This is a genomic window from Achromobacter sp. DH1f, from assembly GCF_000633435.1.
Taxonomy (GTDB): domain Bacteria; phylum Pseudomonadota; class Gammaproteobacteria; order Burkholderiales; family Burkholderiaceae_B; genus Achromobacter; species Achromobacter deleyi.
In genome coordinates, this window is record NZ_AYMF01000015.1 from 1 (window position 1) to 57,671 (window position 57,671).

The window sequence follows — 57,671 nt, forward strand, 5'->3', positions numbered from 1 at the left end:
ACCCCGCCACTGGCGGGTTTTTTGTTGGCCCGCCGGTTGGTTTCTTTCCTGAAGGCAAGCCATGCAAACCACGCTTTCCCGCGATACTCCCACGCCGACATTGCATTTTCTGTGCGGCAAGATCGGCGCCGGCAAATCCACCCTGGCCGCACAACTGGCGTCGCAGCCGCGCACGCTGCTGATCAGCGAAGACGCCTGGCTGGCGGCACTGTACCCCGGCGAGATCCTGGACGTGGCCGACTATGGCCGCTGCGCCGGCCGGCTGCGCAATGCCATGGGCAGCCACGTGGCCGCGCTGGTGCAAGCCGGGCTGTCGGTGGTGCTGGACTTTCCCGCGAACACCCGCCGCAGCCGTGAATGGCTGCGCGAGGTTGCCACGGCCGCGGGCTGCCCGCAGCAGCTGCATTTCCTGGATCTGCCGGACGAGGTCTGCAAGGCGCGGCTGCGGGCGCGCAATGCGTCGGGCACGCATCCCTTTACCACCAGCGAGGCGCAGTACGACGCGATCACTGCTTATTTCGTGGCGCCGCAGGATGATGAGGGATTCGAGATCGTGCGGCATGCGGCCCCCGACGAGCGGCCACGCGAAAACTGATACCGATTTATCTATGCTGTGTGCTGAATAGGGTATGGCAGGTGCCAAGGCCAGCCCTGCTGCGCACTCTGCAATATTGTCGTCATTTCGTTCAGCATAATGTCAGGTTGACTTTCACGGTGCTCTATGTGGCTATCCGTGCAGCCCTGACGTGCGGTTCTGTGCTTGCTGTCATCACGCCACGGCGATCTTAGGGAATATCTCATGGACAAATTCTGGACATACGAAGAACTGACCCGGGCAACCGAGGAAAAAATCCAGGCCTTCGCAGCCACGGTGAGCGTGCTGCCTCGTGATCCGGCCACGCTGGACTCGTCTCGCGTGTCATTTCTTTCTCGGGCTGACGGCGCCTATGCCCTTTGGGTCACGGTTACCGAAGGCGTGCAGCTCGAAGCGGACGTCAAACGGTTGCGCGCGATGGTTGATGCGATAGCAAAGGAAATCTACCAGCACGTTCCCGATCCGCGGCCTGCAAGTGAAAGAGGTTGGAAAACGAAAAGGGAATGGACAGATGAAGAGGTCCAGGTCGCGGTTCAGCGGTTGAAGGAAAAGGTTCCTGAGGTATGGCAGGAGATTTATCAAGTTGAGAAAGCCGGCGGCGACATTGATGGTCTGGACGCGCTGACCATGGAACTCGCGCATCTGGCCGGGATGTATCCGGATGCGGATCTACTGGACGTCAACAGACTCCATCGAAAAGTCGACCTCATGCGCAGAAAAGAGCTGGGCCTGATCTGATTCGTGAAATCCACTGAGTGAGTCTGGAAACGATGACTACGCCGTTCTACCTTGATGCCGTATCCCTGATCAACACTTTCGAAGGTGGAGGTGTCAAAGGGCTTGATGCGATAGGCGCGTGGGCAAATGCTCGTGGCCTGGAAATGGTTGTAGCGGACCTGGTCATTTTCGAACTCGATAAGCCCGGGTCTAGCGGCGCATCTCCGGAGCTGACATCCTGGATAGAGCGAAATGCCAAGACGGTGACTACCAACGAATACAAACTGTTCGCTCAGTATGTCGAGGATTCGCGCGCAGGCATTCCTAACAATTATGTTCCGAAGGACAAAGGCGAGCGTGCCATTGTCGAGTTGCTGGACCAGCTTTCGCCAGATGAACGAGCCAAGGCAACCGTTTTTTCGGAGGATGGATACTTTCGAAACAACGTCAAGTACAAAGACTTCACCTATGGCCCGTCGGAGGTGTTGTCGCAGGCCGCAGCGAAAAAATTGATATCGATGGACGACTACGTCCAATTGCGCGACGGATTCAGGCAGAACAACACTTATAACCCTTTGAAAAAGAACGGAGGCTACTCCAAGGCGCTGGACAAGTTCGTCGACCCGTCCGACATCAGCAGCTATCAAAAAGGAGGGGCCGGCGCGATCAGTGTCAGGACCCTCAAGATCATCACGAAGGGCGCGGCAATGCTGGGCGGCGCCGCAATGGTGTTCGACATCGGCACGAGCACCGCCCAAGCCGCCCAGGAACTCGGCAAGGGCAACCCAGGCGAGGCCACCCATATCATGCTGCAATTGGGCGCAAGACTGTACGCAAGTACGCAGGGGGCCTTGCTTGGGGCACGGCTAGGCGTGCAGGGTGGACTGGTCTTCGGCCTGCCGGGTGCGCTGCTGGGAGCGCTGGTCGGCGCGGTCGGCGGGGGAATGGCAGGCGATGCGGCCGCCGGATTGACCGTCGACAAGCTCTGGGCGGCAGCGGGCAAGCTGCTTGGGCTGCTTCAGAACAACGAGTACATCAAGGAACCGGAGTTTCCGGGTTCCCTGCCGTTCCTCTCCGACGAGAAGGAATACCGCAGGGAACTGGCCACTTCCGGCATGCCGCAGGACCTGATCGACCAGGTCGTCGATTCGATCAAGAAGGGCGGGGAACTCGTAGACATCCAGAGCCTCAGGCACGAGGTCGACAATGCGAAGAATCAACCAGGCAGTGAACAGCAGCTGGTCAAGGTGACTCAGTATCAGATCGACGATTGGCAGAATGTGACCGTGATCGAAGGCGATCGCGAGATCACAAAGATCTATAACAACAAGGTGGAAGTCACGAAGTATTCCGAGTCGAATCAAGCGGATCCGACGTGGGTCTATCAGGAAAAATGGGCTCGACAGGAGTTCGTTGGCCAGGACGGAAAAACGGTCGTCAGCCGTGAGCATTTTCTCGACGGAATCTTGCCAAAGGAGGTCGCGCATGAGTATCGGGCCGTGCCTCCCGAAGACGTGACGCCGGAACGGTACGCGCAGATTCAGCGGGAACTTAAAGACTACCAAGCGCGCGTGGAGGAATTGGCCAGAAAAAAGGCGCAGGAAAAGTCCCTGACCATACCGGAGATGCTGGCGGAACTAGGCTGGCCGCAGGTGCCCGCGACAGAGCCGTCGGCGCCGGTCGGGGGGACGTCTACCCATCCCGCCGGAGAGCTCCCGCCCTATCCGGGACCGCCGTTCCATCCCTGGCCCGGCTACTACCATTTCATGGATGGAAACTGGTATTACTCCGGCCCGCCGCCGCAGGCATGGGATGCGTGGGTGTGCGTCGATGGCTTCTGCGGTCCCGCCCCGTATGAGATGGGTTCGCCGATCGTTCTGGATCTGGACCGCAATGCGATGCTGGATATTGTGCCGACAGGTGAGCGCAGCTACCTGGTGAGATCGGCGGCGACGTTTGACTTCAATGCCGATGGCTTGCCGGACAAAACAGCGTGGGTTGGCCCGAAAGATGGCTTTCTGATCATCGACCTGAACAAAGATGGCAGTTTCAACCCGGATGGCGTCGTCGACCAGACCAAGGAACTGGCCTTTACCGCTTGGAAGACCCAGGAACAGTGGAAGCAGGAATTGTTGGCCCAGGGCCTGAATGCCGACAAGCCGGTGACGGACATGCTGGCCCTGCGGTTGCTGTTTGACGCCAACCAGGATGGCATCCTGGACGCCCGGGATCCGTATTGGGATAGCTTTCGCGTGTGGCAAGACAAGAACCAGAACGGAATTTCCGATGCTGGCGAGCTGACGACACTGGACCAGGCCGGTATACAGTCCATCAGCCTGGCGCCGACCCCTCAGGGCGCAATGGTCTTTCCGGACGGATCGGCAATCACGGGCACCAGCCAGGTGCAGATGGCGGACGGCTCGCATATGCTGGCCGGTGATGTTTCCCTGCGTTATCTGCCGTCAGGCGGCCCCAAGTCATCCTGATCATGGCGATTCGCCGAGCGGAATAATCTGTGTCAATGGATGCTGTATTGCTATCGAAGGGGGACGCTCCCGTCGATACGGGGCTGACTTGCCTGGTCTTGTTGGCGCGATATCACCAGACCGCGGTCGACGAGGATCAGCTGGCGCATGAGTTTCGTCCGCCGGGGGCTAGCTTCGGGGTCACGGAGATATTGCTGGCTGCCCGCAAGCTTGGTTTGCAGGCGGCCATGCGGCGAGTGCGGACGGCTCGCCTCGCCACGACTCCCTTGCCCGCGATTGCGCAGGCACGAGACGGCTCGTTCTTCATTCTTGCCCGCCACGATGCCGGAAAAGCGACCATTCAAGAGGCCGGAGCTTCAGGGCCGCAGGAACTGGACGAACAGGCCTTGCACGAGAAGTGGGCGGGCAAACTGATCCTGCTGACTTCGCGGGCTTCGTTGACGGCGAGCCTGGCCAAGTTTGACTTCAGCTGGTTCATTCCCGCGGTTGTGCGATACCGGAAGATCCTGGCGGAGGTCTTCATTGTTTCTTTGGTGATCCAGCTGTTCGCGTTGGTCACGCCCTTGTTTTTCCAGGTGGTGATGGACAAGGTGCTGGTGCATCGCAGTTTCACGACGCTGGATGTCATCGCGGTGGGCCTGCTGGTGGTGGTGGTGTTCGAGGTCGTGTTGACGGCGTTGCGCAGCTATGTCTTTGCCCATACCTCCAGCCGTATCGATGTGGAACTGGGAGCGCGCCTGTTCCGCCACCTGGTCAATTTGCCGCTGTCCTATTTCCGGGCACGGCAAGTCGGCGCCTCGGTGGCCCGGGTGCGGGAGCTGGAGAACATACGCGCATTCCTCACGGGAAACGCAATCACGGTTGTGCTGGATCTGATCTTTTCCGTGGTCTTTCTGGGCGTCATGGCTTACTACAGCTTATGGCTGACCCTGATCGTGGTGGTCTCGCTGCCCTGCTATTTTCTGGTCTCTCTCGCCTACACCCCGGTACTGCGTGCTCGCCTGGACGAGAAGTTCAACCGTGGCGCCGAAAACCATGCGTTCCTGGTCGAGACCATCAGCGGCATAGAGACCGTGAAAGCCAGCGCTGTAGAGCCGCAATGGATACGCCGTTGGGACCAGCAACTGGCGGCCTATGTCATGGCGGGGTTCCGCAGCGCCTCCATCGGGACCTTTGCCCATGGGGCCGTGTCGTTGATCGGCAAGCTGGTGACCGTGGCGACGATGTGGTTGGGCGCCAAACTGGTGATTGATGGGGCATTGACGGTGGGCCAATTGATTGCCTTCAACATGCTGGCTGGCAATGTCGCAGCACCAGTCATGCGGTTGGCGCAGCTGTGGACGGACTTTCAACAGGTCGGCATTTCGGTGCAGCGACTGGGCGACATTCTCAATGCCAAGGCGGAAACGCATACTCCCAGGCCCGCGTTGCCCGCTGTGCACGGCGCGATTGAGTTCGATGGCGTGCAATTCCGTTATGCCCCCGGGGCGTTGCCAGCCTTGAGAGGCGTTTCCTTATGCGTTGCCCCTGGCGAGACGATTGGCATTGTCGGGCGTTCCGGCTCGGGAAAGAGCACGTTGACCAAGCTGGTGCAGCGTCTTTATCAGCCTGAGCAGGGCAGGATACTGATAGATGGCATCGACATTTCCACGATCGACGCCAGTTCATTGCGCAGACAGATTGGCGTGGTTCTGCAAGACAATGTGCTGTTCAACCGCAGCATTCGGGAAAACATCGCGCTGCATGATCCCGGGGCGGGACTCGAGCAGGTGATTCAGGCCGCCAAGCTTGCAGGTGCCCACGAGTTCGTCAGCGAGTTCCCCGAAGGCTACGACACGATGGTCGGGGAGCATGGCGCCACGCTGTCAGGCGGGCAGCGCCAGCGTATCGCGATTGCCCGGGCGCTGATGGCCGATCCCAGAGTCTTGATTTTCGATGAGGCGACCAGTGCGCTGGATTATGAATCCGAGCGCATCATCCAGCAGAACATGCGGGCAATTTGCCAGGGACGAACCGTACTGGTCATTGCTCATCGTCTGTCCGCCGTGCGGGGCGCCCATCGCATTGTCGTGATGGAGCGGGGTTCCATCATTGAAGAAGGAACGCATGCCGAGCTGGTGTCCAGGGCAAACGGCCAGTACGCCGCGCTTTATCGCATGCAGCAAGGATAGGTCCGATGAGCTTGCGCCTTTCGTTGGCCGCTTGGCGTGATCTGCGCCGGCGCTATGTTCAAGTTTTCCGGCATTCCTGGGGCATGCGCAAGGAATGGGACAGCAAACGGTATGAGGCGGCTGAAACTGAATTCCTGCCTGCCGCGTTGGCTTTGCAGCAACGGCCTGTCTCGCCCGCGCCGAGGGTAGCGATGTGGCTGTTGATTCTTTTTTGCGTCGTCGCGTTGCTGTGGTCCACCTTCGGTAGGGTCGACATCGTCGCCACGGCCCAGGGGAAAATCATTCCTACGGAAGGTACGCAAGTCATCCAGCCGATCGGAACCGCCGTGATCAAGGCGATTCACGTGCGGGAAGGCAGCCTCGTCAAAGAAGGCGATCTGCTGGTTGAACTGGATGGAACATCGACCACGGCCGAGAGACAGCGCATACAAAATGATATGCAGGCCCAGCAGTTGCAAGCCGGTTTGGCAGAGTCGCTGCTGCACGCGCTGGAAACCGGACGGGCGCCGCGCGTGTCGTTGTTTGATGCGGATTCTCCAGAAAGGGCAAGCGCGCAGCGCTTGGCCGACGGGGAACATGCCGCCCTGCAGAACAAAATGGCCGGCATCGACGCTCAATTGCTGCAGCGGCAGGCGGAGTTGGCCACCACCATGGCCCAGGTGCGCAAGTTGGAGCGTGTGGTGCCTATTGCCCGGCAGCGAGCGGGTTCCCTGAAAGAGCTGGCTGACGCACAGTATGTTGCCCGCAACACCTATCTGGATCGGGAGCGGGAACGTATCGAACAGGAATCCGAGTTGGCGGTACAGCGTGGCCGCCTGCTCGAGATCGAGGCCGCTATCGCGCAGGCCCGGCAGCAGCGTGCGACGTTGATGGCGGAATCGCGCTACGCGAACTTGACGCGCGGCAATGAAGCGCGCCAGAAGCTGGCCCTGTTGGAGCAGGATCTGGTGAAGGCGAGGCAATCGGAACAGTTGACCCGCTTGGTCGCGCCGGTCAGCGGCACCGTTCAGCAACTGTCGGTCCGGACGTTGGGCGGCATCGTCACGTCGGCACAATCCCTGATGCTGGTGGTGCCTGACAGGGACACGCTCGAGGTCGAGGTGTTTCTGGAGAACAAGGATGTGGGTTTCGTGCTTGCCGGCCAACAGGTCGAATTGAAGGTGGAGACGTTTCCGTACACCAAGTACGGCGTCATACCGGGCACGGTGTCTTCGATTTCGAACGACGCCATAGAAGACGAAAAGCGTGGTTTGATTTATGCGGTGAGAATTGCCATGGCGCGTTCTTTCATGGTGGTCAATGGACAGACGATCCGGCTGGCTCCAGGGATGGCTGTGACCGCGGAAGTCAAGACGGGAAGACGCCGGGTAATCGAGTTTTTCCTGGATCCTCTCATGCGGCATACGGCAGAAAGCCTTCGGGAGCGCTGATGGAAGGGCGTCTGGATAGATCGAAGGCTCGCCGGCTGGCTTCAACGTGTGTCGGCGTTCTGGCGGCGTTGGCTTGCTGGCCAGCCGCTCAAGCTCAGGCGGCTGATTTGCTTGCGGTGTACAGGTTGGCGATAGCGCACGATCCCGGGCATCGAGCCGCCCGCAAGGAACGGGACGCGATTGTCGAAGAACGCGATATCGGCCGGGCGGGTCTGTTGCCCAGGATTTCCTATCAATATCAGACGTCTCGCAGCAATGCTGAATTGTCCCAGCCTGATCTGTTCGGAAATGCGGCAACGACCAACCGTTCGTATAGCAGCTATTCGTCTCAATTGAACCTGCAGCAACCCGTGTTTGATTGGCGTGCGATTTCGGGATATCGGCAGGGTGTTGCCCGGGCAGATTTTGCACAGGCCCAATTCATGGGGCGTGAGCAGGAGCTGGCAGTCCGGGTCACACAGGCGTACACGGATGCCCTTTACGCGATGGATCTTCTGGATCTGGTTCAGGCGCAGCGACGCGCCTATCGAGAGCAGCTATCGGCCAACGCGCACCGGCTCGAAGCGGGTGAGGGTACCAAGACGGATATGCTGGAAACCCAGGCGCGCTATGACCTGACCCTTGCTCAGGAAGTCGAATCGCAAGACGCGCTGGACGCGGCGCTGCGCGAACTGCAGGGCATTACAGGCCAGGCATGGCAGATTGGCGAATTGGCGCCGCTGCGTCGAGAGTTTCAGATACAGCCGCTGGTGCCCGGTGCGTTTGGCCAATGGCAGGCGCAGGCAGTGCGGCATAACCCGGAACTGCAGGCGATGGCCCATGCAATAGAGGCAGCGGGTAGCGAAGTGGAAAAGGCCCGATCGGGCCACCTTCCGAAAGTGGCGCTGTACGCGTCCGCCGGCCGCAATCGTTCGGTTTCCGAAAGTACCTATGACCAGCGTTACGTCACAAACAGCGTGGGTGTGCAGATCGATATCCCGCTCTATGCCGGGGGAGGCGTATCGGCCGATTTGCGCAGAGCCGTCGACGGCCAGGACAAGTTGCGTTACGAACGCGACGCCAAGATGGCAGAAGTGCTCAACGGTTTGCGCAAGCAGTTCAACCTGTTCAACAGTAGCGCAGCGAAGATACGGGCATACGAATTGGCGGTGGCGTCGAGTCGGGAGCTGGTGACAGCAATGAAGCGAAGCGCGGCGGGCGGCGAGCGGGTCAACGCCGATGTACTGGATGCGGAACAGCGCTATTACGAGGCATTGCGCAACCTGGCACAGGCGCGTTACGCCTATCTTCAGTCGTGGGTGAAGGTGAAATGGTACGCCGGCACGTTGACGGAGGCGGATATGGCTACGGCCTCCAGGTATTTTCAGCTGCGAGAAATGGGCGGTGCGGCTGGGAGCAATCCAGGCCAATGGGCTCGCTGACGCGCCGCCGTGCCACCGCTGTGCCGGCATATCATCGGCCTGCTATGATTACTGGATAAATAACCAGTCATCCGGCGCCGCCGATGCTTGCCCCGCACCGCTACTACTACCTGCACAATTTCCAGCGCGCCCTGGCCTGGGTCGGCGAACGCTATGCCGACCTGCTGGACGACCGCGAACGCCGCTTCATGGCGGATTTCGCGGCGTTGCCGCAGGCATCGCAGGCGTTGCTGGTGCGCATGCTGATGCGGCGCGGGCCGTGGTTTCGGGCCAGCCGCCTGGTCTACGAAGAAATCCCCGATACGGCGGACGCCGCGGCGCCGTTGCTGGCGCTGGGTTGGCTGGATGCCGATGCCCCCATGACGCTGGACGAACTGTTCGGGCTGCATACGCGGCCCGAACTTGACCGCATGTTCGCCGGGGCGGTGGCGCGGGGGGCGCGCAAGGCCGACTGGCTTGAAACCTTGCGGGCCACCCAGCCCGATGCCCAAGCCTATGCCGACTGGACCGACCTGGCCGACCCCGCCTGGCGCGTCGACGTGGCTGACCTGTGCGAGCGCCTGCGCCTGATGTTCTTTGGCAACCTGCACCAAGATTGGTCCGAATTCGTGCTGGCCGACCTGGGCGTGTTCCAGTACGAAGCGGTGCCGCTTGATGCGGCCTCGCGGGCCTTTCAGTCGCGCGACGACGTCGACCGCTACCTGGCGCTGCACGCCTGCCGCCGCGCGCTGGACGATGTGCCGTACGACCTGTTGGACCTGGACGCCCTGTTGCGGGCGGTGGCCGACTGCGCCAGCGCCAATGCCTGGCTGGAAAAACGCCGCGCCAAGGTATTGCTGCGCATCGGCCAGGCGTGCGAGCGCGCGCAGGACTGGCCCGCGGCCCAGCGGGTCTATGCCCAGTGCGCCTATCCCGGTGCGCGGCACCGCCACATTCGCGTGCACGAACGCATGGAACGCTTCGACGACGCGCTGGCGCTGGCCTTGCAGGCCCAGGCCCAACCCGAAAGCGAAGAAGAAACCCAGCGCCTGGCGCGCATGCTGCCGCGCCTGCGCCGCAAGCTGGGCCACGGCGCGCCGCGCGGTGCGGCCGCGGCGCCGGTCGTGCGCATCGACCTTGAACTGAACCGGCCCCAGCCGCCCGCGCCCGTGGAATTCGCCGCGCGCGACCACCTGCACCGCGATGATTCGCCCGTGCACTACGTGGAAAATACGCTGATCAATTCCTTGTTCGGGCTGTTGTGCTGGCCGGCGGTGTTCGCGCCGCTGCCGGGGGCGTTCTTTCACCCGTTCCAGCGCGGCCCGGCCGACCTGGAAGCGCCGGATTTCCACGCGCGGCGCCAGGCGCTGTTCGCCGAATGCCTGGCGCAACTGGATACCGGCCAATACCGCGCCACCATCCGCCAGCGCTACACCGACAAGCAGGGCGTGCAGTCGCCGTTCGTGTTCTGGGGCGCCTTGTCCGATGCCCTGCTGGACCAGGCGCTGGATTGCCTGCCGGCCGCCCACCTGAAATTGTTCTTCGAACGCTTGCTGCGCGACGTCAAGGCCAACCGCTCGGGCTTGCCCGACCTGATTCGTTTCTGCCCCGATGCGCCGGGCTATGAACTCATCGAAATCAAGGGGCCGGGCGACAAGCTGCAAGACAACCAGATTCGCTGGCTGGCGTATTGCGCGGCGCACGGCATCCCGGTGCGCGTGTGTCATGTCACGTGGCGCGAGGCCGCGGCATGAGCTATGCGGTGGCGGTGCGCGCGCTGTGTGAATTCACCGCCCGCGAGGGCGACCTTGACCTGCGCTTCACGCCGGCGCCCAGCGGGCTGGAAGGCATGGCCGGCCATGCCGTGGTCACCGGCAGGCGCGGGCCGGCCTACGAAACCGAGGTCGCGCTGTCCGGCCAGTACGACACGCTGCTGGTGCGGGGCCGCGCCGACGGCTACGACCCCGTGGCCAACCGCCTGGAAGAAATCAAGACCTACCGTGGCAGGCTCGACAGCGTGCGCGACAACCACCGCGCCGCGCATTGGGCGCAGGCGCGGGTCTATGCGCACCTGCTGTGCCAGGCGCGCGGCCTGGCCCAGGTGCAGGTGGCCCTGGTGTATTTCAACGTGGCCACCGAAGAAGAAACCGTGCTGGCCGAAAGCCGCGATGCGGCCTGGCTGGCGGCGTTTTTCCAGGAACAATGCAGCCGCTTCCTTGCGTGGGCGGGCACCGAACTGGCGCATCGCCAGGCGCGCGATGCGGCGCTGGAAAAACTGGCGTTTCCGCATGGCGAATTCCGTAGCGGACAACGCGAACTGGCGGTGTCCGTGTACCGCACGGCGCGCGATGGCCGTTGCCTGATGGCGCAGGCGCCCACCGGCATCGGCAAGACGCTGGGCACGTTGTTTCCGTTGCTCAAGGCCAGCCCGGGTACGGGGCTGGACAAGGTGTTTTTCCTGGCAGCCAAGGGGTCGGGGCGAGGCTTGGCGCTTGACGCCCTGGATACCCTGAACGCGCAGCCGGCAGCGCCCGGGCTGCGGGTGCTGGACCTGGTGGCACGCGACAAGGCCTGCGAGCATCCTGACAAGGCCTGTCATGGCGATTCCTGCCCGTTGGCGCAAGGGTTCTACGACCGCCTGCCGGCGGCGCGCGAGGCGGCGCTGGCGGTAATTCAAGATGAACCTCACGGCCGCCTGGATGCGCCCACCGTGCGCGCCGTGGCCCGCGCGCATCAACTCTGCCCCTACTACCTGTCGCAGGAACTCATCCGCTGGAGCGACGTGGTCGTGGGCGACTACAACTACTACTACGATTCCACGGCCATGCTGCATGGCCTGACGCAGGCCAACCAATGGAAAGTGGCGGTGCTGGTGGACGAGGCGCACAACCTGGTCGAACGCGCCCGCCGCATGTACACCAGCGAACTCGACCAGCTGACCCTGGCTGCCGCGCGCCAGGCCGCGCCCAAGCCGCTGAAGAAAGCGCTGGACGGCCTGCAACGGTCGTGGACGGCGTTGAACAAGAAGCAGGTCGACGCCTACCAGGCCTACGAGGCTGCGCCGGCCGGGGTGTTGGCGGCCGTGCAGAAAGCCGTGGCGGCCATTACCGAATACCTGGGCGAATCGCCGCTGGCGCAGGATGATCCGGTGCTGGCGTTCTATTTCGAGGCGCTGCATTTCATGCGCCTGGCCGAGCAGTTCGGGTCGCACGCCTTGTTCGATGTGACACGCGCCGATGGGCGGGGGCAGGGCGCCAAGACGCCGCCGTCGACCCTGTGCGTGCGCAACGTGATACCCGCGCCGTACCTGGCGGCCCGCCATGCGGCGGCGCATGCCACGGTGCTGTTTTCGGGCACCTTGAGCCCGCAGCAGTTCTATCGCGATACCCTGGGGTTGCCGGCGGATGCGGCCTGGATCGACGTGGCCGCACCCTTCCAGGCCGAGCAACTGGCGGTGAAAGTGGTGGGCAACGTGTCCACCCGCTATCGCGACCGCGAACGCTCGCTGGCGCCCATCGTCGACCTGATCGCGGCCGAATACGCGCGCCGGCCGGGCAACTACCTGGGGTTCCTGAGCAGCTTCGATTACCTGCGCCAGGTGTCCGACCTGATGCGCCAGCGTCATCCGCAGGTGCCGATCTGGCTGCAGACGCCCGGCATGGGGGAAGCCGACCGGGCGGCGTTCCTGGCGCGCTTTACCGAAAGTGGGCAGGGCGTGGGGTTTGCGGTGCTGGGCGGCGCGTTTTCCGAAGGGGTGGACTTGCCGGGCAAGCGCCTGATCGGCGCCTTCATCGCCACGCTGGGGCTGCCGCAGGTGAACGCAGTGAACGAAAACATCAAGCGCGCCATGGACTTGCGCTATGGCGAGGCGCAAGGCTACGACTACACCTATCTGTACCCCGGCATGCAAAAGGTGGTGCAGGCGGCCGGCCGGGTGATTCGCACCGAGCAGGACGTGGGCACGGTACACCTGATCGATGACCGGTATCGGCGAGCCAAGGTGCGCAATCTGCTGCCCAGCTGGTGGCGGGTGGACTAGGGCCTGGGGCAGGCCCTTACGCCGAGCGCAGTTCCGTCAGCGGCTGGTTCGGGTCGCGGCTCAATTGGTAGCCGTACCATAGGCTGCGCGCCATGCGTTGGGCCATTTCACCCGCGGCCTCGGCCAGGGCGCGGTTGGGCAGGGCGGCCAGGGTTTCGCCCCACAACGCCAGCCAGCGTTCGAACAAGTCGGCGCTCAGGTGCGGCATGGCCACGTGCTTGGGCATCGGCATGCCCGTGAAGCGCCGGGTGCCCCGCAACACGGCCGACCAGAAGTCCGACAGCGTGGCCAGATGCTCGTCCCAGTCGTGCACCTGGGCCTCGAATACCGGGCCCAAGGCGGCATCGGCGCGGGCCTTGGCGTAGAAGGTATGCACCAGGTCGCGGATTTCGGCTTCGGTGCAAAGGTCGGATTCGGACAAGGGCGTCTCCCGGGCGGCGGCAAAAAAAGATGCCGTAGATAGTAGGGCGCGGGGTGGGGCCGGCGCGTTGATCTGGCGCAAACCGCTGTGATCCTGCGGTATCAGGATGCCTGCGTGCGCACGGCTGCGACCGCTGTCGTGCGCGGCCGCCCCAGCAACGCGTACACCAGCACGGCCAGCAGCAGTGCAATGCCCGCCAGGACATACAACACGTGGCCGAAGGCCGTGTCGTAGGCCTGATGCAGCAGCGTGCCGGCGCCGGGCAGCACCTGCGCCGCCTCGGCCAGTTGCCCCAGGGCGGCGCGGTTGGCGGCTTGCAGCAGCGCCAGGGCATCGGCGCCGGGCAGCGCGCTGGCCGCCTGCGCGTGGATCAGCGTGGCCAGCAGGGCGCTGACCACGGCGATGGCCACGCCGTCGGCGGACACGCGCACGGTATTGAAGATGCCGGTGGCCATGCCTACCCGATCGCGTTCGACCACGCTGACCGCCATGGCGTCCATCAGGCCCCAGGGCAGGCCGATGCCGATACCGATCAGGCCCATGGGCAGCCACAGCGCGTCGGCGCCGCCAGACAGGTCGCGGGCCAGCCAGGCCAGGCCGGCCGCTACCGCCACCAGGCCTACGCTGGACAGCGCGCCCGGGCTGGCCCAGCGTGTCAGCAGCGCCGCCAGGAAGGGCACGACCAGCAAGGGCGCGGCCAGGCCGATCATCAATTGCCCGGCCTGCAAGGCGCTGTAGCCGTCGATGCCGATGAAGCGACCCGGCAGGATGGCGATCAGCACGATGAAGAGAAAAGCGGGCGACGCCGCCAGCACCTGCACGCCGACGAAGCGCGCGCTGCGAAACAGCGACAGGTCCAGCATCGGATGCGGCGTGCGCAGTTCGGCCACGATGAAGGCGGCAGCCAGCAGCACGGAGGCGATCAGCGATCCGGCGACGGCGGCGTCGGTCCAGCCGTTTTCCGGGGCCAGCAGCATGCCGTAGGTGAACAGCCCCAGGGCGCCCGTGAAGCTGAGCGCGCCGCGCCAGTCGAAGCGGCCGTGCGCCACGCCGGGCGTGGCGCGCACGCTGGCGGCCACCAGCGCCAGGCCGATCAGCCCCACCAGGCCGGTGCCATGAAAGACCCAACGCCAGCCGGCCGTCTGCACCAGCCAGCCCGAGATCAGCGGGCCGAACGACAGGCCGATGCCGAAGGTCGTGCCCAGCAGACTGAAGGCACGCGCGCGGGCCGCACCATGGAACAGGGGCGCCAGCGACGACATGGCCGCGGCAAAGGCCGCCGCGCCGCCCACGCCCTGCATCAGCCGCAGAAAGTCGATCCAGCCGGCCGACGGCGCCCAGGCGACCGGGAAGGTAAAGGCGCAGAACCACGCCAGCCCGCCCAGCCAGACGCGGCGCGGGCCATACAGGTCGGTCAGGCTGCCGGACACCATGATGACGCTGCCGTAGGCCAGGATGTAGCCGTTCAGGATCCAGTTCAATTGCACCGGCGTGCCGCCCAGCGCCTGGCTGATCGAAGGCAGCACCACGGCTGGGCCAGTGAAGCATAACGGGATCAATACGGCGGTCAGGCAGGCGGCCAGCAGTTGCAGCCAGCGGTTGGGGGCAGGGGAAAGGTCGGGTGATGTCATGGTCGGAATACGCGGCGCGGCACCGCTGGCGAAACGGGAATAGGGGCGTGATGGGCGGCAATCACGCCACGCCACCCACGCGGTGCCCGCAGAATAAGCAGCCGGAGATAAAAGAAAAATAGGCTAGGATTCCGAATATTCCGGACATGAAAGTCCGTATTGAAATGGCGGAAGGTGGCTCAATGGATGGCAGGGCAACAACATCGCGAGGGCGGGCAAGTGAATGGCAAGGCAACGCAATGAATAGCGAGGCAACGCCATGGATAGCCTGAGCGGCATCGGCGTATTCGTGCTGGTGGCCGATACGCGCAGCTTTGCCGAGGCGGGCCGGGTGTTGGGCGTGTCGGCGTCGGCAGTGGGCAAGAGCGTGGCGCGGATGGAAGCGCGGTTGAAGGTGCGGCTGTTTCATCGCAGCACCCGCCACATTGCGCTGACGCCCGAAGGCGAGAAATTCCTGGAACGCTGCCGCCGCATCCTGTGCGAGGTGGAAGCGGCGGAACTGGAATTGTCCGAGGCCAGCGGCACGCCCAGCGGTCGGCTGCGGGTCAGTCTGCCGCGCTACAGCGGCTTGTTCGAGTCGGCCCTGGCCAGTTTCCTCAAGCGCTATCCGCAGGTCGAGCTGGACCTGGATTTCACCGACCGCATGGTCGATGTGATCGGCGAAGGCTACGACGCCGTGGTGCGCACCGGCGAGATGGACGATTCGGGACTCAAGCGTCGGCGCCTGGGGCCGTTTCGGCGCGTGTTGGCCGCCTCGCCCGACTATCTCGAAAAGCACGGCACGCCCAAGCGCGCGGCCGATCTGCTGCGCCACTGCTGCCTGCATTACCGCTATCCCAGCACCGGCAAGCTGGAAAAATGGCCATTGAAGATGGGGCCCACGGCGCAGGCGCCCGAGTTGCCGCTGACGCTGGTGTGCAACAGCGTCGAGATGCGGATCTTCCTGGCGCTGAGCGGGCTGGGCATCGTCTGCCTGCCGGACTTCACCATCCGCAACGAACTGGCCTCGGGTCGGCTGCAGATCGTGCTGGATGAGCGCACGCGGGGCAATGGCACGATGTGGGCGCTATGGCCCGCCAGCCGGCATCCGTCGCCCAAGCTCAGGGTGTTCGTGGATCACCTGGCCCAGCATCTGTTCGCGTAGAACGAGGCGGCTGCTTGCCATATGACGATCATCATATTAGGATCGTGGGTAGCACGCATGGCAGTCCCCGGGGCAATGTTTGTTGCGCCTGGCGGCTGGCCGGCGCCCGTCAGTGATTCCTCCCGGAGCCTCGCATGTCATCTGATTCCCCCCCGTCCGCCCGCGCGTCCACTGCCTTGCAACGCGAACCCAGCCTGGTCGACCAGACCGGGGCCGGCTTGAGCGGCCTGGAGCAATTGCGCGCCCTGTTGGCCTCGGGCCGCAAGCCGGGCATTCTGGTGTCGCTGGATTTCGATTTCGTCGAGGCCGAGGAAGGCCTGGCGGTGTTTGCCGGTACGCCTGGCCCGCACGCCTACAACCCCATCGGTACGGTGCACGGCGGCTATGCCGCCACCTTGCTGGATTCAGCTTGCGGCTGCGCAGTGCATTCGCGCCTGTCGGCCGAGCAGGCCTACACCACGCTGGAACTGAAGGTGGCCTATCACAAGGCCATCACGCGCCACAGCGGCTTGTTGCGGGCCGAGGGCCGCGTGCTGTCGTTCGGCCAGCGGGTGGCGTATGCCGAAGCCAAGCTGACCGACGCGCAGGGGCGCTTGCTGGCGTCGGCGACGTCCACGCTGCTGGTGTTCGCGCGTCCGTCCGTCTGATTCCGTGCGTGGCCTGCGTGGCCGTGCGGCGCGGTGACGCCGGAATGTCCCTCTTGATGCCTGCGCGCCCCGCGACACGGCGTAGTATTGTCGGCGTGCCAATAGCGGCCCGGTCACTAGCCTGATCGCAAGCCGCACAGCAGGCCAGACAGCCGGCGCAACAGCCGCCCCAAGAGGAGACCACGATGCAACACCACACCCCCCCGGCCGCGCCCCTGGGCCGCCTGAACGATATTGTCGCCATGCCCGCGCATGCGCTGTCGGACGCGATCCGTCAGCGCCGGGTGTCTTGTCGCGAGGTCATGTCGGCCTATCTGCAGCACATCGACGCGGTCAACCCGCAGCTGAACGCCATCGTGGCGCGGCGCGATGCCGACGAGCTGCTGCGTGAAGCCGACGAACGCGACGCGCAACTGGCGGCGGGGCAGTGGCTGGGCTGGTTGCATGGCCTGCCGCAGGCGCCTAAGGACCTGACCGCCGTGCGCGGCATGGTCACGTCGATGGGGTCGCTGGTCTACAAAGACCATGTGTCGCCGCACGACTCCATCCTGGTCGAACGCATGCGCGCGGCGGGCGCGATATTCATCGGCCGCAGCAATGTGCCGGAATTCGGCCTGGGGTCGCACACCTACAACCAGGTCTATGGCACCACCCTCAATCCCTACGACCGGTCCCGCACGGCCGGCGGCAGCAGCGGCGGCGCGGCGGCGGCCCTGGCCGCGCGCCTGTTGCCGGTGGCCGACGGCAGCGATTTCGGCGGCTCGCTGCGCAACCCGGCGGCGTTCTGCAACGTCTACGGGATGCGGCCGTCGGCCGGGCGCGTGCCTTACGGGCCGTCCAACGAGGTGTTTCTCAAGCAGCTGTCTTACGAAGGCCCCATGGGCCGCACGCCGCGCGACGTGGCGCGCATGCTGTCGGTGATGGCCGGACCCGATGCGCGGGTGCCGCTGTCGCTGGGCGACGATCCGGCCGTGTTCGCGCAGCCGCTGGATGCCGACCTGCGCGGCACGCGCATCGGCTGGCTGGGCGACTGGAACGGCTATCTGCCGATGGAGCCGGGCATTCTTGAACTGTGCGAACAGGCGCTGTCCGGCCTGCAAGCCGTGGGCTGCGAGGTCGACGCTTACCGCGTGCCGTTCGACCCGGCGCGGCTGTGGCGCATCTGGCTGGCGCATCGCCACCTGATGGTGGGCGGGCAGTTCCACGGCCTGGTGCGCGACCCCGAGACGCGCAAGCTGGTCAAGCCCGCGCTGATCTGGGAAGTCGAAGGCCTGGACGGCATGACGGCGCACCAGGTGTTCCAGGCCACCGAAGAACGCAGTGCCTGGTACCAGACGGTGCTGGCCATGTTCCAGGACGTCGATTTCCTGGCGGTGCCCACGGCCCAGGTGTTCCCGTTCGACGCGCAGCTGGACTGGCCCAAGGAAATTGCCGGCCGCAGCATGGACACCTATCACCGCTGGATGGAAACCGTGACGCCCTGGACGCTGGCCGGCTGCCCGGTGATCAGCGTGCCGGTGGGCTTTGGCGCGGCCGGGCTGCCCATGGGCATGCAACTGATCGGGCCGCCGCGCGGCGACCTGGCGGTGCTGCGGCTGGCGCATGCTTATGAGCAGGTGCGCGACTGGGTGGGCGAGCGATCGCCGCAGGGTTTGTGGGAGTAGGCGGGTGGCATATACACTTTGGCATATGCAACTCCGAGGGAGAGCAATTCCATGGCGATTTCCAAACCGGCCTCCCGGCCCCGCGAGGCCAAGCTGTTTCGCAACAACCGCAGCCAGGCGGTGCGCATCCCGGCTGAATTCGAATTGCCGGGTGATCGGGTGCTGATCCGGCGCGATGGCGCGCGGCTCATCCTCGAACCGTTGTCGGGTCCGACCAACCTCGTGGAACTGCTGGCGCAGTGGCGCCAGGAAGCGCCGCTGGGGCTGGACGATCAACTTCCGGAGATCGACGACACACCGCCGCGCCCCGAGGACATGCTGTGAGCGGCTATCTGCTGGATACCGACATCATCAGCGCGCTCTTGCGCGAGCCCGACGGGAGGGCGGCCCGGCACGTCGCCCGGGTCGGCCACCATGACCTGTGCACCAGCGTCATCGTCGCCGCCGAATTGCGCTATGGCTGCGCCCGCAAAGGGTCTGCCCGGTTGCAGGCGCGCGTCGAGCGCTTGCTGGACACGATTCCCATCCTGCCCGTGGATGCGCCGATCGACACTGAATACGGCGGCATCCGCGCCGAACTGGAGGCGGCGGGGCACACCCTCGGCGGCAACGACCTGCTGATCGGCGCCCACGCCCGCGCGCTGGGCCTGACTCTGGTGACCGGCAATACTCGTGAATTCGCGCGTATCCGCGGCCTGGCGCTGGAAAACTGGCTGCTCTGACAGCGCTTGGCCAGGCGCCAGCGGCTCGGCTCGGGCCCCGGACTCAAGTTTTTTCGCGGGGCGTTTCACGCGTACAGCCCGACGCCAATTGCCAGGCGCCGGGTACGCGTTGTCACAGTAAAAGACAAGCCCTTGTAAGAGAGCTTTGCTTTTTCCCGACGAACCGCGGCCGGTTTACGGGGTTTCCCCTGTTTTTTCGTGGCTGAGTGGCCGCGCCTTTGCAATAATTGTTGATTATTCCCACATCCCGTCATGAACGGGCGGCCGGCGCGCCGACAACGTGCGCCGCCAGCATCGACCGCGCCGACCCGGGCGTTGGCGAGCCGATACTGCACAAAGGTCCTGGTATGAAGAATCTGACACTACGCGAACGCATCATCGCCAGCTTCCTGGTCATCCTGGCCATCATGGCGCTGATGGTGGTGGTCGACTACCAGCGGCTGCTGCAGGTCGAGGCCGAGGCCAAGTCGATCAACACCGATGCCGTGCCGGGCATCTACTACAGCACCTCGATCCGCTCGTCGTGGTTTGCCGGTTTCGTGGCGGTGCAGGATGCGTTCAATAGCGACACCGACCAGGAACGCCGCGCCGGCCTGGCCGCGCTGCCCAAGAACGACCAGCAACTGCAAGACAATATCGAGCAGTACCGCCGCACCGTCGTGCGCGGCGACGACGAGCGCATGTTCAACGAGTTTGAAAAGGCGCTGCAGACCTACATGCGCATCCGCGCCGAGATCCTGGACCCGGCGATGCAGAACGACCCGGTGCGTGCGCAGGCCAAGATCAAGTCCGACCTGCGTCCGGCGTTCTATATCGGTCGCGATGTGCTGGCCCAGATGGTGGCGGCCAACAAGCTGCAGGCCGACGAGTCCGCGATCAGCATCCAGAAGGCCGTGGACAAGGCCGAGGTCGGCATGCTGGTGTCGCTGGGGCTGGCCGTCGTGGCCGCGATCATCTGCGGCATTCTGCTGCTGCGCGCCATCGTCAACCCCATGAGCGCCATCGTCAAGACGCTGGAAGCCACCGGCGGCGGCGACCTGACGCGCCGCCTGACGCTGGCCCGCAAAGACGAATTCAACGCCATCGAAGGCGGCTTCAATGGCATGGTGGACGAACTGACCGGCTTGGTCGGCAAGACCCAGCGGTCGGCCGTGCAGGTGGCCACGTCGGTGACGGAAATCGCGGCGACGTCCAAGCAGCAACAGGCCACGGCGTCGGAAGTGGCCGCCACCACCACCGAGATCGGCGCGACCTCGCGTGAGATCTCGGCGACCTCGCGCGAACTGGTGCGTACGATGACGGAAGTGTCCAGCGCCGCCGAGCAGACGGCCTCGCTGGCCGGCAGCGGCCAGGTGGGCCTGGCGCGCATGGAAGACACGATGCGCAACGTAGTCGGCGCGGCCGGCTCGGTCAACGCCAAGCTCGCCATCCTGAACGAGAAGGCCGGCAATATCACGCAAGTGGTCACTACTATTACGAAGGTGGCTGACCAGACCAACCTGCTGTCGCTGAACGCGGCCATCGAAGCCGAGAAGGCCGGCGAGTACGGCCGCGGCTTCGTGGTGGTGGCGACCGAGATCCGCCGCCTGGCGGACCAGACGGCCGTGGCCACCTACGACATCGAACAGATGGTGCGCGAGATCCAGTCGTCGGTATCGGCCGGCGTGATGGGCATGGACAAGTTCTCGGAAGAAGTGCGCCGCGGCATGGCCGACATGCAGCAGGTGGGCGACCAGCTGTCGCAGATCATCCAGCAGGTGCAGACGCTGGCGCCGCGGGTGCAGATGGTCAACGAAGGCATGCAGGCGCAGGCGACCGGCGCCGAACAGATCAACCAGGCGTTGCAGCAACTGAGCGACGCCGCCCAGCAGACGGTGGAGTCGCTGCGCCAGTCCAGCCTGGCGATCGAGGAATTGACGCTGGTGGCCAACGACCTGCGCAGCGGCGTATCGCGCTTCAAGGTCTGAGGCGGCCATGCCCGACCTTGCTCCGATCCCGCCCGCGGCGGCCGGCCATGCCGGCGCACGGCGCCGCTTGTACCTGCTGTTTCGCATCGGCGCGGACCGCTATGCGCTGGATGCGGCCGACGTGGTCGAGGTGCTGGGCATGCGCGCGTTCAAGCAGGTGCCCGGCACGCCGCCCTGGGTGGCCGGCATGTTCGACTGCCGCGGCGCGGCCGTGCCGGCCATCGACCTGAGCGCCCTGGCGGGCGTGGGCGACGCGGTGATGGTGACCAGCACCCGGCTGGCGCTGGTGCGCTACCGGCCCGACGGCCAGGGCGAGGCGCGCCTGTTGGGGCTGATCCTGGAGCAGGCGACCGAAACCGTGCACTATGATCCGGCCGCGTTCCAGCCCGCCGGGCTGGATACGCCGGCCGCGCGCTATCTGGGGCCGGTGTTGAGCGATGCGCGCGGCATGGTGCAGGCCGTGAGGGTGGCGGACCTGTTGCCCGAGCCGGTGCGCGCGTTGCTGTTTCCCGCCGATGCGGCGCGGGCCGGAGCCCAGCCATGATGCTGGTCGACGATTTCAGCGTGGTGCTCAAGCGCAAGATGGGGCTGGACAGCGGCTCGATCGGCAAGGCGGCCGTTGAACGCGCGGTGCGCCTGCGCATGCAGGCCGTGGGCACGGACGACGAGCAGGATTACCTGATGCGCGTGCAGACCTCGCCGGCCGAGATGCAGCAGCTGATCGAGGCCGTGATCGTGCCGGAGACCTGGTTCTTCCGCTATCCGGAATCGCAGGCCGCGATGGCGGCGCTGGCGCGCGAACGGCTGTTCGGGACGGGGGGCGCGGCGTCAGCGGCCCAGGCTGCGGCCGCCGCGCTGGCGACGTCCGTTCCGGCTGCATCGGTAGCCAGCGCACCGTCGGACGCACGGGTGCTGCGCGTATTGAGCGTGCCCTGTTCCAGCGGTGAAGAGCCGTATTCCATTGCGATGGCGCTGCTCGATGCCGGCGTGCCGGCCACGCGTTTCCAGGTCGATGCGGTGGACATCAGCGAACGCATGGTCGAGTTCGCCCGGGGCGGGCGCTATGGCCGCAATTCGTTCCGGGGCGACGATCTGTCGTATCGCGACCGCTATTTCACCGAAACTGCCGACGGCCACCAATTGGCCGCCCATGTCATGGGGCGCGTGCGCTTCCTGGCGGGAAACCTGTTCGATGCCCACCTGCTGCAGCACACGGTGCCCTACGATTTCGTGTTCTGCCGCAACCTGCTGATCTATTTTGACGCCGCCACGCAGGAACGCGCCGTGGCGGTGCTGCGCCGCTTTGCCCGGCGCGACGGCATCCTGTTCGTCGGGCCGGCCGAAACCAGCCTGCTGACGGCGCGGCGCTTGCCCGCCGTGCCGATGGCACGGGCGTTTGCGTTCCGCGCCGAACCCGCGCCGCCCGTTGAAAACGCCGCGCCCACGTCGCCGGCCTGGACGGCGCCGCCGCCGGCGCCACGGCCCGCCGCGCGGACGCATGGCCACGGCCACGCGCCTATCCGCGCGGCCGACGCGCGCGGGGTGCAGGCAATGCCGACGATGCCCGCCCTGTCCGCGGGCAATCCCTTGTCGGCCAGCGTGGGGGCGGCTTCGGCGCACGCCGCCCAGGACCCCGACGCCTCGCTGCGGGGCATCGCCGCGCTGGCCGACCAGGGCCGCGTGGCCGAGGCCATGACGCAATGCCGCGCCCACCTGGAGCGCCACGGCGCCAGCGCCGAGGCGCTCTATCTGCTGGGCCTGCTGCAGGACACCGAAGGCGATGCCCGCCAGGCCCAGGCCGCCTACCGCAAGGCGCTGTACCTGGACCCGACCCACCGCGAGGCGCTGCTGCACCTGGCCGCGCTGATCGCGTCCGAGGGCGACGACGAAGGCGCCCGCCGCTTGCAGGCGCGCGCCGCACGCCAGGAGGCCCGCCGTGACTGACGCATTGGCCAGGCTGTCCGAAGTGGACGATTGCTGGAACCGCATCGGCATCCGCGGCGATAAAAGCTGCGAACGCCTGCCGGAACACGTGCACTGCCGCAACTGTCCGGTGTACGCCGCGGCGGCCAAGCGCATCCTGGACCGGCTGCCGCCGCAAGCGGCCGCCCATGTCGAGGACGTGACGGCCGCACTGGCGGGGCAGGCGCGCCTGTCGTCGCTGCTGGTGTTTCGCCTGCGCAATGAATGGCTGGGCCTGCCCACCAAGGCGCTCGATGAAGTGGCCAGCACCCGCGCTATCCTGACGCTGCCGCACCGCCGCGACCCGGCGGTGCTGGGCGTGACCAACGTGCGCGGCACCCTGACGGTGTGCGTGTCGCTGGCGCGGTTGCTGGGGCTGGACGCCACGGCGGCGGATGGCGGCCGCGACAGGCCGGCGGCGGCGCGCATGCTGATCTTCGGCGGCGCGGGCCGCGCGGTGGTGCTGCCGGTCGACGAGGTCGAAGGCATTCATTCGGTGGACCTGGACGCGCTGGGGGCCTTGCCCGCCACGGTCGAGGGTGCCAGCCTGAAATATTCGCGCGGCGTAGTCCGCTGCGGCGCCCGCAGCGTGGGCGTATTGGACGAAACCCTGTTGATGCAAGCCTTGGAACGGAGCCTGGCGTGAACCCGGACCAGATGCGCGACGCCTCGCTGCTGGAACTGTTCCAGCTGGAAACCCGCAATCAGGTGCAGGTGCTGAACAACGGCCTCTTGGCGCTGGAGCACGACCCGACGTCGGCGCCCCAGCTCGAGGCCTGCATGCGCGCCGCGCATTCGCTCAAGGGCGCAGCTCGCATCGTCGACCTGCATCCGGCAGTGCGCATCGCGCATGCCATGGAAGACTGCCTGGTGGCCGCGCAGGAAGGGCGGCTGCGTTTGCAGGCCGCCGATATCGATGCGCTGCTGCTGGGCGCGGACCTGTTGCAGCGCGTGGCCACGCCCGGCGCCGAACTCGGCAGCGAGATCGACGACCTGGTGGCCCGCCTGTCCAATGCGCCCAATGCGCCGCCCGCCGCGCCGGTGGTCGAACGCGCGCCCCGGCCGTCCGACTTCCTGCCGCCTATCCAGCGGCCGGACGATCCACCGCCACCGCCGCCGCCCGCGCGCCGCGTGTCGGACCAGGCGCTGGGCGAGGGCGAACGGGTGCTGCGCGTCACGGCCGACACGCTCAACAAGCTGCTGGGCCTGTCCAGCGAGACCCTGGTCGAATCGCACTGGATCGCGCCGTTCAGCGCATCCATGCTGCGGCTGCGGCGGTTGCAATCGGGCGCCGGCCAGGCCCTGGACAGCCTGCGCGCCTCGCTGGCCGGGGCGCACCTGGACGCCCGCAGCCAGGCCGCGCTGGACGACGCCCAGCGCATCGTCGAAGCCTGCCAGCAGGAACTGACGCAGCGCGCCAGCGAGGTCGATGAATTCGGCTGGCGCATGGGCCACCTGGCGCAGCGCCTGTACGACACGGCGCTGGCCTGCCGCATGCGGCCGTTTGGCGACGGCGTGGGCGGCATGGCGCGCATGGTGCGCGACCTGGGCCGCTCGCTGGGCAAGCAGGTGCGCCTGGAAATCGACGGCGACACCACCCAGGTCGACCGCGACATCCTGGACAAGCTCGATGCCCCGCTGATGCACCTGTTGCGCAACGCGGTGGACCACGGCATCGAGATGCCGATGGATCGCCTGGAAGCCGGCAAGTCGCCCGAAGGCCTGATCCGGCTGTCGGCGCGCCACGCGGCCGGCATGCTGCTGATCGAACTGAGCGACGACGGCGGCGGCATTTCGCTGGACCGCCTGCGGGTCGAAGTGGTGCAGCGCAAGCTGACCAACAGCGAGACCGCCGCCCGCCTGAGCGAGGCCGAACTGCTGGAATTCCTGTTCCTGTCCGGCTTCAGCACGCGCGGCGAAGTGACCGAGATCTCGGGCCGCGGCGTCGGGCTGGATGTGGTGCAGACCATGGTGCGGCAGTTGCGCGGCGCCGTGCGCATTCACCAGCAGACGGGGCAGGGCACGCGTTTCGTGCTGGAAATGCCGCTGTCGCTATCGGTGGTGCGCAGCCTGCTGGTCGAGGTGCAGGGCGAGATCTACGCGTTTCCGCTGGCCTATGTCAGCCACGCATTGCAGGTGCGCGCCGAAGACATCGAGCAGCTCGAAGGGCACCAGCATTTCCGCTTCATGGACCGCCAGATCGGCCTGGTGTCGGCGCGCCAGATCCTGCGGTCGGGCGACCCGGCCCCGGCGGCCGAGACCCTGCCGGTCGTGGTGGTGGGCGACCACGACAAGCTCTACGGCATTGCCGTGGACCGCTACGTGGGCGAGCGCACGCTGGTCGTGCAGCCGCTGGACCCGCGCCTGGGCAAGGTGCAGGACGTCATGGCCGGTTCGCTGATGGACGACGGCACGCCGCTGCTGATCCTGGACGTCGAGGACATGCTGCTGTCGGTGCAGAAGCTGGTCGAAGGCGGGCGCTTGACCCGCGTGGACGGCGGCGGCCCGGTGGCGCAGGCGCGGCGCCGCAAGCGCGTGCTGGTGGTGGACGATTCGCTGACCGTGCGCGAACTGGAACGCAAGCTGCTGCTGAACCGCGGATTTGACGTGGCGGTGGCGGTCGACGGCATGGACGGCTGGAACATGCTGCGCAACGAGCCTTTCGACCTGGTGGTGACTGACGTGGACATGCCGCGCATGGACGGCATCGAGCTGGTCACGCGCATCAAGGCTGACCCCAAGTTGCAAAGCCTGCCGGTGATGGTAGTGTCTTACAAAGATCGCGAAGAGGACAGACGGCGGGGCCTGGATGCCGGCGCCGACTATTACCTCGCCAAGGGCAGCTTCCACGACGACGCCCTGCTGGACGCCGTCGAAGACCTGATCGGAAAGGCGCGAACGTGAGAATCGGCATCGTCAACGATCTGCAGATGGCCGTCGAAACCCTGCGGCGTGTCATCGCCTTGGAACCCGGGCTGGAAGTCGCCTGGGTTGCCGCCAATGGCCAGGAGGCCCTGGAACGCTGCGCCCAGGACCGTCCCGACGTGGTGCTGATGGACCTGATCATGCCCGTCATGGACGGGGTCGAGGCCACCCGCCGCATCATGGCCGAAAGCCCGTGCGCCATCGTGGTGGTCACGGTGGACGTGGCCCGCCATACCGCCCGGGTGTTCGACGCCATGGGCTATGGCGCGCTGGACGCGGTGGACACCCCGGTGGTGGGCAGCGCCGATCTGCGCACGGCGGCCGCGCCCTTGCTGCGCAAGATCCGCAACATCGGCTGGCTGATCGGCCGCTACGGCAACAACCGCACGGCGCTGTCGCCGGTGGCCCGCAGCGCGACGCAGGCAGGGCCGTCGCAGGGCCTGCTGGTGATCGGCGCCTCGGCCGGCGGCCCGGCCACGCTGGCGCAGCTGCTGCGCGATCTGCCCGTCACGTTTCCCGCCGGCATCGTGCTGGTGCAGCATGTGGACGCCTCGTTCGCCGCCGGCATGGCCGATTGGCTCAACGACCAGGTGACGCTGCCGGTGCGGCTGGTGCGCGAGGGCGAGCGCCCCACGCCCGGGCAGGTACTGCTGGCCGGCACCGACGACCATCTGCACCTGGTGGCGGATGGTACGCTGCGGTACACCGAGAATCCCAAGGAAAGCCTGTACCGTCCCTCAATTGATGTATTTTTCCATAGCGTGGCGCAGCATTGGCGCGGCCCGGCGGTCGGCGTGCTGCTGACCGGCATGGGGCAGGACGGGGCGCGCGGCCTGAAGGCGCTGCGCGAGCGCGGCTGCCTGACCATTGCCCAGGACCAGGCGACCAGCGCGGTCTATGGCATGCCCAAAGCGGCGGCGGCCTTGCAGGCCGCCGTTGAAATCCGCCCATTGGATAAGATTGCACCCCGTTTGATCCAGGCGTTTGCCTGACCCGGCGGATACAGCGAGAAATCAAGGAAAGACACTATGCACCCTCCCATTGACAGCCCGGCGTCGGCGGACCTGAATTCGCACGCGGCCATGGTATTGCTGGTCGACGACCAGGTAATGGTCGGCGAGGCCATCCGCAGGGCCCTGGCCACGGAGGGCAACATTGACTTCCATTATTGTTCGGACCCCTACAAGGCCCTGACCGTCGCGATCCAGACGCGGCCCACCGTGATCCTGCAGGACCTGGTGCTGCCGGGCGTGGACGGCCTGAGCCTGGTGCAGGAATACCGCGGCCATCCGGTGACGCGCGACATTCCCATCATCGTGCTGTCCACCAAGGAAGACCCGGCCATCAAGAGCGCGGCGTTTGCGGCCGGCGCCAACGACTACCTGGTCAAGCTGCCCGATTCGATCGAACTGGTGGCCCGCATCCGCTACCACTCGCGCTCGTACCTGGCGATGGTGCAGCGCGACGAGGCCTACCAGGCCCTGCGCCAGAGCCAGCAGCAGTTGCTGGAAAGCAATATGGAACTGCGCCGCCTGACCAATTCCGACGGCCTGACGGGCCTGGGCAACCGCCGCTATTTCGACGAATACCTCAACGCCGAATGGCTGCGCGCGCGCCGCGACGGCCGCGAGATCAGCATGCTGATGATCGACGTGGACCACTTCAAGTCCTACAACGACACCTACGGCCACATTGCCGGCGACGAAGCCCTGAAACGCGTGGCCAACACCATCTTCGCCAGCTGCGACCGGTCCACCGACCTGGCGGCGCGTTTTGGCGGCGAGGAATTCGCGCTGGTGCTGCCGGGCACGCCGGCGGGCAGCGCGCGCCTGGCCGCCGAAAAGCTGCGCCGTGCGGTGGAAGCGATGCAGATTCCGCAAAAGGATGCAGGCGGCGGCCCGTGGCTGACCGTCAGCGTGGGCACTGCCACGGCTGTGCCGGTGGCCGACCAGCCTTGCACCGACCTGATCCAGGTGGCCGACCGCGGGCTGTACCAGGCCAAGCGCCAGGGCCGCAACCGGGTGGTGCAGGGGCAGATGTAATTCAGCAAGCGGCCCCGGCGTTGTGCGGAGCCTGCGCGCGGGGCCGTGCCTGTGCAAGGCACGGCCCCGCGGCGCTCCAGGCCGGCCTTATTGCCGCCGCCCGATCAGCGTGGCCGCCAGCATCAGCGTCAGGCTGACCGCCACGGCCACTGCGGCCATGGCCATGCCTTCGCCCACCGACCCCTGTTCGAACTGCCGCCAGACGAAGATCGACACCGTCTGCACGCCGGCCGGCGCCAGCAGCAGCGAGGTGACCAGTTCGCGCGAGGCCACGGCAAACACCATCAGCATCGACGCGGCCAGGCCCGGTAGCACCAGCGGCAGCACGATGCGGCGCAGCGCCGCCGCGGCGCTGGCGCCGTGCACCCGCGCGGCCGCTTCGAGGTTGGCGCCGATCTGCGACAGCGCCGCGCTGACGTAGCGCACGGGGTAGGGCAGCAGCAGGCAGGTGTACGACAGCAGCAGAATGCCCCAGGTGCCGTAGGGCGACGCGGGCCAGAACGGCTGGTTCCAGGCCAGGATCAGCCCCACGCCCACCACCACGCCGGGCAGGGCGGCGGGCAGCAGCGCCAGCGCATCGATGACGGCGGCGCCCGGCACATGCCGGCCCGCCACGCACCACGCGGCAAGCAATCCCACAGCGCCGGCCGCCAGCGCGGTGCCGCTGGCCAAGAAGAGGCTGGTGGACAGCGCCTGCCAGGCTTCGCCGCCGGTCTGGAACAGGGCCGCGAAATTGGCCAGGGTCAGGTTGGCCGGCGACAGGCCTGCCGAGACGTGGCGCGTCAAGGCGGCGGCCAGCATCGAGGCCAGGGGGGCCGCGACGGCCACCAGCGCGACGGCGGCGAACAGGCCCAGCACCGGCCAGCGCCAGGGGCCGAGTTGGCCGCGCGCCAAGGGGGCGGGCTTGCCCGTGGTGGTTTCGAAGCCGCGTCCGGCCACCAGCGCGCGCTGCACCGCGTAGGCCGTCAACGCCAGCGCCACCAGCACCATCGACAGCAGCGCGGCGCCGGGCAGGTCGATGGGCCAGTCCGCCAGGCGCCGCTCGATGGCGGTCGTCATGACGCTGACGCCGGCCTGCGAGCCCAGCGCGGCGGGCACGCCGTATTCCTCGATGGCCAGCGTGAAGGCCAGCAGCAGGCTGGCCGCAATGGCCGGCAGCGCCAGCGGCAGGGTGACGCGCACGAAGGCCCGCCAGGGCCCGGCGCCGAACACGCGCGCCACGTCCGCCAGCCGGGCGCCGGTGGCGGCCATGCTGCGGGACACGGCGAAATACACCACCGGGAAGATCGCCAGCCCCATGGCCAGCGTCACGCCCGTCGGGGAAAACAGCAGCGGACCCAGGTTGAAACCGGCCAGTTGTTCCAGGTAGCCGCGCGGTTGCAGCGCCATGGTCCAGGACAGCGCGGCGATGTAGGGCGGTAGCAGGAACGGCACCAGGAACAGCAGGTCCCAGAGCCGCGCCAGCGGCACCTGGAACAGGCCGCGCAAGGCGCCCAGCGGAATGCCGATCGCGGCGCTCACGGCCGCCACGCCCAAGCCCAGCTTGAGGGTGCCGCCGACCAGGGTCAGCGCTGCCGGGGTCGCCAGGGTCGCGGCCCAGGCGCCGAAGGGGTTGCGCAGCGACCCTTCGGCCAGGTGGGGAAAGATGGCCTGCAGTGCGACAAAGGCCATCGGCAGGGCGACGAGCACGCCCAGGGCGGCCACGGTGATGGCCGCCAGGATGAAGACGCTTTTCATGGTGGGGATGGGGATGCCGGGCGGGCCGGCATCCCGGCCTGTCAGTGTTGGCCGAACAGGCGGGCGAACCGCGCCAGCACCTCGGCGCGGTTGGCGCCGGGCGCGGTCTCGGGCAGCAGCGCCAGGTCCTTGAACAGGGGCCGTTTGCCGGCCACGTCCTGGCGCGCGGGCATCAGCCAGGCGTCGGCGACGGCGCGCTGGCCGTCTTCGGACAGCACGTAGTCGATGAACTTGCGTGCGTCGTCGGGCGCCTTGGTGGTCTTCAGGATCATCATCGGGCGCGGTGCGATGGCGGTGCCGCTGGACGGGAAGATGACCTTGATGGATTCGCCCTTTTCGACGCTGGCGTACGACACATAGTCGACCGCGCCGAACACTGCCGCCTTGGCGCCTTGCAGCACCGGCGTCAGCGCCTGGGCGTTGGGGCCCGAGATCGTCATGCCGTTGTCGCGCAGCGTTTCAAAGAGCTTCCAGGCGGCTTCGCCCTGGGCGCTTTGCAGGCCCAGCAGCAGGTCCAGCGAGGCGCCGGACAGCGCCGGGTCGGGCGTGGTGACGGCCTGCTTGAACTGCGGGCCGGTCAGGTCGGACCAGTCGCGCGGCTCGGGCGTGCCGCTGCGCGAATTCCAGACGATGCCCAATGCGGAAATGCCCTGCGCGACGTAGGTCGGGGTCTTGAAGCGCGCCGGCACCTGGGCGGCGTTGGGGCTGTCATAGGCGAGCAGCCAGCCGCGCTGGTCCAGGTCTTGCGCGGTGTCCCACGAGGCCGAGATCAGCACGTCGGCGCGCGGGTTCGCGGCCTCGGCTTCCAGGCGCGCCATCACCTTGCCGGTGGTGGCCTGGAACACGTCGACCTTGATGCCGGTCTTTTCCTGGAAGCCCGCGGCCAATTGCTTGATCAGGCCGCCGGGGCCCGCGGTGTAAACGGTAAGCGCCTTGGCCTGGCCCGAGGCCAATCCGAACGAAAGCGTCATAAAGAACGTAGCGAGTAGTTTTGAAAGGGGTGCGTGGGGCATTTTAGGCAGAGTCCTGGGGTTTGGACATGACAAGGTCGGCGATGCGGCCGTGCGCCATGCGGGCGATCGTGTGCGCCAGGGCATGGGCTTCCTCGTGGTCGTGGGTGACATAGACGGCGGTGGTGCCAAGCCGGCGCAGCAGCGCGCCGATCTCGACGCAGAGCGATTCGCGCAGGGCCCGGTCCAGGTTGGACAGCGGCTCGTCGAACAGCAGCACGCGCGGCCGCGCCACGATGGCGCGGGCCAGCGCGACGCGCTGCTGCTGGCCGCCGGACAGGTCCGACGGGCGGCGAGTGGCGTGCTCGTGCAGGCCGACCAGGGCCAGGGCTTCCTGCACCCGGGCGGGCCGCTCGCGCCGCGGCACGCCGCGCATTTCCAGCGGGAAGGCGACGTTCTGCGCCACGCTCAGGTGCGGCCACAGGGCGTAGTCCTGGAACACCATGCCCAGGCCGCGGCGTTCCGGCGGCTCGTGGCGCTGCGCGTCGCAGACGGTGGCGCCGCCGAAGTCGATGCGGCCGGACTGCGGCCGCAGCAAGCCCGCCAGGGCCTTGAGCAGGGTGCTCTTGCCGCAGCCCGACGGGCCGAGCAGCGCCAGGACGGTGCCCGCGGGCACGTCCAGGTCGACGCCGTCCAGCACGGTGTGGCCGTTGAAGGCGTGCCGCAGGCCGCGCACGGCGATCGCCGTGCCGCCCGCGGTAGGATCAAGCGCGCTCAAAACCGGTGCCGCAGGCCAATGTTCAGGCCGAACTGGTTCTTGCCCGGCTCGACGTTGGCGCCGTACTTGCCGCCGATGACGCTCTGCGACGACTTGTCGTCGTTGACCGCGTAGGCCGCTACCGCATACACCGTGGTGCGCTTGGACAGGTCGTATTCGTTGCCCAGCACGAACATGGTCGACTTCTGGCCGGTGCCCGCGGCTTGCGCGGCGGGGCAGACGGCGTTGTTCATGTCGTCGCACACGGCATCGTCCAGGTGGTACACGGTGAACGACAGGCGGTTGTTCTGCACCGGCAGGTAGGTGAAACCCAGCCAGGTCAGGTTGTTCTTGTAGTTGCGCTGCGTCAGCTTCTGTTCCAGCCAGCGGTAGCCGCCGTACAGCTTGAAGCCGTCGAAGTCGTACGACACGCCGGCCACGATGCGGTCTTCGCGGTTGTCGCTGTTGGCGCCCTTGGCCGGCTTGTCGGCGTTCTTGGAGTGGTACAGCAGGCCGGCGTCCAGGCCGCCGGACTGATAGCGCACGCCGCCGCCGATCATGCGGCCCAGCGTCTTGTCGTCGAACGATTGTTCGTTGTTCCAGCCGAAGCTGTAGTAGCCGCCGACCGAGACGGGGCCGAACTTGCCGACGTACATCACCGCGTTGTCGGTGCGATCCGAGAACGCCGCGTCAGGGCGCTTGATCGAGAAGTTGGCATTGTCGAATGGGTTGTACTTGCTCATCCATTCGATCATCAGCGTGTTGTGGCGGCCCAGCGTCAGGCGGCCCCAGTCCTTGCTGGCCAGGCCCACGTAGGCCTGGCGGCCGAACAGGCGCCCGCCCTGCATGGTGGTGCCGTTGTCGGAATCAAAGCCGTTTTCCAGCACGAACACGGTGGACAGGCCATCGCCCAGGTCTTCGGTGCCGCGCAGGCCCCAGCGCGAACCGCTGAGATTGCCCGTGGCCATGCCGGTCTTGCTGTTGCCGCCCGGACCGTTGTTGACGTATTGCAGGCCGGTGTCGATCAAGCCGTACAGCTGAACCGAGGTGGCGGTGGCCGCCGCCGAGAGGGCGGGGGAGAGAGCGAAGACGGACAGGCAGGCGCCAGCCGCCGCAATGCGGAGAGTCGATTTCATAACAGGAAGTCCTCTTTGGGATTCAATCGGAATCGACACTCTATTTTTCGGTCGCTACAGCTTCATGACACTCCTGGCGGCTGTGGTTTTCCGGTGCAAGGGGGTGCGCCGCGGCAAGCGCTACAGATGCAGCTTGGTCGAAGACTTCACTTCGTGCATCGACAGCGTGCTGAGCAGTTCCTTCACGCCGGGCAGCGTACGCAGGCGGTTGCGCACGAATTCGGAATAGGCGTCGAAGTCGCGCGCCACGATGTGCAGCAGGTAGTCGTGCTGGCCGGTGGTGTTGTGGCAGGCCAGCACTTCGGGCATGGCGGCTACCGAGGCCTCGAAGGCGTGGCAGGTTTTCTCGGTGTGGTTTTCCAGCGAGATGCTGACGAAGGCCACCACCCCCATGCCCAGCGCGCGGCGGTCCAGGATGGCCTGGTAGCCGCGGATGACGCCGGACGTCTCCAGGCGCTTCAAGCGTTTCCAGCAGGGCGAGGCGGACAGCGACACGCGTTCGGCCAGTTCGGCGTTGGACAGGCGGCCATCTTCTTGAAGGATTTTCATGATTTTCCAATCGATCGCGTCAAGTTGATGTAACAAGGCAGTGTCTTTCATGGTTCTGGTGTTATGAGAAACGATATTTCCCATTATCCGATTCCGGCAGTAGAAATGGAAAGAAAATTGTGGCCGGGGCGGCCCATACTCGCTGCATCGCCCGGCGGGCGGCGCTATCGTGTCCGAACGCGCATTGCGCCCGCCAGGTAGGCCGCAATTTCCCCAAAGAGAGGCACACCATGAGTTATTCCAGTTATCACAAGAAAGATATCTTCGGCCGTCCGCTGCACGCGGAAACGCAGATGATGTCGTACGGCTTCGATCCCTTCCTGTCCGAAGGCGCGGTCAAGCCGCCGGTGTTCCTCACGTCGACCTTCGCGTTCCGGTCGGCCGAGGACGGCGCCGAGTTCTTCGACCTGGTGTCGGGCCGCAAGCCCTTGCCGCAAGGCGAATCGGCCGGGCTGGTGTACAGCCGCTTCAACCATCCCAACCTGGAAATCGTCGAAGACCGCCTGTCGTTGCTGGACGGCTCGGAAGACGCCGCGGTGACGTCCAGCGGCATGTCGGCGATCAGCGCGGTGTTCCTGGCTTTCCTGCGCCCCGGCGACCAGCTGGTGCAGTCCGTGCCGCTGTATGGCGGCACCGAAACGCTGATCGCCAAGATCTTTCCGGAATGGGGCATCGGCTCGCATCCGATCCACGATGGCCTGTCGGCGCAAAGCATGCGCGACGCGCTGGAAGCCGCCGCGGCCAAGGGTCCGGTGCGTCTGTTCTACGTGGAAACGCCGGCCAACCCGACCAACGCGCTGATCGATTTCCAGGCCATGACGGCCGAGCTGGACGCGTTTGCGTCCCGCCACGGTTACCGCCCGATCTCGGTGTGCGACAACACGCTGCTGGGTCCCATCTTCCAGAAGCCGGCCGAGCATGGCGTGGACCTGTGCGTGTATTCGCTGACCAAGTACGTGGGCGGCCACAGCGACCTGGTGGCCGGCGCCGTCACGGGCTCGAAGGACCTGATCAAGAAAGTGCGCGCCATCCGCAGCGCTTTCGGATCGCAGCTGGACCCGCATTCGTGCTGGATGATCACGCGCTCGATGGAAACCGTGGTGCTGCGCATGAAGCAGGCTGCGCGCAGCGCGACCAAGGTGGCGCAGTGGCTGGCGGGCAATCCGCATGAAAAGGTGCAGATCTTCCATCCGGAAATGATCGCGGACGATGCCTACCAGGCCGTCTACAAGCGCCAGTGCACCGGCCCGGGTTCGACATTTGCGTTCGTGCTGGACGGCGGGCGGCCCAAGGCGTTTCGCTTCATCAACGCGCTGCGGCTGTTCAAGTCGGCGGTCAGCCTGGGCGGCACCGAGTCGCTGGTGTGCCATCCCGCGTCCACCACGCATTCGGGCGTGCCGGCCGCCGAGCGCGACGCGGCCGGCGTGTCCGAAGGCCTGATCCGCATTTCGATCGGCCTGGAGCACGAAGAAGACCTGATCGCCGACATGGATCAGGCCTTTCGCACCGCCGCCATGAAGTAGCCGATGGCCAGCGCGGCGGCGATGGCGGCAGGATCAGCCCGCCGTCGCCCCGCGTGAACGGGTATCGCCGCGCAGCCGGTTCAGCAGCACCAGCACGGCGGTGCCCAGCAGCAGCACGGTGGCCGTGGCGATGACCACGGCGTAGCCCGCGTCGAAGGCCGTGCGCGCCAGGTGCGCGAGCGAGGCGCCCAGGTCGGCCGACAGGCCCTCGGCCACGATCAGGGCTTCGTCCAGGCTGTCGCGCGCGGCGCCCGCGCCGGCGGCCGGCAAGCCCGCCGGCACATCCAGCGTGTGGGCATAGACGCCCGACAGGATCGAGCCCATCAGCGTCACGCCCAGCGCGCCGCCCAGCTCGTACGAGACTTCTTCGATGGACGCGGCCATGCCGGCGCGTTCCGGCGTGGCGCTTTGCATGATGGTGCTGGACGCGGCCGTCATGGTGGCGCCGATGCCCACGCCCAGCACGCACAGGCTGGCCATCTGCGCGGCCAGCGCGCCGTCGTAGCTGAACAGGTAGCCGCCCATGCCCAGGCCCGACACCAGCAGCGACACGAACAGCAGCCGCGCGCCGCTGACGCGCGACAGCAGCCAGCCCGCCAGCGGCCCGGCAATGAAGGCGGCCAGCGGCAAGGGCAGGATGTACAGCGCGGCCTGGATCGGCGACATGCCCAGCACCAGTTGCAGGCGCTGGCTGAAGACCAGTTCCATGCCCAGCAGGGCGGCCGCGGCGAACAGCGCCGACGCCACCGCCGAGCTGAAGCTGGGGTTGCGGAAAATGGCGAAGTCGATCAGCGGATAGGGCCGCGCGCGCTGGCGCCGCACGAACACCGCCAGCATCGCGGCGCCGCCCGCGCAGGCCAGCCCGGCCTGCAGCCAGGACGGCTGGGCGCGGCCCAGTTCCTTCAGGGCATACGCGGTCAGGATCAGGCCCGCCATGACCTGCAGCGAACCGATCAGGTCCCAGGGGCGCTGGCGGTCGGGGCGGCTGGCCGGGATGTAGCGGCGCGCCAGCGGCAGCGCCAGCAGCACGATGGGCAGGTTGATGAGAAACACCGAGCCCCACCAGAAGTGTTCCAGCAGGACGCCGCCGATGACCGGGCCCAGCGCCGCGCCGCCCGAGGCCACCGAGGCCCACACGCCGATGGCGACGGCGCGCTCGCGTTCGTCGGTGAAGGTCAGGCGCAGGATCGACAGCGTGGCCGGCATCATCATGGCCGCGCCGATCGCCAGCACGGCGCGCGCGGCGATCAGGGCGCCCGGGTTGGGCGAATAGGCCGCAGCCAGCGAGGCCGCGCCGAATACCACCAGGCCCATCATGAACAGGCGCTTGTGGCCCAGGCGGTCGCCCAGGGTGCCCATGCCCAGCAGCAGGCCGGAAACCACCAGGGCGTAGATGTTGACGATCCAGAGCTTGGACGAGGCCGTCACGCCCAGTTCGTGCGTGAGCCGGGGCAAGGCGGTGTACAGCACCGTCATGTCCACCACGATCAGCAATAGGGCGCTGGACACGATGGCCAGCACGAGCCAGCGGCCGGGGGCGGCTGGGGCGACAGCGTGGGTAAGGTTCCGCTGCGTCATAGGGATACTCCTGTAAGAGCGCCATTATCTATCTACATAATTTCTATAAAAAGTTTGATTGCATCTATAAAATAGATGGATTGTGTGGGCAGGAGGAACCATGAACTGGACGCTGGATCAGTTGAGGCATTTCGTGGCGGCGGCCGACGCGGGCTCGTTCTCGGCGGCGGCCCGGCAACTGGGCCGCGCGCAATCGGCCGTCAGCACGTCATTGGGCCTGCTGGAGGCCGACCTGGGGGTGGAACTGTTCGACCGCTCGCACCGCAATGCCACGTTGACGCAGGCAGGCGACGTGCTGCTGCAAGAGGCGCGCGAACTGCTGCGCCAGGCGGCGGGGCTGGAGCAACGCGCGCTGTCGTTTGCCGCCGGCCAGGATGCGCGCCTGTGCGTGGCGCTGGACGAAGCCTTGCCCTACCTGGTGCTGGGCGAGCTGGTCAAGGAAGTGTCGGCGCGCTTTCCGGCGCTGGAACTGACCCAGCTGAACGGCACGGCCACCGAAGTGGCCGACTACGTGCAGCAGGGCCGCGCCAGCGTGGCGTTTCATTTCGACCGCGGCGATCCGGGGGCGGCGTTCGCGCATCGCTATCTGGGCGACGTGGGGCAGGGCATCTTCGTGGCGCGCGGGCATGCGCTGGCGACGCTGCCCGACGTCACGCGCAACGACCTGGCGCGGCATCGCCAGCTGGTGATGCAGATGGACGGCGTGCAGGACGTGGTGATGAGCCCGTCGGCCTGGCGCTCGGACAGCTTCTACAGCATTGCCGCCATGGCGGCCGACGGCCTGGGCTGGGCGATCCTGCCGCTGAACATCGCCGAGTACGAGGGCTATCGCAACGATCTGGTCAGCGTGCCGTGCGCGGGGCTGTCCCTGCCGCCGCTGTCGGTGCGCACGCTATGGCTGCAGGGCCGCAGCCCCAGCCCGACCGAACGGTGGCTGCAGGAAAGAATGGGGCAGTTGCTGCGAACCGGGGCGTGAATCCGCGCCGGTCCGGACTGGCCGGGCGAAGGCGCGGCGCTTGCCAAAGCGGCCTTGACGGCCGCCAGGCGTCAGCCCTTCTTGCGGTAGACCAGCACCGGCGTCGTGGAATGCGCCAGCACCTTCTGCGTCTGGCTGCCCAGCACCACGGCGGCCATGCCGCGGCGGCCGTGCGAGGCCATGGCGATCAGGTCGCAGTGGCGCTCGCGAGCGGCGTCGATGATGGCCTGGTAGGGGTCTTCATGCGTGGCGCGCAGCGTTTCGCACGGCACGCCGGCTTCGCGCGCCTGGGACGCCGCCGCGCTCAGCAGGCGTTCGGCCTGGGCGCGGATCTGGTCCTGGTATTCGTTCAGGTTGTGGGCCACCTGGGCCGCGCCCATGGCAAACACGTGAAAGGGCTCTTCGACGGTCAGGATGGTGACCTGGGCGCCCAGCGCGCGGGCCAGGTTCAGGGCGTTGACGACGCCCTCGGTGGACAGGGCCGAGCCGTCCGTGGGGATGAGGATGTGCTTGTACATGGTGTCTCCCGTGCTTGTGCCGCGGCCCCCGCGAATGGCGGCCGTCTACGTAACACTGTATCGGGCAGGCGCACGGCGCGGTTTGCGCGGGATCAAACCCGGCGCACCTCAGCTGAGCAGGGCGGTCACCAGGTCGCCGCCGGCGCGGTCGTCTTCATTGAAGTCCAGGGCGGTCTGCACGTGTTCCAGGTGCTCGTCCATCAGGGCGCAGGCGCGTTCGGTGTCGCCCGCGCGGGCGGCTTCGATGAAGGCATGGTGTTCGCGCGACGAGCAGCTGGCGTCGTGCGAGCTTTGGTACAGCACGGTGATGACGGCGCTGCGCGCCGACAGTTCGCGCAGCATGCCGGTCAGCACCGAATTGCCCACGGTTTCGGCCAGCAGGATGTGGAAGTCGCCCAGCAGGCGGTTGCGCGCCTGCACGTCGCCGCCTTCCACGGCCGCGCGTTCCTCGGCCAGGTGGGCGTCGATGCGGCGGTAGTCGGCGGCCGTGGCGCGGGCCACGAATTCGCGCGCCAGCGCGGCTTCCAGGATGCGGCGCACGGCGTAGACCTCGCGCGCCTCGTTGGCGTCGGGCTTGCTGACGAAGGCGCCCTTGTCGGGCACGATGTTGATCAGCTTGTCCTTGGACAGCATCAACAGCGCCGCGCGGATCTTGGTGCGGCTGACCTTGTAGACCCGCGCCAGGGCCTCTTCACGCAGTCGGGTGCCCGGGGGCAGGCGGTGGGCCACGATGGCGGCCGCGATGGCGCGGGCGATATCGTCGGCACTGGGGTCGGGAAGGGCTTGCTCGGTCATTGGGCGCGGCGACAACGGCCGACAGGGGAGAACGCAGGGCAGTCAGTCTAGCAAAAACGCGTACAGGAAAGGCAACATTTATTGCATACCAAACTTGTGCGCGACTGCAGATGACTGCGCCTGGCGGCCCTGCCTGCCCTCAACCTTCCCTGAATGCCGCCGGCGTATAGCGGCTCAACGCATCCAGCAGCCGCGTCCAGGCCTGCACCCCTTCACGGATCGAACCCAGCCGGAAAAACTCGTTGGGCGCATGCACGTCTTCGTCCGGCAGGTTGAAGCCGAACATCAGCGTGTCGATGCCCAGCGTTTCCTTGAACACCGACGTGATCGGCACGCTGGCGCCCAACCGCACGTGGATCGGTTCCTGGCCTGCGCTGGCGCGCAAGACGTCGCTGGCCGCCTGCACCAGCGGATGCCTGGGTGCCAGGGTCGACGCGGGCGAGCCGTCCGTCAGCGCGGTCACGTCCAGCGCGCAGCCGGGCGGGCAGGCGGCTTGCAGGTGGGCCAGCACGGCGCGAATGACGCGCGCCGGGTCCTGGCCCTGCACCACGCGCACCGTCAGCTTGGCCGAGGCCTCGCACGGGATGATGGTCTTGGTGCCCACGCCGGTGTAGCCGCCCCACATGCCGTTCACGTCCAGCGCGGGGCGCAGCGTGATGCGTTCGCGCGGGCTGTAGCCGGGTTCGCCGTGGCTGGCCGCGCCCACGTCGGTGAAAAAGGCGGCTTCGTCGTAGGGAAAGGCGGCGGTGTCCTGGCGCTGGCGCGGCGTGGGCGGCGTGGCGTCGTCGTCAAAGCCGGCCACCGCCACGCGGCCATCCGGCGTGTGCAGCGTGGCCAGCAGGGCCGCCATCTCGTGCAGCGCGTTGCGCACGCCGCCGCCGTAGCGGCCCGAATGCAGGTCCTTGTCGGCCGTGCGCAGGCGGATTTCCAGGGCCGCGTTGCCGCGCGCGCCGGTGTTGATGGTGGGCACCTCGGCGCTGGCGCGGCCGCCGTCGGCCGACAGCACCGCGTCGGCGGCCAGCAGCGGCCCGTGGCGCTGGATCAGCGTGCGCAGCGTGGGGCTGCCCGTTTCTTCTTCGCCTTCGAGGAAGACCTTGATGTTGACCGGGCAGCTGCGCAGCGTGGCCAGATAGGCGAACACGACTTCCAGCGCCACCGTGGTCGAGCCTTTGACGTCGGACGTGCCGCGGGCATACAGCCGGCCGTCGATCTCGGTGGGTTCGAAGGGCGGCGTGCGCCACAGGTCCAGCGGGTCGGCCGGCTGCACGTCGTAGTGGCCGTAGATCAGCAGCGTGGGCTTGCCGGGCGCGCCCAGCCATTCGCCGTAGACGGCCGCTTCGCCGCCGCCGTCCAGCAACTGCACATTGGCCAGGCCTTCGCGGCGCAGGCGTTCGCACAGGAAGTCGCGCGCCTGGGCCATGCCCTCGGCAAAGGCTGGATCGGCGCTGACGCTGGGAATGCGCAGGAAGGCCTTGAGCCAATGCTCGATCAGCGGCTGGCGTTCTTCAAGACGGGCCAGCACGGGCTGGATCAGGGTGTCGGACATGCGGAACTCCATGAGTCGGAAGGCAGGCCCCGGCGGCGGCCGCGCGGGGCCAGGAAGCGGAACAGCCGGGGGTTCAGTCCGCCGTGAAGCCGCTGGCGCGCACCAGTTCGGTCAGGGCGGCGGTCTGTTCGGCATAGAAGGCGGCGCTGTCGGCCGGGGTCTGCGGATCGAACAGGATCTTGCCCTGGGCCAGCAGCGTCTTGCGGGCCGCGGGGTCGGCCAGGGACGCGGTGACGGCGGCATGCAGCTTCTGCGCCACCGCGTCGGGCGTGCCCTGCTTGACCAGGTAGGCGGTCCAGATGGTGTAGTTGAAGTCTTTCAGGCTGGCGCTTTCCTGCACGCTGGGCACGTCGGGCAGCGCCGCCAGGCGTTCGCGGTTCAGCGTGCCGATGATCTTCAGGCGGCCCTCGCGCCGCAGGTCGTCATAGTTGGCCTGGTACGGCATGATGGCAAAGTCGATCTGGCCGCCGGCCATGTCGGTGATCAGCGGCGCGCCGCCACGGTACGGAATGTGCGTCAGCGCAATGCCGGTGCGGCGCGACAAGGCTTCGGTGATGAGGTGGATCATCGACCCGGCGCCGCCCGATCCGTACGTCAGCGGCACGCTGCGCTGGCGCGCCATGGCCACCAGTTCGTCGACGTTGGCCGCGCCCAGGTCGGCGCGGGTCACCACCACGTAGGGCGAAGTCGCCACCGGCGCGATCATCCGGAACGCATCCGGCTTGTAGCTGACGGACTTGTTGGTCAGACCGGCCAGGATCAGTTCGTTGGGCGACCCCTGGAACAGGTAATAGCCATCGGCCCGCGCGCTTAGCACGCGGTTGGCGCCCAGCGCGCCGTTGGCCCCGCCCAGGTTTTCGACAATGACCTGGCCGCCCAGCGCCTGGGCCATCGGGCCTTGCAGCGCGCGGGCGGTGATGTCGCTGGCGGCGCCGGCCGGGTAGGGCACCATCAGCGAGACGGGGCGGGCGGGGTATTCGTCGGCCCAGGCAGCGCCCGCGCCCAGCGCGGCCACGATGGCAACAGCGGAAAACAGCAGCTTTTTCATGAAGGTCCCTTGGGGTGTCGTTGTGTTTTCCAGAATGCTAGAAGCCTGCATTTCATCTGTCCAATCGATTGATTGGCTGATTACAATGCGTTTTATGCATGGTTATTGGCATGGTTTCTTGCCACCTGACGAGGCGATCCGCTCATGAACCTGTCGCAACTGGCCCACTTGGTGGCGCTGCTGGAAACCGGCTCTTTCACCCGCGCGGCCGAATCGCTGCACCTGTCGCAGCCGGCCTTCAGCCGCAGCATCCAGTTGCTGGAAGCCGAGCTGGGCGCGCCGCTGGTGGACCGCATCGGCAAGCGCAACGAGGCCACGCCGCTGGGGCGGCAGGTGGCGCAGCGCGCCCGGCGCGTGCTGGCCGAGGTGCACGAGATTCGCCGCGAAGCCGAGATGCTGGCGCAAGGCCAGACCGGCTCGGTGGCGCTGGGCCTGGGCGCCGCGCCCAGCGCCTTGCTCAGCGTGCCGCTGATGCGGCGCATGCTGCACGCCCACCCCGCGCTGCGGGTCAAGCTGTCGCGCGGGCCCACCGATTCGCTGCTGGTCAGCCTGCGCGAACGCACGCTGGATGCGCTGGTGGTGCATGTGCGCACGCTGGACAACGACGCCGACCTGGACGTGGCGCCCATGCCGGCGCTGGCCTCGGGCTTTGTCTGCCGGCCCGGCCATCCGCTGCTCAAGGACGCGCGGCCATCGCTGCCGCAGGTGCTGGCGTATCCGGTGATGTCCACCGGCCTGTCGCCCGAGATCGCCCGGCGCGTCGCCGCGGCCAGGCCGGACGGCTTTGCGCTGCACCGGGAAAGCGAAGACATTGCCTGCCTGCTGGATATCGCCGCGCAGTCGGACGCCGTATTCCTGGGCGTGCTGGCGTCGGCGGCCGCGCAGATCGCGGACGGTGCGCTGGCGCGCGTGCCGCCGCCGGCCGACTTCGACATTGCCGCGCACTTCGCCTTCGTCACGCTGCGCGGCCGCAGCGAAAGCCCCGCCACCCGCATCGCGCGGGAAATCTGTTTTGACCAGATCGGCCTGGCGGCAGGGGAATTGCCCCCGCCCTGAGGCGGCGGGGCTGCGATTCATGCCGGCCGCTGCACAATCCGCCAGGCAGGCGTGATGAATCGCGCAGCGGTCTTGGCGTATCCTGCTGGGGTCTGTCGGCGTGCTTTGCATTGATGCCACACGGACTTCCGGGCTATCTCCCGGCCCGCCTCCATCCCTGCTTTTCGGAACCCGTCCATGGCCATTGATCTTGCGGCTGCGCTGCAGCGCTTTCCCCGTTACGCCTTGCTGGACGGTTCCACGCCGATCCAGCGCCTGGCCGGCCTGGAAGCGGCCCTGGGCGCGGCGGCCAACGGCGTGCGCCTGTACGTCAAGCGCGACGATCACATGTCGCTGGGCGGCGGCGGCAACAAGCTGCGCAAGCTGGAATTCCTGCTGGGCGAAGCGCGCGGCATGGGGGCCGATACGGTCGTGACCGTGGGCGGGCTGCAATCGAACCACGCGCGCCTGACGGCGGCGGCCGCCGCCCGCGCCGGCCTGGCCTGCGAACTGGTGCTGGGCCGGGTGGTGCCGCGCAGCGATGTCGACTACGAAGAAAACGGCAACATGTTGCTGAACCGCCTGCTGGGCGCGGTGGTGCATGACCTGCCGGCCGGCGCCGATGCCATGGCCGCGGCGCTGGAACGCGTGCGCACGCTGGAACTGGCCGGCCGCCGCGTCTACCTGGCGCCGCTGGGCGGGTCCACGCCGATCGGTGCGCTGGGCTACGCGGCCTGCGCGCTGGAAATCCTGGCGCAGTCGCGCGAATCCGGCGTGGAATTCACCCGCGTGGTCGTGGCCAACGGCAGCGCCGGCACGCATGCCGGGCTGGCCGCGGGCATGATCGCGGCGGGCAAGCCGGCGACCACGGTGCAATCGTTCACCACGCTGGCCGAGCAGTCGGTGGCCCACGCCAAGACGCTGGATCTCACGGCCGCTACGCTGGCGCTGCTGCAGGCCGGGCCGGATGCAGAACAAGCCGCGCCGGAAGCCCTTGCGCCGGCCGATATCGTGGTGGATGGCAGCCAGCGCGGCCCGGGCTACGGCGTGCCCACCCCGGCCATGGTCGAGGCGGTGGAACTGCTGGCGCGCAGCGAAGGGCTGCTGCTGGACCCGGTGTATTCCGGCAAGGCCTTCGCGGGCCTGTTGGCCGACGTGCGCGCCGGCCACCATGCGCCCGATTCCGCCGTGCTGTTCGTGATGACGGGCGGCGCGCCAGGCCTGTACGCGTACAAAAGCGCCTTCTGAAAAGCACAAGGCGGGGCCAGGCTGCACGCCAAGCCCCGCCCTTGATCCCACCGCCTTTGACCCCCTCGCACGCCGGGCCGAAGCCGCCCGGCGCGCGGCGGCGTCAATCCTTCGCCATCAGCCCCAGATACTCGATCAGGCCCTTTTCCTTGGTGTAGGTGGCCTGGGCCCACGCCTTGTAGTCCGCGCTGTCGCGGTAGACGGGTTCCTGGTTCAGCTGCTTCATCACGTCCAGGCTGGCCGGATCGAGCAAGGCCTTCTTGAAGGCGTCGTGCAGCACCTTGACCACCGCCGGGTCCATCCCCTTGGGGCCGGCCAGGCCGTAGGGCGACGTGGAACTGACCTTGTAGCCCAGTTCCAGCGCGGTCGGCACGTCGGGCCAGCGGGTGGTGCGCTTTTCGCCGAAGGTGACCAACAGGCGCATCTTGCCCGAGTCCACGAACTGGTCCCAGCCGGTGCCGTCGCTTTGCGCCATGACGTGGCCGCCCAGCAGCGCCTGCTGCATGTCGGCGTTGCCCTTGTAGGGCACGTGATTCAGCTTGACCTTGGCATTGAGGGCAACCTCTTCCATCAACAGGTGGGGCGATGACCCCACGCCGGTCGAGCCGTAGTCGACGCTGCCCGGGTTCTTGCGCGCGGCCTCGATGTATTCGTTGAAGGTCTTGAACGGCGAATCGGCGCGCACCGTGACGCCAAAGGTATAGCCCGACAGCCCGATGATGAAGGTGAAGTCGTTGATCGGGTCCCAGGTGGTCTTCTGCATGTAGGGCATGCGCAGCATGGCCAGCGTGTACAGCGCGACCGTGTAGCCGTCGGGCTTGGCGGTGCGCGACATGGTGGCCGGGCCCAGCGTGCCGCCGGCGCCGGGGCGGTTTTCGATGATGACCGTCTGGCCCAGGTACTTGGACGCGTCCTGCGCCACGATGCGCAGGTGGCGGTCGGTGGACCCGCCGGCCGGGAACGGCACGATCACGGTGATGGGCTTGGTGGGAAAGGCGCTTTGCGCCGACACGGCGGGCGCGAGCAGGGCGCCGCCCAGCGCCAGCAGCAGGGCGCCCAGGCAGGTGCGGCGCAGGGGTTGGTGGACCATGATGGGGTTGTCTCCAGTGTTTTTTATGGGGGGGCAGTCGTCAGCCGTGCACGGCGACCTTGACCGGCAAACGGGCCAGCACCTCGCGCAACTGCTCCTTCAGCGGCGCGGGGGCGGTTGCGTCGACTTCTACGGCGACGTCAGGTTGCGCGTCGGCCAGCACGCGCAAGACAGCACTGTCCGGCGGCAGGCCGGCGCTTTGCAGCACACGCTCGACCACCGCCTGCACCGACACCGCCGTGGCCAGGCGGCGCAGATCGGGCTTGTAGATCTTGCCCACGTTGGTCATGGGCATGTGTTCCAGCACGATGACCCGCTTGGGTCGCGCAGGACCTTCGTCGACATGGGCGGCGGCATAGGCCACCAGGTCGGCCTCGGACACGTCCGCGCCCTCGGCCAGCGTGACGAAGGCGATGGGCAGTTCCCCGGCGTACGGGTCGGGCGCGCCGACGGCGGCGCAGATGTGCACCGCGGGGTGCGTGGCCAGCGCATCTTCGATGGTCTTGGGGTCGATGTTGTGGCCGCTGCGGATGATCAGGTCCTTGGCGCGGCCTTGCAGGTGCAGGCGGCCCTCGGCGTCCAGAAAACCCAGGTCGCCGCTGATCAGCCAGCCGTCTTCGGTGAAGGCGCGGGCGGTGTCCTCGGGGTCGAGAAAGCCCGGGATCACGTTCGGTGCCTTGAGCAGCAGCATGCCTGGCTGCCCGGGCGGCAGGTCTTGTGCCGGCTGGCCTGCGGGCGTGTCCAGGCTGGCGATGCGCACCTGCACATAAGGCAGCGGAAAGCCCACGCAATTGATTGGAAAGCGCGACCCCGGTGGCGTGATGGACGTGATGCCGGCCGTCTCGGTCATGCCCAGGCTTTCATTGACGGGCAGGCCGAACAGCCGCTCGAAACGCGCGGCCAGTTCGGCCGGCAAGGGTGCGGCCCCCGTACGGCAGGAACGCAACGAGGAAATGTCGGCCCCTGCCAACGGAATCTCTGCCAGCGCGGCCAGGATCGTCGGTACGCCTTGCAACGAGGTGGCGCGGTGGCGCTCGACCAGCCGCCAGTAGTTGCGCAGCACGTCGCGGTTGCGCAGCAGCAGCGGGGTGGGGATCACGACCTGCACGCCGGCCGACAGCGCGGCCAGCGACGCCGGCAGCACGCCCGCCACGTGAAACAGCGGGTAGCCGTTGATCACTACGTCGCCCGGCTTCGCGCCCTGCAACTGCACGGCCGCCCAGGCGGTGAAGACCTGGTTGGCGTGGGTGTGGACGGCCAGCTTGGGCGCGCCAGTGGTACCGCCGGTATGGAAGTACGCAGCCACGTCCTCGGCGCGGATGACGCGTTCGCTGACCAGCCGGTCCATCGGCTGCCCGGCCCGCGCCGCGTTGAAGTCCTGCGCGAAGTCCGGCAGGGCGGGGCGCTGGTCGGGCGCTTCGTCGTGCGGCGCTACGCGCAGCAGCGTCTTCAGGGACGGCACGCGTTCGACCAGCCGCAGCGCCTTGGACCAGGTGCCGCATTCGACGTCCGAGCCGTAGGCGATCAGCACCTTGGCCCCCGCGGTGGTCAACAGCGAGACCAGCTTGTCTTCGGTCAGCAGCGGATTCAGGGGTTGCACGATGCCCGCGGCCTCGGTGCCCCACAGCGCCAGGTGATATTCCAGGCAGCCGGGCAACAGCACGCCCACGGCGTCGCGCGGGCCGACGCCCAGGCTGTGCAGCAGGTTGGCGGTCTGGTGGATGCCGGCCAGCAGTTCGTTGTAGCTCCAGTGGATGGGCGTGTCGTCCGGGTCGGCGCTGCGCAGGAAGGTGAGCGCCGTGCGCGCGCCAAAGGCCGCGGCCGAGTTGCGAAAGATCTCGTAGGTGCTTTGCACCGTCAGCGTGTCGGCCAGCGGCCGGGCCGCCAGGCGTGCGACGTCGGCGGCGGTCTTGACTGGAAACGGCGCCGAAAAGGGCCGGGCGATGGGCGGGGCAGCGTAGGCCTGGGTCATGGTTGCCTCCTTGCCATTCAAGCCTGCCCCAGCGCGATGTAGCGCCGCAGGTGGTGGTCTTCGTCGCCCAGCTGGTGGTCGATCATGACCAGGCGCTTGGCGTAGTGCGCCAGCGGCAGTTCCCAGGTCATGCCGATGCCGCCGTGCAGCTGGATGCTTTCTTCGGCCACCAGCGTGCCGATGCGGCCGATGGTGTATTTCGCGGCCGACAGCGCGCGTTCGCGGGTGACGCGGTCGGGGTGGTCCAGCGCCGCGGCGGCGTTGATGACCGCCGAACGCGCTTGCTCGATTTCGAGCAGGACGTCGGCCATGCGGTGCTGCAGGGCCTGGAAGCTGCCGATGGGCACGCCGAACTGGCGCCGCGTGCGCAGGTATTCCAGGGTGGCGTCGCGGGCGCAGTCCATGGCGCCGACGGCTTCGGCGCACAGCGCCAGCATGCCGCGACCGGTGGCGTGTTCCAGCAAGGCGTAGCCCGCGCCGGCCTCGCCCAGCAGGCTGTCCGGGCCCAGGGCGACCTGGTCGAAGGTGAGTTCGGCCGCGCGGCCGCCGTCGATCAGGCCATAGCCGCGCGCCGTCAGCCCCGGCGTGCCGGCGCTGACCAGGAACAGGCTGATGCCGGCCTCGTCGTCGTCGGCCCCGGCGCTGCGGGCCGACACGAGGAACAGGTCGGCATGCTCGCCCGCCGCCACCACGGCCTTGGCGCCGTTCAGGACCCAGCCGTCGCCGCTGCGTTCGGCGCGCGTGCGCACGTCGGACAGCGCGTAGCCGGATTGCGGTTCGGCCGCGGCCAGCGCGGCGGTGATGCTGCCGGCGATCAGGCCGTCCAGCGCCTCGCGTTGCGCGGCGTTGCCAGCCTGCGCGATGGCGCTGCCCACCATCAGGGCGTCCAGCAGGGGTTCGAGCACCAGGCCGCGGCCCAGCGCCTCGAATACCACCGTGATGTCAAAGCCCGCGCCGCCCAGGCCGCCGTGCTCTTCGGCGAACAGCGCGCCGATGGCGCCCAGTTCGGCGTAGCGGCGCCAGAAGTCGGGGCTGTAGCCCTGCGGCAGCCTGGCGTTGCGTTCGCGGGTGGCGAAGTCGTATTGCTCCGCCACAAAGCGGCGCAGCATGTCGGACAGCATGCGCCGGTCTTCGGTGTGTTCAAAGTTCATGGCCGGCCTTTACAGTCCCAGGATCATCTTCGAGATGATGTTCTTCTGGATTTCATTGGAGCCGCCGAAGATCGACAGCTTGCGGTTGTTGAAGTACTGCGCCGCGGCGCTGTCGGCGCCGTCCGGGCCGATGGGCGCGGCGTCGTAGCCGTCGTGCAGCGCTTCGGGCACGAAGGGGCGGGCGTAGGGGCCCATGGCGCGGCGGTTCAGCGCCGTGATTTCCTGGCGGATCTGGGTGCCGCGAATCTTCAGCATCGAGCTTTCCGCGCCGGGGGCGCCACCGCCGGCTGCGGCCGCCACCACGCGCAGGTTGGTGGTGCGCATGTTGGCCAGTTCGATTTCCACCCGCGCCAGGCGGGCGGCAAAGTCCGGGTCCTGGTCCAGGGGCTTGCCGTTTTTCTTCTGGCTGGCCGCCACCGCCTTCAGGCGTTCGAGCGCGGCGGTGGACTGGCCCACGCCGGCAATGTTGGTGCGTTCGTAGGTCAAGAGGTACTTGGCGCAGGTCCAACCGCGGTTCTCTTCGCCCACCAGGTTCTCGACCGGCACGCGCACGTCGGAAAAGAACACTTCGTTGACTTCATGTTCGCCATCCAGCGTGATGATGGGGCGCACTTCGATGCCCGGGCTGGCCATGTCGATCAGGAGAAAGCTGATGCCTTCCTGGCGCCGGCCTTCGCTGGACGTACGCACCAGGCAGAAGATCATGTTGGCGTACTGGCCCAGGGTGGTCCAGGTCTTCTGGCCATTGACGATGTAGTGGCTGCCGTCATCGCTGCGCACGGCGGTGGTCTTGACCGAGGCCAGGTCCGAGCCCGCGCCGGGTTCGGAATAGCCCTGGCACCACCAGTCGGTGCCATCCAGGATGCGCGGCAGCCAGTGGCGCTTCTGGGCCTCGTTGCCGTACTTGATCAGCACCGGGCCCAGCATGCTCAGGCCGAACGGCACGATGCGCGGCGCGCCGGCCAGGGCGCATTCGTTGTCGAAGATGAACTTCTGCGTGGTGCTCCAGCCGGTGCCGCCGTGCTCGACGGGCCAATGGCTGGCCAGCCAGCCCTGGCGGTTCAGGATGGCGTGCCACTCGACCATGTCGGCGCGCGCCAGGAGCTTGCCCTGTATGACCTTGTCCGACAGGCGCGTGGGCAGGTGGGCGGCCAGGAAGGCGCGCACTTCATCGCGGAAGGCGTTTTCTTCGGGGGTGAATTCCAGATCCATGACGCGTTTCCTCAGTAGATTTCAAACAGGCCAGCCGCACCCATGCCGCCGCCCACGCACATCGTGACGACGGCGTAGCGGGCGCCGCGGCGGCGGCCTTCGATCAGCACGTGGCCGGCCAGGCGGGCGCCGGTGACGCCGAATGGATGGCCCAGCGCGATCGAGCCGCCGTCCACGTTCAGGCGGTCCATGGGGATGCCCAGGCGTTCCTGGCAGTACAGCGCCTGCGAGGCAAAGGCCTCGTTCAGTTCCCACAGGTCGATGTCCTGGACTTTCAGGCCATGACGGGCCAGCAGCTTGGGCACGGCGTAGACCGGGCCGATGCCCATTTCGTCGGGCTCGCAGCCGGCCACGGCCAGGCCGCGGAAGGCGCCCAGCGGCCGGATGCCGGCGCGCTTGGCTTCGTCCGCTTCCATCAGCACGCAGGCCGCGGCGCCGTCGGACAGCTGCGAGGCGTTGCCGGCCGTGACGAACTGGCCGGCGCCGCGCACCGGAGCCAATGCGGCCAGGGCTTCGTAGGTGGTGCCGGGGCGGTTGCAGGTGTCTTTGTCGATCGTCACTTCGCGTTCGGTCACGGCGCCGGTGGCGCGGTCGGTGACCGCCATGGTGGTGGTGACGGCGATGATTTCCTCGCGATAGCGGCCGGCGGCCTGGGCCGCTTCGGTGCGCGCCTGGCTTTGCGCGGCGAAGCGGTCTTGCGCTTCGCGGCTGATGCCGTAGCGGGCCGCGACGATGTCGGCGGTCTCGATCATGGGCAAGTACAGCTCGGGCTTGTTGGCGACGATCCAGGGGTCCATGCCGCTCACGCCATCGTCGCGGGTGCGGATGTGCGAGACGCATTCGACGCCGCCCGCGATCATGGCGGGCGCGCCGTCCATGACGATGCGCGCGGCCGCCGACGCAATCGCCTGCAGGCCCGAGGCGCAATAGCGGTTGACGGTGGCGCCCCCGATGCTGACGGGCAGCCCGGCGCGGATGACGGCCTGGCGGCCGATGTTGCGGCCCGTGGCGCCTTCGGGGTAGCCGCAGCCCAGGATGGCGTCTTCGATCAGGGCCGGGTCGATGCCGCTGCGCTCGACGGCGGCGCGCACGGCGTGGGCGGCCAGGGTAGGGCCGGCGATCAGGTTGAATTCGCCGCGCTGCGCCTTGGTGATGGGCGTGCGGGCGGTGGAAACGATAACGGCTTCGCGCATGTCGGTGTCCAGGTAGGGATAGGTATAGGGGGGCGTCAGCCGGCGGAATTCAGGCTGGCGAAATTGCGGCCGGATTCGGCCAGCTGCACCAGCAGCGGCGACGGCTTCCAGAATGCCGGGTCTTCCTTGGCGAAGGCGCGGATGTCGGCCAGCACGTTGGCCAGGCCGACGCGGTCGGCGTAGTGCATCGGCCCGCCGCTATAGCGCGGAAAGCCGTAGCCGGACAGGAACACCATGTCGATATCGGACGGGCGCAGCGCAATGCCCTGGTGCAGCACGTTGGCGGCCTCGTTGATCATGGCGGCCAGGTAGCGGCGCTGGATGTCTTCGTGGCTGAACTCGCGCGGGGTGATGCCTGTGCGCAGGCGTTCGGCATCGATGATGGCCAGCACGTCGGCGTCGGGTGTGCCGGTGCGCGCGCCATCGGGGTACAGATAGAAGCCGCGGCCGGTCTTCTGGCCGAACCAGCCGCGTTCGCACAGGCGGTCGGGAATCTGCACGTAGCGCAGCGCCGGGTCGCGCGTGGCGGCGCGGCGCTTGCGCGTGGCCCAGCCGATGTCGCCGCCGGCCAGGTCGGCCATCTGGTAGGGACCCATGGGGTAGCCGAATTCGCGCACGGCGGCATCGATCTCGTAGGGGGACGCGCCGTCTTCCATCATCATGTCGGCCGCCTGGCGGTGCACGGCCAGGATGCGGTTGCCGATGAAGCCGTCGCACACGCCCGCGCGCACCGGAATCTTGCGCAGCCGGCGGGCCAGTTCAAAGCCGGTGGCGACGGTGTCCGCGCCCGTCTCGCGGCCCACCACCACTTCCAGCAGCTTCATGATGTTGGCCGGCGAAAAGAAGTGCAGGCCCAGCACGTCGGCCGGGCGCGTGGTGCCCTGCGCGATGCGGTCCACATCCAGGTAGGACGTGTTGGTGGCCAGCACCGCGCCCGGCTTGGCCACGCGGTTCAGTTGCGCGAACACGGCCAGCTTGACGTCCATGTCCTCGAACACGGCTTCGATGATGAGGTCGGCGCCGGCCAGGGCGTCGTAGTTCGTGGCGCCGGTAAAGCGCGCCAGCCGCGCGCCGCGTTCGTCGGCCGTCATGCGGCCTTTTTTCACCAGCAGGTCGTAGACCTGTTCGACGCGCTTGCGGCCGCGTTCCAGCGCGGCGTCGTCCTGTTCGACCATGACGGTGGGCAGGCCGGCATCCAGCAGCGCCACCACGATGCCCGCGCCCATGGTGCCGCCGCCGATCACGCCCACGCTGTCCAGCGGGCGCGGCTTGGCTTCTTTCAGTTCGAGAATCTTGGCGGTGTCGCGTTCGGCGAAAAAGGCGTGGATGAGGCCGGCGCGTTGCGGGCTGTCCAGGCATTGCAGGAACAGGGCGCGTTCGGTGCGCAGGCCTTCGTCGAAGGGTTGCTCGATGGCGGCACGCACGGCCTCGACGATCTTGGCGGGCGAGAACAGGCCGCGGGCGGTGCTCGCGACCTGCTGGCTGGCGGCGTTGACGGCGGCCAGCGCGGCGGCCTTGTCGTCCAGGGCGCGGCCATCGCGGCTGCGGCGCGGCTGGGCGCCTTGCGCCAGCAGGCGGCGGGTGTAGTCCAGGCCGGCGGCCAGCGGGTCGGTGCCCGGCGCCAGTTCATCGACCAGCCCGGCGGCCAGCGCCGCCTGCGCGGCCAGCGGCTTGCCCGACAGCATCAGGTCCAGCGCGGCCTGCGCGCCGATCAGGCGCGGCGTGCGCTGGGTGCCGCCGGCGCCGGGCAACAGGCCCAGCGTGACCTCGGGCAAGCCCAGCTTGGCGCTGGCCAGCGCCACCCGGTAATGCGCGGCCAGCGCGACTTCCAGGCCGCCGCCCAGCGCGGCGCCTTGCAACACCGCCACCACCGGCTTGGCGCAGGCTTCGATGCGGTTGCAGACGTCGGGCAGGCTGGGCGGCACGGGCGGCTTGCCGAATTCGCGGATGTCGGCGCCGGCTATGAAATTCTTGCCCGCGCCGGTCAGCAGCACCGCCCGGACTTGCGGGTCGGCTTCGGCTTCGTCGATGGCGCTTGCGAGGCCGCCGCGTACCGCGAAGCTGAGGGCATTGACGGGGGGATGGTCGAGGGTGACGACAAGAATGTCGCCGTCGCGGCGCGTGTGCACCGCGCCGGCGTTTGCGCTGGCTGTCATGGGACAGTGTCTCCGGTAGGGCTCACCGCCCGCGCTGGCCTGGCCAGGGTGCGCCAGCTTTGAATCGCGCAGGGCTTTTCAAGCAGGTCGGCACGCCCCGGGGGCGGACGCGGCGCAGTCACGGCGCCTGGCGGGCCAGGGACGGCCCGTCTTGTAGTTGCTTATTCTTTCCCAGTAAAGAAGTCTTGACAATGACATCAATAATTGACATTGAGGATAAAAAAAATTGACAATCGGTCGAGGAGATTCGACATGGACACCAAAGCCCTGACCCTGCTGGTAGAGATCCTGGACGCCGGCAACCTCAGCGAGGCCGCGCGCCGCCTGAAAATGACCCGCGCCAACGTCAGCTACCACCTGACCCAGCTCGAGCGCGCCGTCGGCATGCAGCTGCTGCGACGCACGACGCGGCACGTCGAACCCACCGAAATAGGACTGAAGCTGTATCAGCATGGCCGCAGCATCCAGGACGAACTCGCGGCTGCGCGCGAAGCGGTCGAAAGCCTGGGCAAGACGCCGCAGGGCAAGGTGCGCCTGAGCGTGCCCAGCGGCTACGGCCAGTTCGTCATGACGCCATGGCTGCTGGAATTCAAGAAGACCTATCCCGACATCGTGCTGGACGTGCTGTTCGAGAACAGCGTCGACGACCTGCTGCGCGACGAGGTCGACATCGCCGTGCGGATCATGTCCGAGCCGCCGCAGAACCTGGTGGCGCGCGAACTGGGGCAGGTGCGTTACGTGGCCTGCGCCTCGCCCGACTTCGCCGCCGCCCGCGGCCTGCCGGCGCGCCCCGAAGACCTGACCCGGCTGCCGGTCATCAGCGCCGCCGTCATCGGCCGACCGCTGCGCCTGTCGGCCTACTACGGCGGGCAGCCGCGCCAGCACGTGGTGCTGGAACCCACCATCATCTCGCGCAACTACGCCTTCCTGCGCGATGCCATGCTGGCCGGCCTGGGGGTGGGCGTGGTGCCGGACTACGTGGTGCACGACGACGTCGCGCGCGGCGACCTGGTGGCTGCGCTGCCGCAATGGCGCCTGAGCATCTTCGGGCGCGGCATGTACATGCTGTACATGCCCAACCGGCATCACCCGCGCGCCATCGCGATGCTGATCGAATTCATCCAGCAGCGCGCCCAGGCGGCGCATGAAGGGCGGCCGGGGCTGCTGGGCACGGGCGAGTAGGGACGGGGTCGGACGCGGGTTATCGAGGTTTGACAAAAAGAAACATAATGATAAAAATCCCGTCGTCGTTCCGATCCATTGCGGGCCTTTTCTTGCGGAGCAAGTATGGCTTTCGTGTTCTTACGCCGGGCGCTGGCCGGCAAGTGGCGGCTGGGCATGTTGGGGGTGGTCGGACTGCTGGCCGGGTGCGCGGGCGGCGAACCCCGCATCGGCGACAGCTATACCGTGCATACGCCCATCTATGCGGATAACCGAATCTTCTATCTGAAGCCGGCCGCCAACCCCGCCGAGTCCGTACGAACGCTGGAACTGGCCGGCACGCCGGTGTCGGCCAACGAGCAGTCCACCGTGGTGCAGGCCAACGCGCCGCTGTCGATCATGATGCGGTCGGTCGACATCCCGGCCATTCGAGACGCCAACGGCAACAAGACTGCCGGCATCGACGGGCCGGCGGACTACGCCGTGATCCTGGACATCGCGGCCAAGGAAGACGGCAGCAACCAGTCCATCGTGGTCTGGTATCAACGCGGCGTGCAGCCGGACCAGTCCTTGAATTTCTCGAACCTGCTGGTCTATTACGTGCAGCGCTGGGACGAGCGCGTGGCGCCGTCGTTCCGGCTGCGGGTGATGGACGTCACCACCGAGCGCAACGCCGAGACCTTGCGCGCCCTGCAACGGGCGCAGGGCGTGGCCAGCGGCGCGGCCAGCCTGGCCAACAATCCGCTGGTGTCGCCGCTGGTGGGCGTGGCCTTTACCGCCGCCGAACTGGTGCTGGCCAACCAGCGCAACCGCATGGTGCTGGACTACAGCGTGCAGCTGTATTCGCAGGCGGCGGTCAACCAGGCGGCCGGTTCCGACCTGGGGCTGCTCAAGCAGGGCACGTACGTGGTGGTGGGCCGGCCGGTGGGCGGGCCGCGCGCGTTCTGGGAAAAGCCGCTGCGCTACAACATCCGCACCAACCAGGCGCTGGACGGCGACAAGCCGCTGAACGTGCCGACCGCGCTGGTGTCGGTGGGCACTTTTGAAAGCATCGTGCCCAAGTCCGTGCTGGAGAAATCGGTGGCCCTGACGGCGCTGCTGAGCAAGGTGGGGACGGGGGCTTCGATCGAGCAGGTCAGCGATGCGCAGAGCCGTCTGGAAGCCGCGTTGACCGCCTACACCTTGGGCGAACGCCTGGCGCGTTATCGCGATGACAAGACGCTGAACCTGATCTCGGACAAACTGAACGACGAGTTCTTCGCCAATGCGTTGGGCAGCGAAGAGGAATTCCTGCTGCTGCGGGGGTTGAACGCCTGCTACAAGCCCAAAGCGCAGTTCACGCGCGTGGAAGAATTCCTTAAATTCCATGACAAGCCGGAGGGCAAAGCATGCGCTGCAAGAACCTAGCGCTGCGCCAGGCCGAAGGCGGCGGCATGTTCCGGCCGCTGCTCAGGTGGTTGTGGCCGGTCCTGGTGGTGGTGTTGCTGGGCGGCTGTACATCGGCCGCCGGCCCGACAAGAAGCGCCGCCGCGCCGCCGCCCGCGCCGGCTGCTGCGGGGCCCGCCGAGCCTGGATCGCCGTCCGACGCGGCGGGCGGCTGGAGCGCCCGCCCCGGGTCGACCCTGGCGTTGCCGACCTTGTTTTCCCATCGCTTGCTGGTGCCGCCGCTGCAATTGGTGCAGTTGCCCCTGGCCGGCAATACGCCGACCGTGCTCGCCGCGATGCAGCGTTTTGCCGCCGCCGCGCCGGCCGCCCTGGAACAGCGTGAACTGCTGTACGCGCAGACGTCGCAGGAACCGCAAGAAGGTTGGCTTACGCTGATGGCCCGATCCGAGGGGGTCGACTGGGTGTTCGGTCTGCAGTTCAACGTGGATGAAGGCGGCCGCACATTGACGCTGCGCCTGCGCACGGCAGGGGCGGCCAATATCGCCAACCCGCAAGGCAAGAAAATGGACGGACACATCAGTACGCTGGGTCAGGTGGTGCCGCGCTTGTTCACCGATTGAAGCCACGGCACCGCAACGCCCCGGGGGCTGTCGTAGCCCTTGCGGCGCTCTGGTATAACGCTGGGACGCCCGGCCAGACCGGCCCCGATTCGACCCGCCCAAGGAGAGCCGCCCCGTGCCGCAACCGCTCACCGGCCGCCGCCTGCTGGCCCAGACGCTGCGCCAATTCACCCGGCAGGTTCCCGGTATGTTCGCCGCCGCACCGCTGGCGTTCATTCTTTTCGTGATGTCGCTGCCCGGCGCGTTGCTGCTCGACCAGATCGGCGGCCCGCGTGAACGCTGGCTGCTGGCGGCCGCCATCGTCTGCCTGCTGTCGCTGGCGCGGCTGGTGGTGGCCTGGCAGCACTACCTGAACGAATCGCCGGCCAAGCCTGCGCTGCGCATCGATGGCGCCTACCTGCGGGTGCTGGCGCTGCTGACCGGCGTGGCCGCGCTGATCGTCGGCCTGAAATCGTTCAGCACGTCGCTGGGCGTGGCCTTGTATTTCAAGATGCCGGGTACGCCCAGCGTGGTCTTCCTGACGTTGATGCTGCTCTTGTGGCTGGCGATCTGGCTGCCGGTGATGCATCGGCTGGGCGCCTGGTCGCTGAGCCTGCCGCAAGCCGCCCTGGCGGGCCGCTATGGGCTGGGCCAATCGCGCCGCTGGCTGCGCGGCCGGGTCTGGCCGTTTGCGGCCTTGCTGTTGCTGCTGACCGCGTCCACCGCCATTGCCACCGGCTCGCTTACCACGGCGCTGCATACGCGCTGGCTCGACGCGATCGCCACCGGGGCGGGCGCCCTGATCATCACGCTGGTGCTGGTATTGGCGTTCGCCATCCAGTGCGCCATCGCGTACCGGGATCGGGGCGAGGCCTGAGGCTCACCGCCTTCAACCGTGTTCGGCCAACAGCGCCGCCAGCGCCGCGGCGGCGCCCGTCAGGTCGGGCAAAACGGGGGCGCCGCGCGCCGCCAGGGCTTGCGCCGTCGACCCCACGCCCAGGAACCGCAGGCCCAACTGCTGCGCGACTTTCAGGTCCCACAGGCCATCGCCCATCGACACCACCACGCCGTCCCGCGTCTGCGGATAGGCACGGTGCGCGTGCGCAATGGCTCGGGCCACAAGGGCATCGCGCGCCGGTTCTTCGCTGGCGGTGAACAGGGCAGCGTCCGAAAACGGAATGCCTGCGGCCTGCAGCTTCACGCCGCTGACCGCGCGCACGCCGCCGGTGGCGAACACCACGGCCCAGGCGGAATCCGCCAGGCCATGCACGAAGTCGGCAGCACCCGGGATGGGCTGAATGGGCGCTGCCGGCGTAGGCGCGGCCGGCGTCGGCGCTGCCGCCAGTTCATCCAGAAAGCGCCGCGCCAGATCTTCTTCGAACGCCATCAACTGCCCGGCCGACGGCTCGGCCCGCCCGTTCATGGCCAGCGCATGGCGCAGGATGCCGGTGTCGGTGTGATGCGGATACGCGCCCCAGTCCGTCTCCAGCGCCGGCAACGCCAGGGCCTGCATGGCCCCCAGGAAGGCGCGTTGGTGCAACGCCACGGTGTCGGTCAGGGTGCCGTCGATGTCCAGCACCAGAATATATTTCTTCACGTCGTTCCTCGCGGGCAATGTCAAAATCCGCATTCTAGGAACGGGCGCCGGCCGCGATGGCGGCGCCTCGGACAATGACTACGCCGTTTCGGACAGCCGACGGCGGCTCGGGACGACAGCGCGATGACGGCGCCCAAAAGCAGCAACCAGATCGACTACCAGTGGCTGGACCGCCCGCTGGGCGCCATGCCCAAGGAATACCCCGACGGCCATCACAGCCGGCCGCACCAGCATCCGCGCGACCAGCTGATGTACGCCGTGCAGGGCGTGATGCAGGTGCGCGCGGCGGGCAGCCTGTGGCTGGTGCCGCCGCGCACGGCGCTGTGGATGCCGGCCGGCGTGGTGCACGAGACCCGCATGCGCGGCAAGGTGTCGCTGCGCACCGCTTACCTCGCGCCGGGCCTGGGCGGCGGGCGCGGGCCCACGCTGACCGGCGTGTCGCCGCTGCTGCACGAATTGCTGCTGCGGGCGGTGGACATGCCGATGGACTACGACGAGGCCGGCAAGGACGGCCTGATCGCCCGATTGCTGATGCAGGAGATCGACTGGCGCGGCCTGGCGCACCTGGACATGCCCTGGCCGGCGGATGCCCGTCTGCGGCGCATCCACGACCATCTGCTGCGCCATCCGGCCGACGCCGACGGCCTGGCCGCCTGGGCCGCCCGGCTGGGCCTGTCCGAACGCACCCTGGCGCGGCTGTTCGTGCGCGAACTGGGCATGGGCTTTACCGCCTGGCGCCACCGGCTGCGCCTGATGGTGGCGCTCAGCCGGCTGGGGCAGGGCGCGCCGGTGGGT

48 protein-coding genes (1 of these 48 running past the window's edge) are annotated in these 57,671 nt (G+C 67.4%); 29 read left to right on the forward strand and 19 right to left on the reverse strand.

Annotated elements, in window-relative coordinates:
- Positions 1-61 precede the first annotated feature (61 nt).
- From U858_RS0114530 to U858_RS0114565, 8 genes are all read left to right on the forward strand, one after another.
- The gene (locus U858_RS0114530; protein WP_025137881.1) at positions 62-595 is read left to right on the forward strand and encodes an ATP-binding protein; all 534 of its coding nucleotides are present in this window, start codon (positions 62-64) and stop codon (positions 593-595) included.
- A gap of 204 nt (positions 596-799) precedes the next feature.
- Positions 800-1,333 carry a hypothetical protein gene (locus U858_RS0114535; protein ID WP_025137882.1) on the forward strand — a complete coding sequence of 178 codons (534 nt, stop codon included), beginning with the start codon at positions 800-802 and terminating at the stop codon, positions 1,331-1,333.
- A gap of 32 nt (positions 1,334-1,365) precedes the next feature.
- Positions 1,366-3,798 (forward strand): hypothetical protein, encoded by a 2,433-nt coding sequence (locus U858_RS34250; protein ID WP_025137883.1) that lies wholly within the window; start codon positions 1,366-1,368, stop codon positions 3,796-3,798.
- Positions 3,799-3,833: 35 nt separating this feature from the next.
- The gene (locus tag U858_RS0114545; RefSeq protein ID WP_029953876.1) at positions 3,834-5,969 is read left to right on the forward strand and encodes a type I secretion system permease/ATPase; all 2,136 of its coding nucleotides are present in this window, start codon (positions 3,834-3,836) and stop codon (positions 5,967-5,969) included.
- A gap of 5 nt (positions 5,970-5,974) precedes the next feature.
- Positions 5,975-7,399, forward strand: coding sequence for an HlyD family type I secretion periplasmic adaptor subunit (locus tag U858_RS0114550; protein WP_051593579.1), 1,425 nt, complete (start codon positions 5,975-5,977; stop codon positions 7,397-7,399).
- Positions 7,399-8,820: a TolC family outer membrane protein gene (locus U858_RS0114555; protein ID WP_081821613.1), complete on the forward strand. Its 1,422-nt coding sequence runs from the start codon at positions 7,399-7,401 to the stop codon at positions 8,818-8,820. Before U858_RS0114550 ends, U858_RS0114555 begins: the two co-directional genes overlap by 1 nt.
- Before the next feature lie 83 nt (positions 8,821-8,903).
- A complete protein-coding gene (locus tag U858_RS0114560) occupies positions 8,904-10,553 on the forward strand; it encodes a VRR-NUC domain-containing protein (protein WP_025137887.1) in 1,650 nt (549 codons plus the stop codon).
- Positions 10,550-12,838, forward strand: a complete 2,289-nt coding sequence (locus U858_RS0114565) for an ATP-dependent DNA helicase (protein WP_025137888.1) — start codon at positions 10,550-10,552, stop codon at positions 12,836-12,838. Before U858_RS0114560 ends, U858_RS0114565 begins: the two co-directional genes overlap by 4 nt.
- A 16-nt stretch (positions 12,839-12,854) precedes the next feature.
- On the opposite strand, the gene U858_RS0114570 is transcribed toward U858_RS0114565, so the two are convergent.
- Both U858_RS0114570 and U858_RS0114575 read right to left on the reverse strand, forming a co-directional pair.
- On the reverse strand, positions 12,855-13,259 hold the full coding sequence (locus U858_RS0114570) for a group III truncated hemoglobin (RefSeq protein WP_025137889.1): 405 nt from the start codon (positions 13,257-13,259) through the stop codon (positions 12,855-12,857).
- A 101-nt stretch (positions 13,260-13,360) separates the two neighbouring features.
- On the reverse strand, positions 13,361-14,890 hold the full coding sequence (locus U858_RS0114575; protein WP_025137890.1) for an MFS transporter: 1,530 nt from the start codon (positions 14,888-14,890) through the stop codon (positions 13,361-13,363).
- A gap of 259 nt (positions 14,891-15,149) precedes the next feature.
- On the opposite strand from U858_RS0114575, the gene U858_RS0114580 reads away from it, so the two are divergent.
- The 12 genes from U858_RS0114580 to U858_RS0114635 all read left to right on the forward strand — a co-directional run bounded on the left by U858_RS0114580 (position 15,150) and on the right by U858_RS0114635 (position 27,963).
- Positions 15,150-16,034, forward strand: coding sequence for a LysR family transcriptional regulator (locus tag U858_RS0114580; RefSeq protein WP_025137891.1), 885 nt, complete (start codon positions 15,150-15,152; stop codon positions 16,032-16,034).
- A 134-nt stretch (positions 16,035-16,168) separates the two neighbouring features.
- Complete coding sequence (locus U858_RS0114585) at positions 16,169-16,681, forward strand: PaaI family thioesterase (RefSeq protein ID WP_029953881.1); 513 nt, start codon at positions 16,169-16,171, stop codon at positions 16,679-16,681.
- A gap of 185 nt (positions 16,682-16,866) precedes the next feature.
- Complete coding sequence (locus U858_RS0114590) at positions 16,867-18,345, forward strand: amidase (RefSeq protein WP_025137893.1); 1,479 nt, start codon at positions 16,867-16,869, stop codon at positions 18,343-18,345.
- A 51-nt stretch (positions 18,346-18,396) separates the two neighbouring features.
- A complete protein-coding gene (locus tag U858_RS0114595) occupies positions 18,397-18,669 on the forward strand; it encodes an AbrB/MazE/SpoVT family DNA-binding domain-containing protein (RefSeq protein ID WP_025137894.1) in 273 nt (90 codons plus the stop codon).
- The gene (locus U858_RS0114600; protein ID WP_025137895.1) at positions 18,666-19,067 is read left to right on the forward strand and encodes a type II toxin-antitoxin system VapC family toxin; all 402 of its coding nucleotides are present in this window, start codon (positions 18,666-18,668) and stop codon (positions 19,065-19,067) included. Before U858_RS0114595 ends, U858_RS0114600 begins: the two co-directional genes overlap by 4 nt.
- A 347-nt stretch (positions 19,068-19,414) precedes the next feature.
- Positions 19,415-21,034 (forward strand): methyl-accepting chemotaxis protein, encoded by a 1,620-nt coding sequence (locus tag U858_RS0114605; protein ID WP_025137896.1) that lies wholly within the window; start codon positions 19,415-19,417, stop codon positions 21,032-21,034.
- Positions 21,035-21,041: 7 nt separating this feature from the next.
- Positions 21,042-21,578, forward strand: coding sequence for a chemotaxis protein CheW (locus tag U858_RS0114610; RefSeq protein ID WP_025137897.1), 537 nt, complete (start codon positions 21,042-21,044; stop codon positions 21,576-21,578).
- Positions 21,575-22,978 carry a protein-glutamate O-methyltransferase CheR gene (locus U858_RS0114615; RefSeq protein ID WP_051593580.1) on the forward strand — a complete coding sequence of 468 codons (1,404 nt, stop codon included), beginning with the start codon at positions 21,575-21,577 and terminating at the stop codon, positions 22,976-22,978. Before U858_RS0114610 ends, U858_RS0114615 begins: the two co-directional genes overlap by 4 nt.
- Positions 22,971-23,642 (forward strand): chemotaxis protein CheW, encoded by a 672-nt coding sequence (locus U858_RS0114620; protein WP_025137899.1) that lies wholly within the window; start codon positions 22,971-22,973, stop codon positions 23,640-23,642. Before U858_RS0114615 ends, U858_RS0114620 begins: the two co-directional genes overlap by 8 nt.
- Positions 23,639-25,900 (forward strand): hybrid sensor histidine kinase/response regulator, encoded by a 2,262-nt coding sequence (locus tag U858_RS0114625; protein ID WP_025137900.1) that lies wholly within the window; start codon positions 23,639-23,641, stop codon positions 25,898-25,900. The genes U858_RS0114620 and U858_RS0114625 overlap by 4 nt, the downstream gene beginning before the upstream one ends.
- Entirely contained in the window at positions 25,897-26,913 is a 1,017-nt protein-coding gene (locus U858_RS0114630; protein WP_025137901.1) for a chemotaxis response regulator protein-glutamate methylesterase, read from the forward strand. The genes U858_RS0114625 and U858_RS0114630 overlap by 4 nt, the downstream gene beginning before the upstream one ends.
- A gap of 36 nt (positions 26,914-26,949) precedes the next feature.
- Positions 26,950-27,963: a PleD family two-component system response regulator gene (locus U858_RS0114635; protein WP_025137902.1), complete on the forward strand. Its 1,014-nt coding sequence runs from the start codon at positions 26,950-26,952 to the stop codon at positions 27,961-27,963.
- Between the two features lie 87 nt (positions 27,964-28,050).
- Here U858_RS0114635 and U858_RS0114640 read toward each other — a convergent pair whose 3' ends face one another.
- The 5 genes from U858_RS0114640 to U858_RS0114660 form a co-directional block, all read right to left on the reverse strand.
- Positions 28,051-29,700 carry an iron ABC transporter permease gene (locus U858_RS0114640; RefSeq protein ID WP_025137903.1) on the reverse strand — a complete coding sequence of 550 codons (1,650 nt, stop codon included), beginning with the start codon at positions 29,698-29,700 and terminating at the stop codon, positions 28,051-28,053.
- 41 nt (positions 29,701-29,741) lie between these two features.
- On the reverse strand, positions 29,742-30,671 hold the full coding sequence (locus U858_RS0114645; protein ID WP_198529725.1) for an ABC transporter substrate-binding protein: 930 nt from the start codon (positions 30,669-30,671) through the stop codon (positions 29,742-29,744).
- A 43-nt stretch (positions 30,672-30,714) separates the two neighbouring features.
- Positions 30,715-31,428: an ABC transporter ATP-binding protein gene (locus tag U858_RS0114650; protein WP_025137905.1), complete on the reverse strand. Its 714-nt coding sequence runs from the start codon at positions 31,426-31,428 to the stop codon at positions 30,715-30,717.
- Positions 31,425-32,543, reverse strand: coding sequence for a porin (locus U858_RS0114655; protein WP_025137906.1), 1,119 nt, complete (start codon positions 32,541-32,543; stop codon positions 31,425-31,427). Before U858_RS0114655 ends, U858_RS0114650 begins: the two co-directional genes overlap by 4 nt.
- A 120-nt stretch (positions 32,544-32,663) precedes the next feature.
- Entirely contained in the window at positions 32,664-33,143 is a 480-nt protein-coding gene (locus U858_RS0114660) for an Lrp/AsnC family transcriptional regulator (RefSeq protein ID WP_029953882.1), read from the reverse strand.
- A gap of 179 nt (positions 33,144-33,322) precedes the next feature.
- Between U858_RS0114660 and U858_RS0114665 the strand changes: the two genes are divergently transcribed.
- Positions 33,323-34,615 carry a cystathionine gamma-synthase family protein gene (locus tag U858_RS0114665; protein ID WP_025137908.1) on the forward strand — a complete coding sequence of 431 codons (1,293 nt, stop codon included), beginning with the start codon at positions 33,323-33,325 and terminating at the stop codon, positions 34,613-34,615.
- Positions 34,616-34,648: 33 nt separating this feature from the next.
- Here U858_RS0114665 and U858_RS0114670 read toward each other — a convergent pair whose 3' ends face one another.
- Positions 34,649-36,193 (reverse strand): MFS transporter, encoded by a 1,545-nt coding sequence (locus tag U858_RS0114670; protein ID WP_025137909.1) that lies wholly within the window; start codon positions 36,191-36,193, stop codon positions 34,649-34,651.
- 100 nt (positions 36,194-36,293) lie between these two features.
- Between U858_RS0114670 and U858_RS0114675 the strand changes: the two genes are divergently transcribed.
- On the forward strand, positions 36,294-37,169 hold the full coding sequence (locus U858_RS0114675; protein ID WP_025137910.1) for a LysR family transcriptional regulator: 876 nt from the start codon (positions 36,294-36,296) through the stop codon (positions 37,167-37,169).
- A 71-nt stretch (positions 37,170-37,240) separates the two neighbouring features.
- Here U858_RS0114675 and U858_RS0114680 read toward each other — a convergent pair whose 3' ends face one another.
- The 4 genes from U858_RS0114680 to U858_RS0114695 form a co-directional block, all read right to left on the reverse strand.
- Positions 37,241-37,687, reverse strand: coding sequence for a universal stress protein (locus tag U858_RS0114680; protein WP_025137911.1), 447 nt, complete (start codon positions 37,685-37,687; stop codon positions 37,241-37,243).
- Between the two features lie 108 nt (positions 37,688-37,795).
- Positions 37,796-38,482: a GntR family transcriptional regulator gene (locus U858_RS0114685; RefSeq protein ID WP_025137912.1), complete on the reverse strand. Its 687-nt coding sequence runs from the start codon at positions 38,480-38,482 to the stop codon at positions 37,796-37,798.
- A gap of 139 nt (positions 38,483-38,621) precedes the next feature.
- The gene (locus U858_RS0114690; RefSeq protein ID WP_029953883.1) at positions 38,622-40,028 is read right to left on the reverse strand and encodes a dipeptidase; all 1,407 of its coding nucleotides are present in this window, start codon (positions 40,026-40,028) and stop codon (positions 38,622-38,624) included.
- Positions 40,029-40,101: 73 nt separating this feature from the next.
- Entirely contained in the window at positions 40,102-41,076 is a 975-nt protein-coding gene (locus U858_RS0114695; protein ID WP_025137914.1) for a tripartite tricarboxylate transporter substrate binding protein, read from the reverse strand.
- Positions 41,077-41,220: 144 nt separating this feature from the next.
- Here U858_RS0114695 and U858_RS0114700 point away from each other — a divergent pair, with 144 nt between their 5' ends.
- Positions 41,221-42,132, forward strand: coding sequence for a LysR family transcriptional regulator (locus U858_RS0114700; protein ID WP_025137915.1), 912 nt, complete (start codon positions 41,221-41,223; stop codon positions 42,130-42,132).
- A 177-nt stretch (positions 42,133-42,309) separates the two neighbouring features.
- A complete protein-coding gene (locus tag U858_RS0114705; protein WP_025137916.1) occupies positions 42,310-43,359 on the forward strand; it encodes a D-cysteine desulfhydrase family protein in 1,050 nt (349 codons plus the stop codon).
- 103 nt (positions 43,360-43,462) lie between these two features.
- Here the strand turns inward: U858_RS0114705 and U858_RS0114710 are convergent, their stop codons facing one another.
- From U858_RS0114710 to U858_RS0114735, 6 genes are read right to left on the reverse strand one after another with little or no spacing between them, the layout of a single operon-like run.
- Positions 43,463-44,449: a tripartite tricarboxylate transporter substrate binding protein gene (locus U858_RS0114710; RefSeq protein WP_025137917.1), complete on the reverse strand. Its 987-nt coding sequence runs from the start codon at positions 44,447-44,449 to the stop codon at positions 43,463-43,465.
- 40 nt (positions 44,450-44,489) lie between these two features.
- The gene (locus tag U858_RS0114715) at positions 44,490-46,421 is read right to left on the reverse strand and encodes an acyl-CoA synthetase (RefSeq protein ID WP_025137918.1); all 1,932 of its coding nucleotides are present in this window, start codon (positions 46,419-46,421) and stop codon (positions 44,490-44,492) included.
- Positions 46,422-46,438: 17 nt separating this feature from the next.
- Positions 46,439-47,572 (reverse strand): acyl-CoA dehydrogenase family protein, encoded by a 1,134-nt coding sequence (locus U858_RS0114720; protein ID WP_025137919.1) that lies wholly within the window; start codon positions 47,570-47,572, stop codon positions 46,439-46,441.
- 9 nt (positions 47,573-47,581) lie between these two features.
- Complete coding sequence (locus U858_RS0114725; protein ID WP_025137920.1) at positions 47,582-48,784, reverse strand: acyl-CoA dehydrogenase family protein; 1,203 nt, start codon at positions 48,782-48,784, stop codon at positions 47,582-47,584.
- 11 nt (positions 48,785-48,795) lie between these two features.
- The gene (locus U858_RS0114730) at positions 48,796-49,977 is read right to left on the reverse strand and encodes an acetyl-CoA C-acyltransferase (protein ID WP_025137921.1); all 1,182 of its coding nucleotides are present in this window, start codon (positions 49,975-49,977) and stop codon (positions 48,796-48,798) included.
- 35 nt (positions 49,978-50,012) lie between these two features.
- The gene (locus U858_RS0114735; protein WP_025137922.1) at positions 50,013-52,133 is read right to left on the reverse strand and encodes a 3-hydroxyacyl-CoA dehydrogenase NAD-binding domain-containing protein; all 2,121 of its coding nucleotides are present in this window, start codon (positions 52,131-52,133) and stop codon (positions 50,013-50,015) included.
- A 252-nt stretch (positions 52,134-52,385) separates the two neighbouring features.
- Between U858_RS0114735 and U858_RS0114740 the strand changes: the two genes are divergently transcribed.
- The 4 genes from U858_RS0114740 to U858_RS0114755 all read left to right on the forward strand — a co-directional run bounded on the left by U858_RS0114740 (position 52,386) and on the right by U858_RS0114755 (position 56,156).
- On the forward strand, positions 52,386-53,315 hold the full coding sequence (locus U858_RS0114740) for a LysR family transcriptional regulator (RefSeq protein WP_025137923.1): 930 nt from the start codon (positions 52,386-52,388) through the stop codon (positions 53,313-53,315).
- A 105-nt stretch (positions 53,316-53,420) separates the two neighbouring features.
- Positions 53,421-54,701: a hypothetical protein gene (locus U858_RS0114745; protein ID WP_025137924.1), complete on the forward strand. Its 1,281-nt coding sequence runs from the start codon at positions 53,421-53,423 to the stop codon at positions 54,699-54,701.
- Positions 54,683-55,300, forward strand: a complete 618-nt coding sequence (locus U858_RS0114750; protein WP_025137925.1) for a hypothetical protein — start codon at positions 54,683-54,685, stop codon at positions 55,298-55,300. Before U858_RS0114745 ends, U858_RS0114750 begins: the two co-directional genes overlap by 19 nt.
- Positions 55,301-55,415: 115 nt before the next feature.
- Positions 55,416-56,156, forward strand: a complete 741-nt coding sequence (locus U858_RS0114755; RefSeq protein WP_025137926.1) for a hypothetical protein — start codon at positions 55,416-55,418, stop codon at positions 56,154-56,156.
- A gap of 12 nt (positions 56,157-56,168) precedes the next feature.
- Here the strand turns inward: U858_RS0114755 and U858_RS0114760 are convergent, their stop codons facing one another.
- Positions 56,169-56,876, reverse strand: a complete 708-nt coding sequence (locus U858_RS0114760) for an HAD family hydrolase (RefSeq protein WP_025137927.1) — start codon at positions 56,874-56,876, stop codon at positions 56,169-56,171.
- Positions 56,877-56,999: 123 nt separating this feature from the next.
- Here U858_RS0114760 and U858_RS0114765 point away from each other — a divergent pair, with 123 nt between their 5' ends.
- Positions 57,000-57,671, forward strand: partial view of a helix-turn-helix domain-containing protein gene (locus U858_RS0114765; protein ID WP_025137928.1) — the 5' portion only. Its footprint extends 120 nt past the window's final position; the window shows 672 of its 792 coding nt (coding positions 1-672); its start codon is at positions 57,000-57,002; the stop codon falls past the right edge of the window.

Bases quoted from the DNA above. Each gene is read 5' to 3' on its own strand.
- U858_RS0114670 (WP_025137909.1), bottom strand. From the start codon at position 36,193: ATGACGCAGCGGAACCTTACCCACGCTGTCGCCCCAGCCGCCCCCGGC.
- U858_RS0114585 (WP_029953881.1), top strand. From the start codon at position 16,169: ATGTCATCTGATTCCCCCCCGTCCGCCCGCGCGTCCACTGCCTTGCAA.
- U858_RS0114665 (WP_025137908.1), top strand. From the start codon at position 33,323: ATGAGTTATTCCAGTTATCACAAGAAAGATATCTTCGGCCGTCCGCTG.
- U858_RS0114725 (WP_025137920.1), bottom strand. From the start codon at position 48,784: ATGGATCTGGAATTCACCCCCGAAGAAAACGCCTTCCGCGATGAAGTG.
- U858_RS0114685 (WP_025137912.1), bottom strand. From the start codon at position 38,482: ATGACCGAGCAAGCCCTTCCCGACCCCAGTGCCGACGATATCGCCCGC.
- U858_RS0114675 (WP_025137910.1), top strand. From the start codon at position 36,294: ATGAACTGGACGCTGGATCAGTTGAGGCATTTCGTGGCGGCGGCCGAC.
- U858_RS0114580 (WP_025137891.1), top strand. From the start codon at position 15,150: ATGGATAGCCTGAGCGGCATCGGCGTATTCGTGCTGGTGGCCGATACG.
- U858_RS0114555 (WP_081821613.1), top strand. From the start codon at position 7,399: ATGGAAGGGCGTCTGGATAGATCGAAGGCTCGCCGGCTGGCTTCAACG.
- U858_RS0114705 (WP_025137916.1), top strand. From the start codon at position 42,310: ATGGCCATTGATCTTGCGGCTGCGCTGCAGCGCTTTCCCCGTTACGCC.
- U858_RS0114530 (WP_025137881.1), top strand. From the start codon at position 62: ATGCAAACCACGCTTTCCCGCGATACTCCCACGCCGACATTGCATTTT.
- U858_RS0114595 (WP_025137894.1), top strand. From the start codon at position 18,397: ATGGCGATTTCCAAACCGGCCTCCCGGCCCCGCGAGGCCAAGCTGTTT.
- U858_RS34250 (WP_025137883.1), top strand. From the start codon at position 1,366: ATGACTACGCCGTTCTACCTTGATGCCGTATCCCTGATCAACACTTTC.
- U858_RS0114645 (WP_198529725.1), bottom strand. From the start codon at position 30,671: ATGACGCTTTCGTTCGGATTGGCCTCGGGCCAGGCCAAGGCGCTTACC.
- U858_RS0114550 (WP_051593579.1), top strand. From the start codon at position 5,975: ATGAGCTTGCGCCTTTCGTTGGCCGCTTGGCGTGATCTGCGCCGGCGC.
- U858_RS0114605 (WP_025137896.1), top strand. From the start codon at position 19,415: ATGAAGAATCTGACACTACGCGAACGCATCATCGCCAGCTTCCTGGTC.
- U858_RS0114545 (WP_029953876.1), top strand. From the start codon at position 3,834: ATGGATGCTGTATTGCTATCGAAGGGGGACGCTCCCGTCGATACGGGG.
- U858_RS0114735 (WP_025137922.1), bottom strand. From the start codon at position 52,133: ATGACAGCCAGCGCAAACGCCGGCGCGGTGCACACGCGCCGCGACGGC.
- U858_RS0114535 (WP_025137882.1), top strand. From the start codon at position 800: ATGGACAAATTCTGGACATACGAAGAACTGACCCGGGCAACCGAGGAA.
- U858_RS0114560 (WP_025137887.1), top strand. From the start codon at position 8,904: ATGCTTGCCCCGCACCGCTACTACTACCTGCACAATTTCCAGCGCGCC.
- U858_RS0114635 (WP_025137902.1), top strand. From the start codon at position 26,950: ATGCACCCTCCCATTGACAGCCCGGCGTCGGCGGACCTGAATTCGCAC.
- U858_RS0114640 (WP_025137903.1), bottom strand. From the start codon at position 29,700: ATGAAAAGCGTCTTCATCCTGGCGGCCATCACCGTGGCCGCCCTGGGC.
- U858_RS0114610 (WP_025137897.1), top strand. From the start codon at position 21,042: ATGCCCGACCTTGCTCCGATCCCGCCCGCGGCGGCCGGCCATGCCGGC.
- U858_RS0114565 (WP_025137888.1), top strand. From the start codon at position 10,550: ATGAGCTATGCGGTGGCGGTGCGCGCGCTGTGTGAATTCACCGCCCGC.
- U858_RS0114710 (WP_025137917.1), bottom strand. From the start codon at position 44,449: ATGGTCCACCAACCCCTGCGCCGCACCTGCCTGGGCGCCCTGCTGCTG.
- U858_RS0114745 (WP_025137924.1), top strand. From the start codon at position 53,421: ATGGCTTTCGTGTTCTTACGCCGGGCGCTGGCCGGCAAGTGGCGGCTG.
- U858_RS0114715 (WP_025137918.1), bottom strand. From the start codon at position 46,421: ATGACCCAGGCCTACGCTGCCCCGCCCATCGCCCGGCCCTTTTCGGCG.
- U858_RS0114680 (WP_025137911.1), bottom strand. From the start codon at position 37,687: ATGTACAAGCACATCCTCATCCCCACGGACGGCTCGGCCCTGTCCACC.
- U858_RS0114655 (WP_025137906.1), bottom strand. From the start codon at position 32,543: ATGAAATCGACTCTCCGCATTGCGGCGGCTGGCGCCTGCCTGTCCGTC.
- U858_RS0114720 (WP_025137919.1), bottom strand. From the start codon at position 47,572: ATGAACTTTGAACACACCGAAGACCGGCGCATGCTGTCCGACATGCTG.
- U858_RS0114690 (WP_029953883.1), bottom strand. From the start codon at position 40,028: ATGTCCGACACCCTGATCCAGCCCGTGCTGGCCCGTCTTGAAGAACGC.
- U858_RS0114615 (WP_051593580.1), top strand. From the start codon at position 21,575: ATGATGCTGGTCGACGATTTCAGCGTGGTGCTCAAGCGCAAGATGGGG.
- U858_RS0114695 (WP_025137914.1), bottom strand. From the start codon at position 41,076: ATGAAAAAGCTGCTGTTTTCCGCTGTTGCCATCGTGGCCGCGCTGGGC.
- U858_RS0114750 (WP_025137925.1), top strand. From the start codon at position 54,683: ATGCGCTGCAAGAACCTAGCGCTGCGCCAGGCCGAAGGCGGCGGCATG.
- U858_RS0114700 (WP_025137915.1), top strand. From the start codon at position 41,221: ATGAACCTGTCGCAACTGGCCCACTTGGTGGCGCTGCTGGAAACCGGC.
- U858_RS0114660 (WP_029953882.1), bottom strand. From the start codon at position 33,143: ATGAAAGACACTGCCTTGTTACATCAACTTGACGCGATCGATTGGAAA.
- U858_RS0114740 (WP_025137923.1), top strand. From the start codon at position 52,386: ATGGACACCAAAGCCCTGACCCTGCTGGTAGAGATCCTGGACGCCGGC.
- U858_RS0114575 (WP_025137890.1), bottom strand. From the start codon at position 14,890: ATGACATCACCCGACCTTTCCCCTGCCCCCAACCGCTGGCTGCAACTG.
- U858_RS0114730 (WP_025137921.1), bottom strand. From the start codon at position 49,977: ATGCGCGAAGCCGTTATCGTTTCCACCGCCCGCACGCCCATCACCAAG.
- U858_RS0114590 (WP_025137893.1), top strand. From the start codon at position 16,867: ATGCAACACCACACCCCCCCGGCCGCGCCCCTGGGCCGCCTGAACGAT.